Raw genomic sequence first — 46,660 nt, 5'->3', positions numbered from 1 at the left:
CAATCAGTTCATCGCCGCCGCCAATGCCGCCGGCATACCGCTCGAGGTGCTGCATCGCGTCGCGTCGATGGCGAGCGGCGGCATGGACACGCTGCCTCACAACGGGGCCGTCATCACGCTGCTGGCCGTGACGGGGCTCACGCACAAGGAATCCTATCGCGACATCTTCGCCGTCACGCTCATCAAGACGCTGGCGGTATTCTTCGTGATCGGCGTGTATTACACGACCGGCATCGTGTGAGGTCGAAGGGGCTTACGATCCGCCGACAGGCAACGCTTGCCGTAGCATAGGCGGCGACTTCATTCCAACCGGAGGGATCGATGTCCACGACGCAAAGCAAGCTCATTTTCATCACAGGCGTCAGCAGCGGCTTCGGCCGTGCGCTGGCGCAGCAAGCCCTGGCCGACGGTCATCGCGTGGTCGGCACGTTGCGCGATCAAGCCGCGCTCGGCGAATTCGAACTGCTTGGCCCGGGCCGGGCCATCGGCAAACTGCTCGACGTCACGCACACCGACGCGATTGCCGATACGATCGCCGACATCGAAGGCAAAGTCGGCGCAATCGACGTCCTCGTCAATAACGCCGGCTACGGTTACGAAAGCACGCTCGAAGAATCGACTCTCGCCGATTGGCACAAGCAATTCGACGTCAACGTGTTCGGGGCGGTCGCCATGATGCAAGGCGTGCTGCCGTATATGCGACGCCGCAAGCGCGGCCACATCGTCAATATCACGTCCGTGGGCGGCTACATCACGCTGCCGGGTTTGAGCGCCTACCACGGCACGAAATTCGCGCTCGAAGGCATTTCCGAAAGTCTCGCCCAGGAGGTGGCCGGGCTCGGGATCAAAGTGACGGCCGTGGCGCCAGGCGCGTTCCGCACCGATTGGGCCGGGCGCTCGATGGTGCGGGCGGAACGTTCGATTGCGGATTACGATGCCGTATTCGATCCCGTCCGGGCGCGACGTCAGTCGATCAGCGGCAAACAACCGGGCGATCCGGCCAAGGCCGCGCGCGCGATCCTGCAGATCGTCGCATCGGAAAACCCACCCGTGCATTTGCTCCTCGGCCCCGATGCCGTCAAGCGAGCCCGCGACAAACTCGATGCATTGCGCGCCGAGATCGACGCCTGGGAATCGCTCTCGACCTCGACCGATTTTTCCTCGTAACGAAACCGCCGCGGCAGGCCGAGGCCCAGGCCCAAGCCCAGCCGCTACGGCGAACGAGACAGCGGGCGGGCGATCGTTACGGCGCCCGCCGTCTTGCGCATCGCACTTATGAGCGTAGGCCGAACATCCCGTGCCAGAGCGTGGTAAAGAGCCCCGCGTGCGCAGCCGCATCGGGCTCGGCAGGCTCGTCGCCGGGCGCTTCGCGTGACGGCGGCGTATCGGAGTGCGTTTTCCGCGAACCGTCCGTGCGGCTCGCGCCGGGCGCGGCTTCACCGGTTTCGTCCGATGCATCGATACGGCTCGCGCGAGCACCTTGCGCCCGCGCCGCGGCGAGCGCCGCAATGCCGTCGGCGATCCGGGCAGCCAGCGTCTCGTCGCATCCGCGGCCGAGTAATACGCCGAATACGACGTCGCGGTTGTGGCCCCGTTCGGCATAGCGCATCGCCTGTGCGACGAACTTCTCGTAGCGTTCGCGCGCCGCCTGCGCCTCGCGTTCGGCCCGCTCGCGGGCCGCCTGGGCCTGCTGCGCCTCGTGCTCTCGCAGCTTCTCCATCTCCTGCGCGAAAACAGCGTCGTAGACGCGCCGCTGCTGCGGATCGGACAAGATCGAGTAAGCCTGCTTGATTTCCTGAAAGGCATCGTGAGCCGCGGCTTCGCGGCCTTGATTGCGATCGGGATGCGCGCGCATCGCGGCCTTCCGATACGCGCGTTTGATTTCGTCGTCGGTGGCGTCTTCATGAACGCCGAGCGTGTCGTACAGCGTCACCATGTCTCGTCGAAGGAAGGGTTACCGGCTTAAGGAGAGATCGTATCACCGCGCTCGCCGGCACGGCGCGTTGCCCCGGAGCGGTCATGCCGAACGAATGACTGAAAGCAAACTGTCAGAAAGACATGATCGCCACGCCAACTGTGCGAATAAATCATGCGAACGCCAAAATAAAACGCTCGTGCAATCGGATTAGTAACGTAAGGGGCTTGATTTCAGCGCGCGCTTAGATTTGAATGACGAGGCTTCGAGATCATTGCCGCACATTGAGAGACTGCGCGGCATAGCCGAACCGAGTCATACGCTGCGAAACGTTTCTTCTAAAAGCCGTTTTTTTGGAGGAAGAAGCATCGTTCCCGACGAGGTTTCGACGATAAAACCGATAACTTTCACTATAGAAGCGGGCCTCTAAATGAGCGAAAAAAAGAAAGCGCTGATCGAAACCGCGACTCGGCTATTTTCGCAGTTCGGTTTTCATGCCGTCGGCATCGATAGAATCATCGCCGAATCGCGCGTCGCCAAGATGACGATGTACAAGCACTTCCCATCCAAAAGCCGCCTCGTCGTAGAAGTTTTGAACGAGCAGGGTGCAGCCTTGGCCGCCGGCATCGCCGCCGCGATCGCGGCGCACACGGACGCGCTGGACAAGCTCCACGCGATTTTTCAGTGGCACGATGCGTGGTTCCGTACCGATACGTTCACCGGCAACATGTTGATTCATGCGGCTGCGGAATTCCATGCGGAAGAAAACGAAATTCTCGCCGCGTCGCAAGCGCAGCGCCGTCACTTCGTACAAACGCTCGAACGCATCCTCGCCGAACGCTTCGACGCCGAAACGGCCGCGCGGCACGCGCGCCGCTGCGCATTGCTGCTCGACGGCGCGACCTTGGCGCGGCAGTTGAGCGGCCGGGTCGATGCCGCGCGCGACGCATGGGACATCGCGCAGACCTTCCTCGAGAACGAACGCATGCATGTTGCCTGACGATCGGCGCCGGCACGCGCGCCGGCGGTGAATTTCGAGAGCGTCAAGTCCTGGCGCGGGCGGTGTGGCGCATTGTGTTCGCGCACTTTTAAAATGCGCTGACGCGACCGGACTTCGCGATACACTCATCGACACGAAATGGGCGCGAGGCACGCGTGGCGTGTCTTTCGCAGGCAGCGCTATGCGCGCGCGGCGACAGACATGAGCCCCTCGTAAGCCCGTACAATCGCTTCACCCACGACTCGAGGAAACGTTCGATGCGCACCACCGGCTCTTCCGGGGCAATGACCCTGCTCACCGAAATCCACGACACGGGCGGACATGTCGTCCGCACATTGCGGCTTGAAGCGACGGACGACGGGAAAAGCATTCATCTGATCGAAATCGACGAGCGCAAGCCCGGCATCCATCGGGAGGTCCGCTACGAAATCACGCCAGCCGAATTGATCGCGGCCATCCGGGCGCATGGGGCAGAGTTACCGGGCGAGCAGCACGTCCGATAAATTTACCGAACCGCCTTCCAGTCGGGCGCGATCGCCATCGCGCTCCCCGAACGCGCTTTCTCTCTTTCTCCCCTTTCCCATGCTCGCGGCCGCAGGATCGCCGCCGCGAGCCGCTTAGCCGCTTGGGCGCTTAAGCGCTCGCGGTCAAAACACGCGCATCGGCACGGATACCACGAGCCGATAGACCTGGTTCGTACCGTCGGCATAGTCGGCCGAGCCGACATGCCATTCGGCAATCGCCGCCACCTTGGTATGGCGCAGCGGCCCGCTTTGCACGACATAGGTGGGCATGAATCCGAACTCGTGATGCCGCCCGCGAATGGGTTGTCCGTTCCGAAAGTAAAGCGCGCCGAACGGCGGTCCGCCCGGTGTATACGCCCGCGCAGCGGCCGACGCGTCGGCACCCCAGCCCTGCTGCGCCCAGACCATAGCGGACAGACCCGGCACGCCTGCCTGTTTGCCATCGAACCAATAGCGCAACTGCAATGATTGTTCGTGCGGCGCGTTGTAATCGACGTCCATCGAATTGACCAAGTAGACGCCGGCGGTTTCGTCGATGTAATCGAAGAACTGATCGCCGAGTATTTTCTGATAGCCGACGAGCAATCCGTGCGGACCGTGCTGAGCCGAAAGCGACACGCTGTAGGCATTGTTATGAATGGGCCCTTGCATCGCCGCGCCCGTATCGTGCGTGGAATAGACGTTGGCAAACCCAGTCAGCCGGATGGATTGCACATGGCCGATGCTGTGTTGCACCGATCCGTAATATTGGCGCCAGACGTCGTCCGCCTGATCGGCATAAAGCGACACCGACCCGTTCGGCGAATAATCCCACGTGGCACCGGCATAGCTCACGCGCTTGAACGGGACACGCCCATAGGCCGTGCGCAGCGAGACCAGATTGGTCTGGCCTCGCGGGTCTACCTTCGTGAAACTGCCGGCTTGCATCGATAAACCGGCGATTTCGCGGCTGAGCAGCGAAGCGCCGAAAAACGTCGGGGGCAAAGCACGGTTGTCGTGCGGATCCAAGAACGGGTTCGATACGTTTTGCAGGCCATAGCGCAGTACCGAGTCGGAAACGCGTGCTTTGACGCTGTACATGCCCGGATAGGCCCAGGCGGAACGACGCTCGCCGTCGCCGTGCCGGCCGAGGTACACCATGTTGCGGGCGCCTTGTCCGCCGTCGAGCTTGAGCGCGCCGAAGAGCGCCGCATCGATCCCCAAGCCGATCGGCCCGCGAGTGAAACCCGACTCGATTCTCGCCTGAAGACCCTCGACCCATGCATGCCGCCTAATGCCGCTCGCATGAAAGTAATCGGTGTAGTTGCGCCATTCGAGATCGAATCGGCTATCGGCGACGAATCCGGCACTGGCTGCCTGACCCTTGCGCGGGGCGGGCATCGGGGCGGACGCAAGCGCCGGGCGTTCGTCGGCGTATGCCGCGGCGACGCCGACGAGCGCCTGCATGCCGCACGTCAATGCGACGACGCGCGATTTCATCGAAGCCGGCCTATCAACCGAGACTGGCTTCGAACATGTTCGTACAACTACGGGTACGATAGCGCCCGTCGCATCGATAAGCGACGAGGCCCTCGCAAAGATTTGCGTGGCTTTCATGATGACGAATGATGGGTTGGGGGGAGCGACGAGCGGTGGCAATCGGCCTATTGCAGCGCGCATCAAAACACGCGAGCGCTTGCGTGCGCAGCTAGCAACGCTGTTGGGGCAGCCCCTGGGGCATACCCGAAGTGACGCTCGGCGGCGAGGCTAGGAGAATCGCGCGCGGCGCTGCATGGCCGCGGCGTACCGGCGTTAAGCTCGCACAGCGAACGCCTCGATTCGCGCGCTATCGCGCGGCGTATCGACGGCGTTCGCGCTCCGCACGCACAACGTGCGAAAGTCATTCGACCTATCAGGGAGAACTTTTAATGAATTCGTCGGCTTCGCAAACACGATCGTTTACGACGATCTTTCTAGTCGAAATGTGGGAGCGCTTCGGCTATTACGGCATGGGCGCGCTGCTCGTGCTGTATATGGTCGAACGGCTCGGTTTCGGCGACGCCCGCGCAAACCTCACTTGGGGCGCCTTCACCGCGCTCGTGTATGCGGCTCCATCGATCGGCGGATGGATCGGCGACAAAATCCTGGGCGCACGCCGCACGATGCTGTTCGGCGCGCTCGTGCTCTCGATCGGGTACGGCATGCTCGCGCTGCCGAACGATCATCTCTCGTTCCTCTACGCGTCGCTCGGCGTTATCGTCGTCGGCAACGGGCTATTCAAGGCGAATTCGGCCAACCTCGTCCGCCGTATCTATGAAGGCGACGATGCCCGCATCGATAGTGCGTTCACGATCTACTACATGGCCGTCAACATCGGCTCGACGATTTCGATCCTCGCCACGCCTTGGATCAAGGATCGTTGGGGATGGCGCACGGCATTCGCCGTCTGCTGCGGCGGCATGCTGCTCGGCGTCTTGAACTTTCTGCTGCGCTATCGCTCGCTTTCGCACGTCGGCTCGGCCCCCGATTCGAAGCCGATCGTATGGCGCCGCCTCGGCGCTGTGGCGTTGGGCGCCGTGGCGGTCGGCACGGCTGCGACGCTCGTCCTTGGCAACAAGTCGCTCGCCATTGCTTGTGTCGACATTGGGGGGATCGTCATCCTCGCTTTGTTCGCTTACATGATTGCCAAATGCGACCGCTCCGAGCGCGCCGGCCTGATTGCCGCACTCGTGCTCGTGCTGCAATCGATCTTGTTTTTCATCTTCTACCAGCAGCAGATGACGTCGTTGACGCTGTTCGCACTGCGCAACGTCGATCCTTCCTTCTCGCTGTTCGGCGTGCATCTGTTCTCGTGGAGCGCGGCGCAATTCCAGGCACTGAACCCGATCTGGATCATGCTGCTGAGCCCCGTGCTTGCAGCCACTTACACGAGGCTGGCGAAGGGCCGCGGCGATATCAGCATCGCCGCGAAGTTCGCGCTTGGGTATGTGGCCGTCGCGGTCGGGTTCGTGATCTATGCGTTCAGCGGCCGCTATGCGGTCGACGGCCGCGTCTCGTCGTGGTTCATGGTGTGGGGCTACGGTTTGAATTCGCTCGGCGAATTGCTCGTCAGCGGTCTCGGCCTGGCGATGATCGCGCGTTATATCCCGGCGCGGATGAGCGGCTTCATGATGGGCGCGTACTTTCTGGCGACAGGCATTTCCCAATACTTGGGCAGCATCGTCGCGAACTTCGCGCAAGTGCCGTCGGGCGATTTGCCGGCCACGCAGTCGCTCACGCTCTATACGAATCTGTTCGCGGAACTCGGCTGGCTAGCCGCAGCCGGGGTCGTCATGTCGCTCCTGCTGCTGCCGCTGATGCGCAAGCTGTCGGATCAGCATCGGCGCGCATCGAACGAAGCGCTCGCGGACGCGAACTCGCATAGTATGGCTACGGAGTGACGGGCCGACGGCACACCTAACATGGCCGTCGTCTTGGACAGCTCGGCGTTTTCGCCCGCCCCGGTGGGCCTGCCATGGTCGCCAGGGCGAAGTTTGGATGGTCGTTTCCGGAGGCTACGGGACAGCAACTCGTTCTTCCGTCGGCGACGATGCTATACAGTCCGTCGAAACAGCGAAGCCTAACTGAAAATGGAGCCCCCATGGCCGCCACGCGTCGCAACCGAAAAGAGGCAGACTCGACAGGACGCATCCGCATCGGTATCGGCGGTTGGACCTATGAACCGTGGCGCGGGCGCTTCTATCCCACCGATTTGACGCAAAAGCGCGAACTCGAGTATGCGAGCCGCAAACTGACTTCGATCGAAATCAACGGCACGTTTTACGGCACGCAACGCGCGACGAGCTTCGAGAAGTGGCACGACGAGACGCCCGAGCATTTCGTCTTCTCGTTGAAGGCGCCGCGATTTGCGACGCATCGGCGGGTGTTGGGGGAAGCGGGCGATTCGATCGAGCGTTTCTTTGCGAGCGGCGTGCTCGCACTGAAAGACAAGCTCGGCCCGATCAACTGGCAATTCGCCCCGACGAAGCCATTCGATGCCGAGGATTTCGACGCATTCCTGAAGTTGCTGCCGAAACGCGTAGACGGCCGCGCGATCCGGCATGCTGTCGAAGTCCGGCACGAAAGCTTCCACCATCCCGAGTTCGTTGCCCTCGCGCGCGAGCATGGTGTTGCAGTAGTCGTGGCGGGCGATAGCGACTATCCGCAGATTGCGGACCTGACCGCCTCGTTCGTCTATGCACGCATCATGGGCACCGTTGAAACCGAAACGTTGGGATATTCGGAGCAAGCTTTGAATGCATGGGCAGTGCGCGCAAAACAGTGGGTCGTCGGCGCTCAGCCGGACGATCTGCGCACCGTCCTGCCGAACGCCCCCGAGCCAATGCCGCACGACGTCTATCTTTATGTCATCAGCGGCTACAAGGCCAGCAATCCGATCGCCGCCATGGCGCTGGAAGAGCGCTTGACCGACCGTTAGCGCTCGCCGGGCGTGCTGCCTATCGCAACAGGCTCCCTTTTCGACAACTCTTCGCCGACGGTGAACTGGCCCACGACACGGGCGAGGTGTTCCGCTTGCTGCGTCAGCGCCTGCGACGCCGCGGCAATTTGCTCGACAAGCGCCGCGTTCTGCTGCGTGGAATCGTCCATTTGCGTGACGGCTTGGCTGATCGCCCCGAGACTTCGGCTCTGTTCCTCGGAAGCCGAGGCGATCTGGCGAATCAAGCCGAACATACGCTGGATGGCGCTGCGCACTTCATCCATTGCCGCCTTCACATGCCGTGCCTCGCTCAGACCATGTTGGACAGAGATGCCCGATGCAGCGATGAGCTGTTTGATTTCATGCGCCGCGCTGGCTGCACGCTGCGCGAGAACGCGAACTTCGCCGGCGACAACGGCGAACCCACGCCCCGCCTCGCCGGCACGGGCAGCCTCGACCGCTGCATTCAACGCTAGGATATTAGTCTGAAATGCAATGCCGTCGACCAACGCGTTAACGTCCGCAATCCTATTCGCATTGCCGCCAACTTCTTCCATTGCTGTCAGCATGCCGGCGACGGCCGCATTGCCCCGCTCGGCCAGTCCGACGGCCGCCGTTGCGAGTGTACTTGCCTCCCGAGCATGGTCCGCGTTCTGCTGTACGGCGTCGGTCACTTCCAACATGCTGGAAGCCGTTTGCTCGAGCGACGCCGCCTGCTGCTCCGTCCGTGCGGCAAGGTCTTGGTTGCCCGATGCGATTTCGGCCGTGGCACGCGCCACGCTGTCCGTACACCAGGAGACCATCGCCACCGTCGACTCGATACGGCCAAGCATCCGATCGAACTCCGCGGCCGCCTGCCCGAATTCGTCCGCGCTAAGCCGTGCTGCACGCTTCGACAAATCCAGCGTGTCGGCCAGCTCAGCGAATTTGCCGCGCATTCTGAGTAAGCCGCCATACGCAACTTTCATCAAACTGGCCATGCCCAGGCCGGCACTGAAAACAAGCGCCAGCGACAGCGCGAACTCGGCACGAATGGCGGCCGGCGCGGACAGCCCAATGGCCGGTATAAGCGCTGCCGCCGCGGTGAGCCCTGCCGCCAGCGAGGCCGCCAGACAGATCCCAAGCGGGATCAAGATGCGTTGCCGCACGGTCAGTGCCGGGAATTGCATGCCTTGCGTCTCCTCTTGTTATATCGAGCGCATCGCACCGACGCCTGGCGCAAACATAGGTAAGCGTCTACGCGATTCTTTCGATGCGTGACATAGTGCGCTCATCAAGGGCCCTGGCATACCAAATGCCGTGAATATCCGACATTCATTTCGGTGATACAGGCTCTGAACACGACACTGCTAGGGATCGAGTTCCCTATCGGGTTCGAGCCCGAGATGCACGCACGCTCTATGGGGCGGGCCATCGAACACGGGCGCGTGAGCTTTGCGCACGATCCGCCGAGCAGTGCATGTCACGCGCCCGTGAACGCCAGAATTTGACTCGCGACCACGCGTGGCGCCTCTTCGGGCATGTAGTGTCCGCAATCGTCGAAGACCCCGCCACTTACGTCATGAGCCACCACGCGCATGGTGTCGAACAAGATCGCTCCGGCTCCGCGCTGTGCCCCGAATGCGAGCACCGGTATATCGAGCCGGGTTTCGGCGCGCCGGCGATTGCACTCCAGCCCTTCGGCGCTGAAGATGTGCCGGTAGTACGCCAGTGCCGAGCGCGTCGCGCCGGGTAAGGCATTCACTCTCGCATACTCTTCAAGGTCCGTGGGCGTGATGGTCCACCCTCTGAGCGATTTCGCGCGGAACAACCATGCCAGGAATTCCCGCTCGCGACCCTGCAACAGGATCTCGGGCAGATCGTCCAACCGGTTGAAACCGAAATGCCAGGTCCGGACGTTAGCTTCTTCGCTCGGAATGCCTGCCGGCTGAAACGCCGAAATACCCGGCAGCGCCGAATCGAAGACGGCAAGACGGCGCACGTCTTGAGGCCACTCGGCAGCCAGCGCATAACCGATCCAAGCGCCGATATCGTGCCCAACGATGTCGATCGAACCATCGGCCGTCAGTTCGAGCGCCTCGATGAAACCGTGTATCTCGGCGGCCACCGTTCGCATGTCATACCCGGCGGCCGGTCGATCGGAATCGCCGATTCCTCTCGGATCGACGGCGATCACGCGCCGGCCTGCCTCGGCGAGCAGCGGCATGACGTATCGCCACGCATACCAGCTTTGCGGCCATCCGGGCAACAGCAGCACCGGTGCCCCGCGGCCGCCCGCGACGAAGTGCAGACGAACGCCGCCGACGGTGACGGTATCTCGATGGAACGCACGCCAGAATCCTGCAGCATCGAACGGTAGGCATGTATCGGCTGCGGAGGTGCGAATTGCGCTATGCGCCATGACGATTTTCTCCTGTTTGAATGAGATGCAACGCGTCGCCGATTGCCCGTACGAGGCATAAACGACCCTTGATTTACATTTGGAAGCGATCACTTCCAAATTAGACAAAAAAACTCAATCGAGCAATTTGAGCGCGTTTTCGACCACGCCCATCATTTCGCCGTGCGACCGGCCCGTCTTGCCCAGCACGCGCATGCCCTGAACGATGCACAGCAGCACACGCCCCGTCGATTCCGCGTCGAGCCGCGAGGAAATCGAGCCGTCTTCCTGTCCCCGCCGGATTGCGTCGACAACGCGCTTTTCGTGTAGCTTGAGCACGCTGCTCACGCGTTTGGCCATGTCCGCGTCCGAGCTTGCCAAATCGACCGCGCTTCCAACCACGAGACAGCCGCGCCGGCCAGCCGCGCCGTGGCTGTACTCCGCATACAGACTAAGGATTGCTTCGACGCATTCTCTGCCGGTTCGTGCCCCCGCCAACTCGCGCGCCATCCGTTCGCTGCGCTGGTTGACGTAGCGTTCGAAGGCCGCTAGGAAAATGCCCCGCTTATCCTTGAAGGCCTTGTAGATGCTGCCTTCTGTGATGTTCAACGCCTGCGTCAACCGGGCCATCGATGTCGCGTGATAGCCCAGCTCACTGAAGACAACGATTGCTTTATCCAATACGTGCTCGACCGCGAATTCTCGTGGTCGGCCCGGCCCGCGCGATTCGGCTTCGCTGTCGATGGAAGTGTTCATGCCGCGTATATTAGAAAGCAATCGCTTCCAAATCAAGCGTTTTTTCGTTCGTCCCCGCAAAAGGACCGCGCCGTGGCAGCCCCTCGTGCGATGCGAATTCGACGATATCGAAGGCAGCGTATGCCACGCCTTAGCGCCGTCCTGTCGATCAGATGGGACCTTCCTGCTCGATGGCCGCCCCATGCGCCGCGGCGCCGGAGACAGGGCTCGGAAACGCCGGCAACCCGGACATGCGACGAGCGCGCCGCGCCCACATCGCCGTAAAAATCGGCACGAGAATGGCCGTGACGAGACAAGAGGTGGCCACCATTGCCGTAGCGGCGGGCACAAGCGGCTTGAGGCTCGGCACCATTTCGCCGATGATCGCGGGGTTCGCCACCGCGGCGCCTGCCGTCGAAGATGCCGCGAGCCCAGCCGCCCCGTTGCCCCCGCCGACCCATTTGTCCGTCAGCATGAGCGGAACGCCGGTGATCGCGATCACGGTCAGCCCCAGCAAAAGGCCGGGCAAACCGCTCTTGGCGATAACGTTCAGATCGATGCCATTGCCGAGCGCGAAACCGAAAAACGGAATGAGCGGATGCACGCAGCGTCCGAATAAATCGCGCAATTGGCTATCGAGGTTGCCGAGCGCAAATCCGATCAGGAAGGGCAGCACGGCACCCACGAACAGCCGCCCCTCAAACACCGCCACGCCGGTCGCTCCCAGGATGAACATACTCACGAGCGGACCCGATTCGATCGACATCAGGACGAATGCACCTGCTTCCTCGGTCGTGCCGTATTGCTGCATGACCGCCGCATACAGCCCGCCGTTGGTCATATCCATCGACGCCGTGATCGCGAGTAGCGAGAGCCCCGCGAGTACGCCCGTCTTGATCCCGTCGTGCGGAATGAACTGCGCGGCGCACAACGTGGCGAGCCATGCCACGGCAATCTTCGTCAGCACGAGCGTGCCAGACTTGCGCAACACCACGCCCGTCGCACGAAAATCGATCGTGGCGCCCATGCAAAAGAACCAGACGGACAGGATCGGAACGGTGCCGCTGATCAGCCCGTTCGTAAACGAACCGAAATACTTGCCAGCACCCGGCGCGAATGTATGCACGCATGCACCCAGCAACATCGGGACGAGCATCAGCCCGCCAGGAATACGGTCTATCGCTTGTTTGATATTCACGTCTCCTCCGTGGACGGGATCGTCCGGTTGCCGGATGTGTCCGCTTTTTACGAATCGGAACGATATTCCGAATCGGAAACAGGCGCACTTCGGCGTATACCCTCGAGCTGCGACAGCACTTGCGCCGCTACAAGAAGTCCACGCCGAAGACCCTGTCGTCGGCACAAGCCGTGCTCGCCATTGTGCCCAGCGGACGCGAGCGGGGCTACGCCGAAGACAACGAGGAACAAGAGGACGGCTTACTGTGTCTCGCGGTACCGGTGTTCGATCGGTTCGGCCATATTCTCGCAGGATTATCGATCTCGTTTCCGACGATGCGCTGCGGCGCCGACACCAAGGCGCATTACGTTGCGCTACCGAAAGAGGCCGGGCGCACCGTCTCGCAGATAATGGGCTATCACTGACCGATCGAGCCCGCCGCCCTTCGAGCGTTCCTAAAACAGCCGCGGCGTACCGACCCAAACGAGCGTCGTTTCGATGTCGCCCGTATTCGCCCAACTGTGCGGCACCGTCGATTCGTAATGCGCGCTATCGCCCGCGTAGAGTACGAACGTTTTGCCTTCGAGCGTCAACGACATCTCCCCGGAAATCACATAGACGAACTCCTCGCCCGCGTGCGTCGTCACTTCCGCCGTCGAGGGCTGGCCGGCCGGCAAGCGCACCAAGATGCTCTCGAGCTGACTCCCCACCGACGAATTCGTGAGGCGGGCAAAGAGGTCTGTCGAATCGGCGAAGCTGAAAAACCGCAGCTGCCCCGAGCGACGCACCGAACGCTCTTCGCTCGGCGTATCCACGAAGTATTGGAGCGTGACGCCGAGTGCGGTGGCGATACCGGCTAGGGAAGTGAGGGACGGGGTGGCGAGGCCGCGCTCGACTTGCGACAGAAACGGCTTGGAGATACCGGCCACCGTTGCTGTTTCATCGAGCGTCTTATGCAGCCGGTGCCGCAGCGCTCGGATTTTGCTGCCTAAATCCGCAGCTTGGCGGGCACTTTCGACGTTCGAAACCATAGGAAATGCGCTGCTCGCAGTGGTTGGTGAAAACCGCTAGTTATCGGCGCCGATGCGCCCGTTGCGTCTTCGCGCAACGTTCTCCGGGTGGACGAAGCACTCTATGTTGCCAGAACAGAACTGCAATGCGCAAAAGGCATCGATATTCCGAGGGTTTACCGCAGAGGGCGAACGCCCGCTTTTAGTCGAGAAATTCGCCGGCTCGCCGCTTCAAAACCGCGCTGAATTCGTCGAGCCAGCCGATCGAAAGCCGCCAGCTCTGCCAATACAGATCGATGTCGAGGTGGCGGCCCGGTGCGAGTTCCACCAGTTCGCCCCGCTCGAGCAACGCACCGATCATCTGCGTCGGGCACATCCCCCACCCAAGCCCGGTGACGCAGGCGCGCAAATACCCGCCGACGTGCGGCAGCCAGTGCTGGGGCGGCTCGATTTCCGCGCGCGTCAAGCGGCGCATGAACCGCGCTTGCAACGCATCCTTCGGATTGAAAACGACGCACGGTGCGCGCCTGAGTGCCTCGCGACTCAGCCCGTCGCCGAAATAGCGCGCGAAGAACGACGGCGAGCACACGGCCAAGTAGCGCATTCGGCCGAGCCGGACCGAGCGGCACCCCTGCACCGGTTCGGCCTGCGTCGTCACCGCGCCTTGTACGCTACCGTCGCGGATCCGCTGCGCCGTGTGGTCTTGATCGTCGATCACGAGATCGAGCAGCATGCGCCGCTGCGCGCAAAACTCGGCAATGGCATCGACGAACCAAGTGCCGACGCTGTCGTCGTTCACGGCGACGCGCAACGTGGGCCAAGACTGGCCGATGAGACTGCTCGCCATCGACGGCATGTCGTCCGCCAGTTGCGCCTCGAGCAGCCGCACACGTTCGGTGTGACGGCACAGCAGCGCCCCCGATGCCGTCGCTACACAGGGCTGCCCACGCTTCACGAGCACACTGCCGACACGCTCCTCGAGCAGCTTGATGCGCTGAGAGACAGCCGATGCCGTCACGTTCAGCTCGCTCGCGGCGCGGTCGAACGAACCGTGACGCACGACCGCCGCGAGCGCATCGAGCAAGGCATAGTCGATCATTAGCATTCCTTAATCGGCTTTAGCCGATTTAGCTGTCCTTAGATGCATTCGGCATGCAGACTAACGTCATTCCTCGGCATCGTCTACCCGCTCCATCATGAATTGGACCGCCTATTCGCATGGCGCCGCGCTGTGCGCCTCGCTAATCGTCACCATCGGCGCTCAAAACGCGTTCGTGCTTCGTCAAGGCATCATGCGTTCGCACGTCGGCAAGATCGTGACGTTGTGTACGCTCTCGGATTTCCTGTTGATCGCGGCCGGCGTCGGCGGCGCTGCCGCACTCGCCACGCGCTACCCGCGTCTGGTCGAAGTCATCTTGTACGGCGGGCTCGCCTACCTCGCGTGGTTCGGGCTATCCACGCTCCGGCGCGCTTGGCGCCCGAGCCATGCCGTGATGGAAGTCGCCGGCGAGCGCGGCCAGGCGGCGCCCACCGCCGCACAGAGCGGCTGGTCGGTCGTCCTCATGACTTTGGCCTTCACTTGGCTCAATCCGCATGTCTATGTCGACGTGCTTTTGCTCATCGGCACCGCCGGCGCGCGCGAACCGGAAGGCGCCCGCGTGTCGTTCGCACTCGGCGCAATGACAATCAGCCCGCTCTGGTTCGCCTCGCTCGGCTACGGCGCCCGAGCGCTAGCCCCGCTCTTTCGCAAGGCGCTCGCCTGGCGCGTGCTCGATGGCGCGATCGGAAGCATGGTGCTTTTCGTTGCGGCCGCGCAACTGCGTTGATGCGATCGGCCGGCACCTTGCCGGCTCGCTCCCAATAGATCGGATACCTAACGATCCACGTAGACGAACTGTCATACGTCCATGCTATAAACGGACACCGCAATCGTTTGCACACGCGAACGCGGCTCAACGGCTGGGGGTCCGTCCATGAAAATCGTCGGGTACTGTTCACTTTGGGCCATCGTGCTCGCGCTGCTCGTTTCGATGTGCGCCATCCTCAAGGAAGGCTATATCGGCGGCCGTAGCGCCCCGGATAGCGAAGTCGTCGCCGGCAAAGTCGCCGGCCATGTCGCGGCGCGGCCGCGACCGCCGAAACCCACCTTAAGCGCGTCCCTACACGCGGCGTAGGTCAATACGGCTTGGCCATCGCGGCCACTGCCGCAATCGATCGCCCGCGAGTCGCGCCGGATATCGCGCTTAGATCCGATTGACGCCGCATATTGCAGCGCAGAATAAACGTTTCAATCGGCAGCCGACCATGCGATATCCTCCGTCGCCAGCTAAACGCATTCCATTTTTTCTAAACCTATTAATCACCAGGCGTGCTCGATGCATTTTGCATCGGTTTCGATCGATCTCAATCGCCTATTGCGGCAATCCCACATACCGCATACGCATGTCAAAGCACACGGCGCATCGATTCGATGCACCATGAGACGAACGGGTTTGTTCGGCGTATTTCAAGCATTTTTCTGCCACCCCGACCCGCGAGGCGCGTAGGCGTCGAGCATCCACCACAGCAGAATCGAAGAGCGTTTCACGCGATCATCTCGAAAAGATTCACTCGCTACGCATTGAAGGCGGGTGAAATCTCACATCAGCGGCTGTTTTAAACGGTCGATCAAACCCTCGTAAATACTACGAAATTTATAAAAGTTCGTTTGGATCCGCGTCTCTATTTACACAAAACGCGAGACGCTCGTAAGGTAACGCCCGCCGCCCTCGATATGCCAATTGAGGGCGATGACCACCCATCCCTATTTCGAACTCCGCCGCGACCGGAGTGCTGCTTTTTTAAACCCGAATTGGCGATAACGACGGCCATTCCGGGCGAGCGTCGAAGCACGCACTTTGGGCGACTGCGAAGCATGGGCCCGGCATCGCGAAGCATGGACCACAGGAGACAAATCATGGCGCCTACCGCGCGCATTCAATCCCTTTTCGCGGCGGCGGCCGCGGCCTTGGCCGTCGCGCTGCTCGTAGCCGGTTGCGGCGGCGGCGGATCCGACGATCCGGCGCCGATCGCCACCGCGCCCTGCTCGGGCAACGTCTGCTCGGGCTCGGGGGCCACCACGCAGCCTTCGGACCCGACAGCGCTTTGTCCCGCTTCGCTCGATTACAGCACGACATTCACGGGCGGCTCGGGCAGCGGCGAATACATCAAGGTCAAGTTCGACACGTCGAAAAAGCAGTACCAAATGACGTTCATCGAATCGGAAGTGCCGACTTCTGCAGGGCAGGTGAACACGACGCGCGCGGGCCTGACGATCACGGGCGACTACCAGAACGCCAACCTGTATCAGATCAGAAACGGACAGGGCGTCGCGACTACGCCTTTGAAGCTGCCCACGGCCGAGCAGAACCGCTGTGCGTTCGTGCTGGAAAACGGGCAAACGGCCGACGGCAGCTACAAGGTGGCGATCAATCCGAACGATCCGCCGATGCTGTTCGTGGGCAACGGGATCGTCGGGGGTGGGATACCGGGTTCGACAGTACAGTTCGACGGCGTGACGATTGCACCCGGCATCGTCGTCGCCACCGTGCCGAGCAAGACGTTCGATTATTACCCGTTCGTTGCGTTCAGCCAGACCGTCACCGATTTCTCCAAGGTAGCCGGTCGCTATAACGAACTCGGCATCCACTTCACGCCCTCGGGCGGTCTGATGCAAACGACCGCGGCGGTCCCGACCGGCACACCGCTCGGGTGGCAAGTCGATGGCGTTCAGGTGATCGAGACGATGAACGCCGACGGTTCATGCACGCCCGATAGCGGCCAGGCCTACACGTCTTGCCCGACAACGGGAACCAATTGGACCTTGCGAACGAACACGGACGGCTCGCCGGACGCCGTGTTCACGAGTGCGGCGAATATCAACAACGGGCTCGGCAATATCTATCCCGACTTGGGCGTGGGCGCGATGCAGTCCGCTTTTGCCGGCAACCAAGCGCACGGCATCATGATCGCGGGCCTGCTCAACGGTCAGGTGATCCCCGTCATCATTCGCGTCGGGTACGCGCACTCCGGCACAGGGCTCGCCGATTCGACCGTCGACGATCAGCTCGGCATTTCGCTGCTCGCGCCGGTGCAAGCCGTCGATCCGACGACATTGAAAGGGGCGTTCATCGGCGCCAATAGCGTGACGGCTTGTGGGATCGTCAGCGCGTATGGCCCCACTCCGGCAGAGCCGCTTTTCAACGAAGGCGCTTGCCTCGACGATACGACGACGACGAATCCGGGCGTCAACTATACGTCCACGATTTTTCAAGGAACGAGCGCCGCGTTCTTGAACCCGTTCACGTCCACAGCCGCGACGAACTTCTCGCTCGACTTCACCCAGACTCAGCCTGGGCTCGTCAAAGTCACCGCACAAAACAATTTCGCGTCGGGGGCCGCCACCGTTTTCAAGACGGGGGATACCGGCTACTTGATCAAGGCCGGCTCGGTGTTCGCGTTGCTCATGAACCCCTCCGGCATGCCGAACCCGTTTTTCACGATTGGCGCGTTCGTACAGTAAGAGTGGTCACGTATCGAGGGGCGGACGGCAGCGCCAACCGGCCGCCATGACATCCTGCCTTAAACCTAATGAGAGGTACACGACATGAAGCGTATCAAGCTCATCCCCGTAGGTGCGGCACTGGCTTTGTGTATTGCGGCTTCACCGGCGTTCGCGGTCACCGTTTCGCCGGCAGGCCCGATCAGTTTGACCGGATCCACCACCTTGACGAAAGGGATTGCGCTCGGCTGCACAGCCACGATGTCCGGCACGGTCGACGCGAGCGGCGCAATCTCGATCACGTCGGCGAAATTCACCGGAAACTTCCTGTGCGCGGGCGTCACGGCAACGTCTCTGCCGTGGAAGGGGCAGGTGCTTTCCACCACTAGCCTTTCGTTGAGCGGCGTCGCCGTCAGCACGCCGTTGGGCGCCTGCGGTCCGAGCACTATCGATGCCGGCATCTCGGAAAACACGACACTCAAGGAAACCGTCATCGGCCTTTCGAACCAAGTCCTCGCTGGCGGTTGCACGGTATCGGGCTCGCTCACGACGACGCCGTACCTGACGGTTCACTAACCCGCTAGTCGCGGCCGATCGGCCGCAGCATCGAGCGCCCGCCTCACGAGGAGCGGGCGCATGCACCCTGACCGGCGCGACGCATCGCGCTCGAGCATCAAGACCGGCGCCGCTGCCAGGCGCCGGTTTCCATTCAAAATTATTTATTCGGGACTCCTCATGATTTGGCGTCGTCTGCTTTCGATAGCGCTGGCCGCTCTTGCTCTGTCCGCCTGCGGCGGCAGCGGCGGCGGCGATCCGCCCGCCCCGGTCGTAACCCGGCTTTGCCCGCAAGCGGTCGACTACAGCACCGTGTTCACCGGCGGCGCCGGCTCGGGCGAACTTGTGCGGATCCAGCTCGATACCACGGCCATGACGTACAAGATCACGTATCTCGCGTCGCCCGTGCCCGTGACGAAAGGCACCGTCTTGCCCACGCGCGCGACGGCGCCGAACAATGTCGTGTCCGGTACGCTGACGCAAGAAACGCTGCTGCCCACGACGAAGCTCAACCAATGCGCGTTCCGCTTGAACAATGCCAGCCTGAACCCGGCCAGCCCCGCGCGCGTATTCCTTGGCGAAGGCGTGCTCGGCGGCACGATTCCAGGCGCCGAAATCCAGTTCGCCGGCGTGGCCGGCGTTGGGGTGGTGCCCGATACGACGTTTCCGTACTACCCGTTCATCGCGTTCGCGCAAACGTCGACCAGCCTTGCCGAAATCGCCGGCAAGTATTCGATGCTCGGCTATCACAAAGTGCCATCGCAGAATTTCGCACCGGTCGCGGTCGACTCGGCGATGACGATCAACGCCGACGGCAGCTTCACCGAATGCGACAACAGCGGGATCTACGCCGGTCAATGCAGGCAGTCGGGCACGAACTTCGTCGCGCGCACCGATTCGCCGACGTTCGAGACCGACCATTTCACGGGCCAGGTCGCGCCTACGCAAGCCGTGAACGGCCCGCAAGCGCAAGGCATTCTGATCGTCGGCAAACTGCGCGGCCAACTCGTGCCGATTTTGATTCGTGTCGGCGCAGCCAATCCATCGATCGTTTCGCCGCCCGGTGCTCCGCCGGCAACGCCGCTGGCCGACGACGAATCCGGCATCGCCATGCTGGCGCCGCAAACGCCCGTGACGAACGGCACGCAAAACGGCGAATACATCGGCGTGGATAGCAATTTCGCCTACCGAACGACGGCGCTCACGAACGCACAGGCAACGATGCTCGATCCGTTCAATGCCTCGCAAGCCTCGCTCGCAACCGCGCTCGATCTCGATTACACGCAGGCGCTCCCCGGGTTGGTCACGACGACGAAGGGTGCGGCCGGATCGGCGCCCACGGGAAAGATGATCTTCACGGGCGGCACGATCGGATACCTCGATACGTCGGATCCCAGTGCGCCGTATTTCGCCGTCAGCGCGTTCGTGCAGTGACCCAATAACGACTCAGGCCTAGGAAACGAAGATATGGGGATCAGGAAGCTATTCGCGCCGCTCGTCGCGGCGTGCGTCTCGACGGGCGCGTATGCTCAGCAGGCCGGCGACAACGTCGTGTCGCTGGGCTGGTTTCATATCGCGCCCCAAGACTCGAGCGATCCGTTGACGACTCACGTGGCACCCATGCCGATCAACGGGCCGCTCGACTTGCCGTCGGCATTCACCTCTGCGGGAACGGGGCTCAGCGTCAGCAGCGCGGACACGCTCGGGATCACCTTCAGCCACTTCTTTACCGATCACATCGCGCTCACCACGATGGGCGGCGTACCGCCCGAATTTCACATCAACGGCTTCGGTGTCATCCAGCCGCCGGGCCCCGCGGGTGCGCTCGGGCACGAAGACCTGAACGAGCCGTCGAACAACCCGATCGTCGGCAAGGTTCGTCAGTGGACGGCCGGCGCGATGCTGCAATACTTCTTCGGCAAGGCCGAGGCGAAATTTCGGCCGTTCCTTGGCGTGGGCGTCACCTATACGTGGTTCAACTCGTTTCGGCTCAACCCCTACTTCTCGCAATCGCTGAACGAGAACCTCGGCAGCGTCCTCGCCGCCGGGGCCGGCAAGCCGGGACCGACCAGCATCACGGCGAAGTCGTCTTCGTCATGGACGCCGATCTTCAATATCGGCGCGAGCTACGCGCTCACCAAGCATTGGCAACTCAATGCCTCGGTGTCCTACATGCCGCTCAAAACGTACGCCGAAACCGACATCAAAGCCGCAGACGGTACCTTGCTCGCCGTCAGCAAGGCCAAACTCAAGGCCGATCCGATCATCACGTTTCTTGCCGTTTCGTATCGGTTTTGACGAGCGAACGCCCGGCGCGAATCGTTCAACGCGCCGGCGTCGCCTGTTCGATCAGCATGTCGTAGAGCGCCCGCGCCGCCGGCGACAACTGCGCCGTCTTGCGCGTCACGAGCACGAGTGTGCGCGAGATCGACGGCTCGACGAGTTCGATCGTTCGCACCATGGGATAGGCATTCTTCTGCATCGCAAGCTTGGGGACGACGGCGGCACCTAAGCCCTCGGCGACGAGGCCGAGTGCCGTCGAGCTGCGCTGCACTTCGTAGAACGAATGCAATGCAATCCCGCTCGACTTCAACGCCCCATCGAGCAAGCCGCGGTTGCCGCTCATTTCGCCGGCAAAAATCAGCGGATAGGACCGCAACGCCTCCCAGCGCACGCGCCGCCGCTTGGCGAGCGGATGATCGTCGCGGCAAACCAGCACATAAGGATCGATGGCGAGCGGCACATTCGCGAGTTCGGGATGGCGCTCGCCCGCGATGCCGATGCCGAACTCGGCCTCTCGGCGCAGCACCGCTTGCAGCACCGACTCGGACGCGTGATCGAGAATCTTGACGCGATCGTGCGGCCTCCGAGCGGAAAACGCGCGCAGGATACGGGGCAGATACTGCACGCCCACCGTCGGCACGCAGGCGATGGATACATCGCCACGCTGGCTCAAGCCCGTTTCGCGGATTTCCGTCAGCGCATCCGACAGTTCGTTCAGCAGCCGGCGCGCTTGCGGCAGAAAGCGCCGGCCGATCTCGGTCAGCGTCGTGCGGCGCGTCGTACGTTCGAGGAGCGCGACGCCCAGATACGTCTCGAGTTTTCGCAGCCGCTGCGTGATCGCGGTTTGGGTGACGTGCAGGGTATCCGCGGCCTGCCTGAAACTGCCCCCTTCGGCGATCGCAACGAACGCCTGCACGCCCAGAGTGTCGATCTTCATCGTGAAATAAGTAAAATGAATCAATCGTGACATTAAATTCATTTTACTGATAAACGAGACAGCCGCAGAATTCGCTGCATCGACGGCTTCCCCCCCGATACACGGGCACGGCGCGCCGTCGAATCGATAAGGAGCCGCATCGTGACGACATCCCCCGATCAACGTTCGAAGCAATACGGGCAGTTCGAAGCCAAGCAATATGTGAAATTCGAGGAGGAACGCACACGGCCGGTCAAGGATTTGCTGGCCGCCGTCCCGCCCACGCCGATTCGCACGGCGATCGATCTCGGCTGCGGGCCGGGCAATTCGACCGAAGTCTTGGCCGCGCTTGCCCCGGCTGCGTCAATTCGCGGTCTCGACGTGTCGGCGGACATGGTCGAGGCGGCGCGCAAACGTCTGCCCCAGATCGATTTCGACGTGGCGGACATTACCGAGTGGGACGAGCCGGGCCCCTACGATTTGATTCTCGCGAACGCGGTATTCCAATGGATACCCGCGCACGAACCGCTGCTTCTTCAGATCGCGAGCAAGCTCGCGCCTGGCGGGCACCTAGCGATACAGATGCCGGACAATCTCGATGAGCCCTCGCACCGGCTCATGCGCGAAGTGGCGTCGGCCGGGCCTTGGGCGGAGAAACTGAAAGGCGTGGGAAGAACCCAGCGATTCGATGCAGCTCACTACTACGCATTGCTCTCACCGCTGTGCTCGCGTGTCGACGTGTGGCGCACCACCTACTACCATCCCTTGCGCGAAGGCGCGGCTGCCATCGTCGAGTGGACGAAGGGAACCGGCTTGCGGCCGTTTCTGGCGCCGCTGGACGATAGCGAGCGCGAGGAGTACCTCGCCCGCTATCGCGAGGCCTTGGCCGCGAACTACCCGGCGCTCGACGACGGCACGGTCCTGTTTCCCTTTCCGCGACTATTCATCGTGGCGACGCGCAAGTGAGCCCCCCTCAAACGCCAGCCGGTTTCCGTCGTGCCATGGTGTAGGCGTTGACGTATCGCCCATTTCGATACGCGTAGTCGACGAGTTCGCCTTCGATCGCGAACCCGTGCTTCTTATAGAGCGCGACGGCCCGGTCGTTGTCGACGAACACGGTCAGCTCGAGCCGCGTGAGATTGATCCAATTGTCGGCGAGATCGATCGCGCTACGCATCAACTGACCGCCGATGCCTTGTCCTTGGCGAGCACCCTTGACAGCCAGCGCGATGAAGCCTGCGTGTCTGCGGCGCAGGTTCGCCATCGGCTCGAGCACGATGCTTCCCACGACTTGGCCGTCGATTTCGGCCACCAGATGATAGAGCGTCGGCGCAGCGTCGCTCAATCGCTTCTTCCACGCTTCGTACGACGGAAACGGCAGTTGCAGCGTACCGGCATAGACATCGAAGTCTTCGTAGATTTGCCGCAACGGTTCCACATCGGCATCCTTGCTGCGTCTTATCGTGACATGCTCCACTATCGGCCCTCTCATTCGTGATTCATGTTTGGCGATTGGCCTCGAAACTGCCTCGAGTTCTCGCTCGAGGTATCGAGCTTAACCGTTGTTCGGCAGCCATGCACCATGGAAACCCGCCGGTATTCGCGTCGGCAAATGTACGGTCGCGATCGGCCCTGCCGCGACGTTACCCGCGTCGAGCACGACGACATCGCTCGTTGCCGTCGCTTGGCGATAGACGCAACACAACAGCCAGCCGTCGTCCTCCGAGGTGGCCCCGCGCCGAGGCACGAACACTGGCTCGCTGTTCTGGTCGCCCGGCGGCAGCGCACAGCGTTCGAACGAGCCGCCATCCCAATCGAACCGCACGATGCCTCGCATTTCGACGGTACTGGGTTGCTCTACAGCATAGAAATACCGATATGAGCGTCCCGTGCACCGCTCGTTGATTCGGGGCAGCTCGATCCCCTCGTCGGCGGCCCGATACTCCCGCACAGTTCCCGCGGCTAGATCGATCCGGTATCGCCGCAAGGTTCCGAGCGGGTTGTCCTCGAACGCTCGCCCGTCGGAGGTGAGCCGCAGAAACGAGGGATACCAAATGGCGTCGAGCACGATCGTCGTATCGTCTTCGTCATAAGCATTCACGACGTGCTGGATGAAGCATGGGGCAATCTCGAACCAGCGTATCTCGCCGCCGTGGCGCGGGATTACGCCTAGCCGCGCGCTTCGTTCGTCGTGCCAGCGCAGCGGCATCCGATGTCCTCGCTGCAGCATCGAGAAGTCGTAGCCGACATTCAAATCGAGCAAGATGCTATGCGTTTCCGTGATCGCCATATCGTGCATCATCGACGCCTCGGCCAACGGAATCTCCATATCGACGGTCGGCTCGCCCGCCTTATCGGCCACGCCGTAGCGAAGGAACGGCGGCCGCCAGCCAGCGTGGAACATCATCAATTCGCCAGTTTGCGGGTCGACCTTCGGATGCGCGGTCATGCCTTGCGCCGCGCCCCGATGCCGGCGGGCAAGCCCGACCGTGTCGAGCGTCGACGTAATCGCGAGCGGCATGCCGCCTTCAGCGAGCGCTAGCGTTTCGCCTGCGTGACGAAGCACGTTGACGTTTGGATTGGTGTCCGGCCACGCCGCCGTATTGTCCGGCGCATAAGCTTGCGCCCATCGTTGCGTTCGCAACCATCTGTTGCGATAGCTCGTTGCCTGGCCACCTGAAAACGCGATGCCGTGCAACATCGCCGCTTCGGGCCACCACGCGAGCATGCCTTCGCCCTCGAAACGCCCCGAGAGCGGGTTCGGCCCGTTGCGAACGAGTACACCCTCGAGATCATCGGGCACCGTCCCGGTCACGCGCAGCTCGCCAAGTTCGACTTCACGGGCAACCGGAGCGACGGCCCCGGCATTCAGATCGATGGTTGTCATTGGAGGTTCGATTTTCAAATGTGGAATCAGGTGGGACGGCCCCTCACCGTCGGCAAGGGTGATCGCAATTTATACCCGGGTGAAATTATTGTCAATATTACCCGGATGAAAGTATGCGGCGGCGTAGCACTGCGTTAGCCGGTGCCGTGGTCGCGACATCGGTCAAAAGACATGGCGGCTACATGGGGTTTTGTGACTTCGCGCGCGGCAACGCGGATACGGATCACAGATGTGCGTCTAATCAGGCGCAGCACCTGATCGAGCGCAAAAGACTGATGCAGTTGCGGAATGGCTACTTGGCCGGGTTGGCGGCTTCCCCGACACCCGGTCATGATGTGGTCGATCCCAAGGCAAACGGTCTGCCTTGAAACGTCGTAAACTGCAATTATATACTGCGTGATATAGTGTCGACCCCGGAACTAGTCGATGGCGAACACCTGAAAGCTGACCTCGATGCAATCACTGCTCGAGAGGGATCGACGCGGACGGCGGACATGCTGGAAGCGTTCCTGGACCAGATGGACGAAAGTGAGGAAGCGATTTGGAAGCTCACGCGTGACTACGCCGAGCAAAACTACCCTGATCCCATCTTCAACTGTCGACTGGTGCGGTCCTTTCAGGATGCTGGGTATTTCGTCTATCGGCTCCGTCCGCTGAAGGCGTTAGGGCAATTCCGAGTCCTCTACGCGTACGATGGTCGGACCGAGGAAATTCACCTTCTCGCCGCGGTACGCAAGCGGCCCGAGGGCCCTGAATTCGAGGGAGACGATAGTTACTATGAATACGAGCGCGATCACCCGATCTCAGTGCGTGTCCGAGCAGAATATGACAAGCTCGGGCTTCCGCGCTTTCACTGATGTGCCGGCTACGGCCTCCTCGGGGAGCGCCGCCCTCAGCATATTGGTCATTGGTGACGGCAGTGGCCCATTGGACGTCGCAGCTTCGCGCCGCAGGAGCGCCATTTCAGCGAAAAGAGAAGCTGAGGATCCGGCATTTCGAGAGCGTAAGCGTGCCGCTCGAGCTGCACTGATGGCCGAGATGGGCCTGGGACGCGCCCCTTCGACTCTCGCCCAAGCCCGAATGGCGAGGGGGTTGTCTCAGCATGAGTTGGCGGCTCTTACTGGATTGACGCAACCACATATCGCGAAGATCGAGGCGCGCAAGCTGGCGATCCAGCTAGCTACTGCGCGTAAGATTGCCGCTGCGCTTTCAATATCCATCGACGAGCTAGCCCCGTTGGTGCTGCCTCCGGAAGCCACGGACCAGGCTCCGAAAGCGATCATGGAGCCGCGATGAGCCGACACGCTTACTGCAGCTTCTGCGACGATGTCCGGCTGGAGGTCGGCAACAAACTGTCGATTATGGGCATCTATGGCGGAGAGCTTGTCGTTCCCGTCGCACCATTTGTCCTTGCGAGGTTGTGCTGCGTCATTGGGTTCGTCACGCCAGCGGAGAACCCGGTTTCGTCACTTTCCCTCGTTTTGAGGGCGAACGGCGCTGACATCGCCCGCGGGGAGATTCCTTCGCAGCAGTTGGTTGAAATGAGGCAACGGTCCGAAGCACTCTCTTGCACAGACGATCCCATTTCGCGCTACTCGCTCTCGTTTCCCCTTGCCGTGAACCCGTACCTCGTTTCTGAGCCTCACGTGATCAAAGCGTTTGCGATCGCCGATGGCGACGAGTTGCCGGCCGGGCGTTTATACGTGTCCGTAGGTAAGCCTCGATCCTAGACTGTCGGTTTCTAGGACAATCGACCGCCCGGTGCGGGCTTGAGCAGCGTCACATGGCCCACTCGGGCACAAGAGGGGCATGAAACGCATGAATCTGCGATCTTCACCGAGGCGCTGACGTTGGCCATGCCGGTATTCGCGTCGGCAAATGTACGGTCGCGATCGGCCGTGTCGCGACGTTACCCGCGTCGCGCGAGGCTGATCGCTCGGCGTTGCGCCGTCGATCGGTTTCGCGGCCCGCGCGCTCATCGAGCGCATCGGGCCGTGACGGCAAAGCGCTTTTATTGCCCCAGCTTGCTGTCGACGCAGCCGGTGCTGTTGCATTCGCGTTCGCGCTCTTGCAGGAACGCCTGGCGTTGCTGTGTCATTTCCACGGCGCACTCGAGGTTCACGAAGTAGCCGCTGTCTTTTTCTTCGCTGCATTGCTGATCGCGCTGCTTCAGCCATGCGAGCTGCCCGGTCTTCAGTGCGGCCTGCTGGCCCGGATTCAAGTGCGTGCGCAAACGCGAATATTGTTGGTTCAGGTCGCGATCGGCCTGCGAGAAGATATTGCTGGCGCAATACACTTGATCGAAAGCATTGCGCGGCTTCGCGCACCCTGCGGCGTGCGCGGCGAAAGGAATCAGGGTTGCAGTGAGGATAACGGCCAGCTTCTTCATTGTTTTTCCTTTTTATGGATTGGCAAAGAACAACATGGGGAAAACTTAGGTTACGGCTTTAAGGATGACAATCCACCACGCCCTGGGAGATCGCATTCGCCAGCTTCGCGATCGTGGCCGGATCCGCCAATCTCCGCTCTTCGTCGGGATTCGCGATCACGCCGGCCTCGACCAGCACCGCCGGCATGCGCGCCGTTTTCAGCACGACCAAATCGTCGAACCGGTGAATGCCCAGGCGCTTGTCGATCAACGGCCGATTTTCGCCCTTGATGGGCGTCGCGTGGTACAGCGACGGCGTTTCTCCTGCCGCGAGCAAACGCTCGCCGATGGCCTTCGCGCAAGCGAGGCTTTGTCCGTAGTGCGGATTGAGTTCCGACACGAAAATCGCATAGCCTTTGAATTCTCTGCGGCGCCCGGCGTCGATCCACGCCTGTTGGATGGAATCGTGATGAATGGAGATGAAGAAATCGGCTTTCGGTTCCGCGTTGGGCCGCTCCGCCAACGCGATCTCGCGGTCGTCCGCTCCGGTGCGGGTCACGCGCTCGCCGGCCTTTTGAAGATCGTCCGTGACGGCTTTGCTGAGATCGAGATTGTAGAGATGCTCGACACGGCCGCTTGCGCCGGTCGCCCCCGGATGGGCGGGCGTGTGCCCCGCATCCACGATAACCCACGCGGCGTGACAACTCGCCGCGCATAGAAAACTAACGACCGAGCAAGCAAATCGAGAGAGAAAGGTTCGCGGCATTCGAAAAATGGAGCAAAAAATGGGAGCCGCCATGCTCGACGGCACGATGTGCGACAGGCTGCCTTTATATTGCACGTTGGTGACGGAAAGATGTTTTGCCTTGATTCACCCAGGTCCCGATCGGTAGCAGCACCGTCGCGGCGACGCGCATTTTAACGGATCGCGGATACGGGCGGGGGCGAGTGGCCGCATGTCGCGAGCCGTCGGGCGTGGCATTGCGCGACGGCGCGAAGGCTGCTGCCGGTCACCGAACAAGTTTGGGGACAACCCCAAACTTGGGGCGCATTGCAGTTTCTGCGATCACCATTATAATGACAGTTGTTATCCGTTTTTTGCCATAACTGTCATTTTAATGCTCTTTAACTTAGCCACCGCACAGGAAGTCGCGCGCGAACTTGGGCAGCGCCTGCGGATACGGCGCCTCGCCTTGAATCAGTCGCAAATGGAGACGGCGGCGCGCGCGGGTATCTCGCTCGGGGCCCTGCGCAATTTGGAGCGAACGGGCCTCGTTACCGTCGAGGTACTGCTGCGCGTGGCGGGTACACTCGGCGTTCTCCACCAACTCGAGTCGGTTTTCGTCACTCGGCCGATGAGCATCGAACAGATGGAAGTAGCCAACCGCTCGCGCCGTCGCGCCGGCCGTCGGAAGGATGCGACATGAAGACGCTTACGATCGTGTACGCAGGCTGGGGCGAACGATTTCCCCTAGCGCGGCTGGCAGACGACGGCCGCGATCTGTTGTTTCAATACACGCCGGACGCGCTGGCCCGCGGGCTTCAACTATCGCCCTACCACCTTCAACTCTCGCGTGAGGCTTACCGCGACTTCCCCCAGCATCAACACCGCCTGCCAGGGCTAGTGAGCGACGCGCTCCCGGATGGTTGGGGCCATATTTGCGAGAAAGTTGCGCAATCTCGTCGGCTTGTCCGCACAGGTCAGTAAAACGACGGCGAGGTCGCGTCAGCAGGGCGGCGGGGCGTGCTGCGGTGGGCAATCGCACTTAAAAGTAAAACGCCGCAATAGCCTGCACGACGTTGCTCTGCGAACCCGCACCAAAGGTACTGCGCGAGCCGCCGTGGTCCGCCTCCCACTGTACGGCCAGATCGGCACGCGGCCAATGATAGCGGGCTTCGACCCAAGCGAAAAAACTATCGTCGACCAGATCGAAACGGCCCATCACGGTGGCGTCGAGGTGACGGACGATCGCATCCTGCCAACTGATATAGCTGAAAACCGATTGCTGCGTGGTCAGTTCCTGCCCGCGCGCCACTGCGTCTCGGTACGCGCCGTAGCGAGACGGATCCGTTCGCAGTGCCGCCCAAGCGGACCGGTTCGCGCTGACACCGTCGTAGTCGTATTCGAGCGTCACCGACACCTTGCCGGGAAACGTCCGCGTCAGGCCCGTCGCCAGTCGCGAATGGAAGCGATGCGCCGCGCGCGGACCGTCCGTCAGCGACCGGCTCCGTCCGCCCGCGTATTCGACGAATAGCACGGTTGCGTCGTCGAGCAGCGCGGTGGCATCCGTGCCGAACTGCGGCGGGATATCGGCGCCGCCGTAGACCAGCCATTGCGGAGCGACGCCACCGAACCAGCGTTGCGTACCCGTCAACAAGTAACGCCATTGCCGATTGGTGGCACCGAAGTCGGGGCTGAATGTCGCGTCGCTCGCATGATCGGCGAGGCGCGGAGAGATCGATGCGCTCACCGATCCATCCGCCCACAAGGCTTGGCTACGAATCATGACGCTACCCAACCGGTTCTCGCGCAGACTCGCCGGGTCGATGGACGCGACCGAACGAATGGCATCCGCCTTGAAAAAATCGGTTGGGTTAAAGCCGGATGCCACGCCACCGCGAACATTGATGCGCCCCATATCGAGCAACGCCGATGGCGTCGGTTGCCAACTGACATAAGCCTGCTTGAGCGTATCGACCGCGTTATACGTACCGTGCGCTTCTCGCCAGCCGGTATCGAGCCGATTCGAGAAAACGGCTCGCCACCCGTCGAACAAGCGACGATCGTAGGATATCGACGACGCGACCCGAGCCGTGTCGTTCAATTGGCGGGCGGCTACTTGCTGGGCTGCGCCGTAGTTTGCCGCCGCCGCTTCGAACGAGCCGCGCCAGCGGCTCGGCGCCGCAATCGGGGCTGTCGCGCCCGCCTGGTCCGCCAAACTCAATGCATCGCTATCGATGTCCGTTGCCGCATGGGCCAGCGACATCGACAACACCCCCATCGCGAGCCACGCGCCCTTCATTACTGCTCGCATCGCTCAATTCGGCTCGAAGTGCGAGAGATAGTCGTGCTGCATCCACGCATCGGGAATGGCTCTCCACGCGTAGTTCGAATAGCGCATCACCGTCACCCATCCGGGATCGAGCCCATCGATGATGACGATTTCCGTGGGGCGCTCGGCCCCCAACTCCTCTTGAAATCGGCGGAAATACGACACTTTCAATAACGTCCCGCTTTCCGCATAAAACCGGGCTTTGACCGGGCGCTTCGTCAGGCTATCGAGCCATAGATCGATCGAGTGATAGGTCGCCTCGTTCGAACGCGCGACTAAGTTCAGCTTGTAGCAATGCCTGCGTTGCCGATCGCCGTCGTCGATATCTTCTTCTGCGGCCAGCGAAGGCGCGTAATCGTGCGCCCAATTGACCGTCACGACATCGCCGTTAGCGGCTTGCCCAAGCAATCGCTGCTGCGGCGAAATCCGAACGCTGGCCTGGCTGGAAGGATCGTAGAACCATAGGTCCGAACCGTTCTTCAATAAGAGTTTGTCCAGGTCTCGCGCCGGCGCGTCGAAGTGGACGAGGCTCCGATACTGGCCACCTACGGGGTCGCTTTGGGAGTAGACGGTCAGTAGGTTTCGGTCCGTCTCCCGGCCTTGGTGGAACTCGATAAGCGTGGTCGTCAAGCTAAAGGGCTTGACCGGATTGCGAATGGCATCGCTCGCTTCCAGTAATTGCTGCGCATTCGGTGCGGCGTAAGCCGCCATCGATAAACAACACAACATCATGCCGACGAGGCGGCGCGACGCGACGAGTCTCATGGATGCTCCGAATCGAAATGAATCACGAGAAGCGCAGCGCTTCGACGATCGGCATGCGAGCCGCCCGCCGCGCCGGGAACCAAGCGGAGACGGTGGCCACGAACCAGATGCCGAGCGCATTGCGCACGATCATCGCGTTCTCGCCCCACACGCGCACCGTCAGCGCCACGCTATCGGTCTGCCCGGGCGGCATCCAATGCAATCCCGCATGATTGATGAGCGCCGCTCCACCGAGTGCGAGCAGCGTGCCGAACAGCGCGCCGCAAAGCCCGAGCAGAAAGCCCTCGCAGACGAAAATTCGACTCACCGCCGCGTCGCGCACACCGATGGCGCGAAGCGTGCCGATTTCGCGCGTGCGCTCCATCACCGCCATGTTCATCGTATTACCCACGGTAAACATCACCACCGTCGCGATCAGCAGCGCGATGAATCCGAACACCGCACCGAACATCCCTGTGATCTGCCCGTATTGAGGGTTTAGCGTGCCGAAATCGAGCACGTCGAGCGCATCGCCGCCGGGCGTGCGGCGCAGTACGGCAAGAAGCCTCTCTCGCGCGCGGCGCATATCGGCGGTATGGCGCAACTGCACGACGATCGAGGTCACCCTCGGCTGTCCTCCGCCATAAACCAGGCGCTGTGCTTGCGCGAGATGCAATTGGACAAACATGTCGTCGACCGCCTTCACGCCCTGCTTGCGAGCTGCCACAACGTGAAGGTCGGCAACGTTCGGCGCGCCGTACGCGTTCGACGTCAGCAATTGAATCTGCGCGGCCGGTGCCGCCGCCCTATCGGCATGCAGCGATAGCGCCTCGGCAGCCGCTAGTCGAACGACGTCATCGGACGCGGCAGATGGGGTAGACGCGCCAGGTATCGGCTGCGGATCGGTGCAACCGCGTACCTTCAGCGAGGCGCACAGATGCAATATGCGGGCGACGCCCGTGCCGATCACGACCGCGTTCGGGGGCGTTGACGCCAACGCCAACGGCTCGGGCTGCGTCGGAAAACCGTAGTCGTTCCACTGGCGCATCCGGCTTTGCTCGTCCACGACGATTCCGCTGCCGAACACGGTACGCGACACACCGGCCGCGAAATTGCCGGCAATACCGTTGACCGCCAGCACGGGGGTCACGACCGTGATCATCGAGCGAAGCTGCGGGTCGTCGTGCACGGCATCGACGATGCGCATGTAATCGGCGATCGCATACGACACCGGGTCGCCGCTGCCGTATAGGAAGTAGCCGCGTCGTTGAATCTGCAAATGTCCGCTGTCCCGCACGAAGCTCGTTTGCAGGCCGTAGTTGATATTGCGCGTATAGCCGCCGAAGAGCAGCACCGCTGTCAGCCCGATCACCATCGCGAGCAGTGTGGTCGAGGACCGGCGGCGATTGCGCCGTAGATTGCGAAAGGCCAGGATCCAGGTCTTCATTGCAGGACCTCCGACGGCGCCACCCGTTTCACCGAGACAATCCGTCCGTCTCGGATATCGACCACGTCGTCCGCCGACGCGACCAATTGCGGATCGTGCGACGAAAAGACGAACGACGTGGCGCGTTCGCGCTGCATCCGCCGCATCAAGCCAATGATCTGAGCCCCGGTCTCGCTATCGAGATTCGCCGTGGGTTCGTCGGCCAACACCAGTACGGGACGCGTAATCAACGCGCGCGCGATTGCCACGCGTTGTTGCTGCCCGCCGGAGAGTTCCCCGGGTAGACGGCGCGCATGCCGCGCCACGCCAACGGCATCGAGCAACGCCAGGATCTCGTCACGGCGCTTAGCTTTGGATCCGGCCAGTAACGTGAGCGGATATTCGACGTTCTCGTAAGCGCTCAGAACGGGAATCAAGTTGAACGACTGAAACACGAACCCGATATGGCGCGCACGGAAATCGGACAGCGCGCGACCTCGCAGCGTCTCGAGTTCTTGGCCGGCGACGGCCACTTTCCCGCTCGTGGCTCGGTCGATCCCCCCGAATAAGTTGAGCATGGTCGTCTTGCCGCTGCCCGACGGCCCGCGCAGAACCGTGAAGCGGTTGGCCACGATATCGACGGACGCCTCGTGCAAAGCCGATACAGCCGTCGCGCCGGCACCGTACGTCCGGGTTGCGTTTTTTAGACTGGCGGCGATCACAAGCACCCTCGTATGAATTGTCGACGGCCACACTTTGAGGGGTTCGATGGCGCCTGCCGAGTCGATGCGACGAACGGCATGCAATGCCGATGAAATGTCGACTAGCGCGATGAATGCGTGCGCAAGCGTGTCGCAGCGCGTCGCACCGGGTGGCTCGCACGCCGGTCGACTTTCGTCATGGTGGAACAGCAGGCGCGTTTGCGGCTACCATACGGGCGCACATCCACGACCTCCATGACCGCCATCGACGTCGCAAGCGAATCCAGCCCGATCCGCCAACGCCTCTTATGGCCGTGGGCCGCGTTTTGGCTGCTCATGTTCGCCGTTGCCGTGCAGCAATCGCTTTGGAGCGGTCGGCTGCAGTTCTGGCGTCCACTCGTCGAAATCGGCTCGGCCGCGCTCGTGGCGACGGGCATCGCCGCCATACAACGCCGACGCGCAAGGCAGCTCGACCGATTACTCGGCCGGCCGCTGCACTGGTTTTTCCGGCTTTGGACCTGGGTGCCCGTGCAGTTTCCCACCTACGTCGTGGCCATGTACGGCCTGCGAATCGGTGTGTACGCGCTTGCCGGAAAGCGGTACCAGCATGGACCGTGGGCTGAAGTCATTGCCTATGAAGCGACGAATTTCTTTCTTTTCTATGCGCTGTTCAGCGGCATTCATTTTGGGCTTTGTTCGTATCGAGCGTGGGCCGACGAGCGCTTGGCAGCCGAGCGCAGCGTCAGCCTCGCACGGCAGATGCAACTGTCGCAGCTCACCCACCAGTTGCAACCGCACTTCCTGTTCAACGCGCTCAATACGATCTCGTCGCTGATCCGCAGCGATCCCGATACCGCGGATAGCCTACTGACTCGCCTTGCCACGTTGTTGCGGGCCACGACCGACGCTAGCCTGCGCGTCGAGCAGTCGCTAGAAGAAGAGCTTGCCTTGCTGCGCGCCTATGCGGCGATCATGACCCAGCGCTTTGCCGACCGCGCATCGATTTCATGGGACATCGAGCCGCAAGCGCAGTCTTGTCGCGTGCCGACGCTCGGGCTTCAGCCGTTACTGGAAAACTGTTTCCGTCACTCGGTGGAACGGCGCAGCGCCGCGACGCATATCGTCGTGCGCGCCGCGTGCCGAATGGGCCGGTTACAGATCGAGATCGAAGACGACGGAGACTTGCACACCCTTCCCGACAGACGCGGCGTCGGTCTTGGCAATCTCGGGCTCCGCCTGCAATCGTTGTATGGCTCGCAAGCGCGCCTCGAGCTGAAGCTGCGTGCCGGCGGCGGCCTCTTGGTTGAAGTGAGTTTGCCGTGCGCGCACTGATCGTCGACGACGAGGCGCCCGCTCGGGCCAAGCTACGCCACATGCTCGGAGCATTTTCCGATGTGGACGTCGTCGGCGAAGCGGCCGATGGCGCAAGCGCGCTATCGTTAGCGGCCGAGCTTCGACCCGACGTGATTTTCTTGGATGTGCAGATGCCCGAAGTCGACGGCTTCGACGTGGCGGCCTCGCTGCCGGACGATGCGCCCGCGCTCGTCTTCGTCACGGCCTACGATCGGTATGCATTGAAAGCGTTCGATGCGCAAGCGGCCGACTACCTGTTGAAGCCGGTCGATCCCGAGCGCCTCGAGCGCACGGTGCAACGCCTGCGCAAGTCGGCTCTGGCTGCGATTCGCCCGAGCGTCGGGATGCCGGCGAACCTGGCGATCGTCGATCGAGGGACGACCCATATTGTGCGCTGCGCCGATATCGAGTGGCTCGAAGCCGCCGACAACTATGTCGACATTCATCTTGCAGAGCGGAGCCTGCTGTTGCGACGCACGCTCACCGCCTTGCTGCGCGACCTCGGGGCCGGCTTCGTGCGTACGCATCGCAGCTTCGCGGTGGCGGTCGATGCGGTGCAAGCGGTGAACACGAAGTCGAAAGGCGATGCTACGGTCGTGCTGCGCAGCGGCGCGCAGGTGCCGTGCAGCAGGCCATACCGTGAAGCGCTGCTGCAGGGCCTGCGTCGATAGCTAGAGAGCATCCGGCTCCCCCCGCGGCAAACCCTGTTCGTCCCATAACGATTGCTGCGCTATAGGCGTCGGCCTAGGCTGACCGGCATCGCTCACTCTCGACGACTCGGCTATGGCCACGCTACTCGCCCTGCTCAGGTACGCCAATGCGCTCGTTCTCGTTGCCTCGCTGGTCGAGGCGCTGATGCTGATCGCCCGGGATGGGCTACGCCGCTACGATTGGAAAGCTTCGGTGGTGTCCGTCGTCGATTTTCTCGTGCGCGAATATCCGCTGCGCTGGCTGTTGCCGCTCGCTTTTTGGGGCGATGTTGCCCACTGGTTCTGGCGGCATCGGCTATGGACACTGCCGATGAATCATTGGAGCGGATGGCTGGCTTGCTTTATCGGCCAAGAGTTTTGTTATTACTGGTTCCACCGCACGGCCCATCGCATGCGTTGGTTTTGGTGTACACACGCCGTGCATCACTCTCCGAATGAATTGAATCTTTCGGCGGCCTATCGGCTCGGCTGGACCGGACGACTGACGGGATCGACAGCGTTCTTCGCCGTGGCGCCGCTGTTCGGTCTACCGCCCGCGGTCGTATTCATGTTGCTTTCGCTCAATTTGCTCTATCAATTCTGGTTGCATGTGACGTGGATTCCGCGGCTGGGTCCGCTCGAATGGGTTTTCAACACGCCATCCGCGCATCGCGTCCACCATGCGTCGAACATCGAGTATCTGGACGGGAACTATGGCGGCGTGCTGATTGTGTTCGATAGGTTGTTCGGGACATATATCGCGGAAAGGAGGAGCGTTCCGTGCCGCTTCGGTCTGGTCGAGCCGATGACGAGTCATCGCTTGTTCACGGTCGAGTTCGAACACTGGGGGGCGTTATGGCGCGACCTTCGTTTGGCGAGTTCTTGGCGGGAGATCGGCGCCTACCTGATCGCGCCGCCCGGCTGGCGGCCGGATGGCGAGGGGCAGACGACGGAGGACTTGCGGCGGCGCGCCACTATTCGAAGGGAGGGCGTGGGGGATTGCGCTAACGGCATGGAATTGGACGTGACGCCTAGTACCCGAACTGCTTCAAGAACCGATCGACCGGCACGGACCACATCTTGTGCCCATAGGTGAGCAGCATGTGGCCATCGTGCCCCGGTAGAACGCCCGCGTCGACGAACTGCGCCGGTGCCCCGCTAGATTCGAATGCGTCGAACCACTCGCGAGGTACTTCTGGACCCCAGTAGAGATCGTTTTGCGCGTATAGCCAAATGCCGGGAATCGTCGTGGTTTTGCCGAATTCGGCCATCACCGCCTTCATTTGCTCAGGATCGCAGCTATGCCCGGGCGCGATCTCCGGGGCGCCCCCCGTTCCCCCCGAAAAATTGATGTAGCCGATGACGCCCGGCGGATGCGTCGCGGCGGTAGCGATCGTCGCAAAACCGCCTGCCGAGCGGCCTTCGAGCACGATGCGTTCTCTATCGGCCCAGGACTGTTCACGCACCCAGCGAATCGTAGCCAATAGGTCTTGCGATGCCGCCTTCGCCACACGTCGAAAATCGGGCACCCCGTCGCACAGGCCAGTGCGCGTAAAGTGCGCCCCCGAATTTTCGCGATCCGGACCACCCGTCTGTCCATACCCGACCCGAATCGGTGCGACGACGGCGAAGCCTTTGCCTAGCCAATACTTGACGTGCCCGTTTAGCACCGGATGCTCGAGCAAGGCACGCTCAGCACGCTGCGCGGAACGCCCATGAGAGAAGATGAGCACGGGAAACGGCCCGGCACCCGCGGGCTTGTAGACTTCGGTGTGCATGGACACATCGCCGCCGAACGTCCCCATGTCCGGCACGACGATCGACACGATCTCGGGTTGGGTGCCGACCGGCGTCGTTAGCTCCGCCGATGTCGGCGACGCTTGCGCAAGCGCATGATCAATGAACGGGTAGCACAGTGCGGCAGTCAACAACGCGGCGCCAACCGTGAGGCGAGATCGTCTTCTTATCATGTTCCCGTCGACGTGGATATGCCACGGTCCGATCATGCTAGGGCAATGCCCCTATCGAATTGCATACGATCGCCGATGGCAGTTTGCGTATCGTTGCCCCTGCGATTATAAAGCGACTATTGAATTAGCCATCAACACGCAAGGATCGACATGACGACGTTGCATATCGTCGTAGATTTGCAAACGCAAACGCTGACGCTATCGGACGAGGAAACACTTCGCCGCCGATACCCGATATCGAGCGCGAGGAACGGCGCTGGCGAACGTATGGGTAGCGGCTGCACTCCGCGCGGACGGCACGTCATACGCGCGATGATTGGGCGAGCGCTTCCGCTCGGCTCGGTTTTGGTCGGCCGCAGGCCGACAGGCGAAATCTATTCGCCGGCGTTAGCCCGCGAGCGGCCGGACAGAGACTGGATACTGTCTCGTATCATTTGGCTGAGCGGGTGCGAGCCGGGACGCAACCGATTCGGTCAAGTCGATACGATGCGCCGGTACATCTACATTCACGGTTGCCCCGATTCCGAACCGATGGGCATACCCGCCTCACTCGGCTGCATCCGAATGCGCAACGCAGACATCATCGAGCTATTCGACTTAGTCGCACCGGGCGTGCCGGTCGACATCTGGGAATAGGCGGCGCGAACAGAAGGAGTCGTCTTGGTGTGTACCGCGCCGCTGGAGTGCACGACCGCTTCGCGTGGCGGCTCGGGGTGCCGATCCAAAAATGCAGCCCGGCATGGTCCAGGTCGCTTTGAGGCGTTAGCACGCAGTGGTGTCTTTTGGCCTAGACTCGATGACTTTCCGTTCCGATACGGCGCCCCTCGATGCGATACCCAAAAGCGTTTTTCGATTTGCAAATCCGCTTCGCCGAGGCCGCGAGCCGCTTGGGCGATATCCCCCTCGAGCGGGCGTTACTGGACTATACGAATCTGTACATCCGCTTCGGCCTCGGCCGCGCGTTCGATCCGTACGACTCGATATGGCGGGACTACACGGACGGGCTGCGCCAGGCAACGGATATTTCCGACTGGACGTATCGCTTCTATTTGACCAGATGCGAACAGGCGGCATCGCCGCCCACGACGCCAAGCTTCGGCTGCTTTTCATATGTCATGCAAGACGCGCAATGCGTGCGGATCCACTTTCAGAACTGGGACCCGGTCACCGTGTCTCCGTTGAGCACTGAACGCTATCCCATCCGGCTCGCCGAACTTCGCTCGCTGTTTTGCGACGTCTTTGCGAACAACCCCGACGCGCGCCGCGTTGTTGGAACTTCGTGGCTGTACAACCTCCGCGCGTATCGTCGGTGCTTTCCTGAGGAGTACGTTGCGGGCGCCAAAGCGGAATGCCGGTTTCGCAACATGTCGCTATGGGGCCAATTTCTCGATCGTCACGGGTCGATCAAAGCGAGCAGCGCCGAAGATTTTATGCAGCGGCTAACCGCCGTGGCCGATCTACGAACGCTAGCGAGTATCTTTCCGTTGCAAGCGCTTGCCGCAGAAGCGCCGATCGCAGCGTTCTATCGGTTCTATGGAATAGCGCCTCCCAAGCCGGTCACCACGTTGCAATCGATCTAATCGACGAACCGACCCTCCCGCGCTTGGCCACCGACTAACCGGCTAACCGAACAACGAAGAACGGCCCGCACATCACCGCGGAGAACGGACATACGGCGCACCCCGCCGTATTAAAATCCTCTCCGTTCACGCCGACCGCCGAGTATCGCTTTGACCGAGTTCCAGGAGGGTTACATTCTGACGCGCCATTGGCGCGATCTCGGCACGCATACCGAGGTGGAATTTTGGCTGTCGACGCAGGCCGGGCCACGGCTCTTGCGCTTGCGGAACGCGCCGTCCGTTGCGTTCATCCCCGCGAATCAAGCAACTCACGCCGAGCAAATCCTAAAGGGCGACGCACGCGCCGAGCTTCGCCCACTCTCGCTCAAAGATTTTCGCGGGCGCCCGGTCTTCGGCCTATACACGCAGCAATATCGCTCGCTAGTCGGTCTGGCCAAGCGCATGACACAAGCGGGCGTCGATGTCTACGAAGCAGACGTCCAGCCGCCCGATCGCTACATGATGGAGCGATTCATCACGGCGCCGGTGCTCTTTCGCGGCCAAGCCGACGAGCAAGGCCGGTTACTCGACGGCGAGATGAGGCCCGGAACGCAATATCGCCCGCACCTTAACCTGGTTTCGCTCGACATCGAAACCAGCGCACGTGGCGAACTTTATTCGATCGCGCTCGAAGGTTGCGGACAGCGCCAGGTCTTCATGCTCGCCCCGGAAAACGGCAACCCAACGGGCCTCGATTTCCAGCTCGAATATTGCAACGATCGTGCGCAGATGGTCGAGCGTCTCAACGCCTGGATCGCAAAGTACGACCCGGACGCCATCATCGGCTGGAACCTCGTTCAATTCGACTTGCGCATACTGCGCGAGCACGCCGAACAATACGGCGTCCCGTTGCGCTTAGGGCGAGGCGGTGCGCCGATGGAATGGCGCGAACACGGTGCACGGGCGCAGCACTACTTTGCCGCGGCGGCCGGCCGCCTCATCATCGACGGGATCGAAGCGCTGCGCTCGGCCACTTGGAGTTTCCCCTCCTTCAGCCTCGAATACGTCGCTCAGGCGTTGCTGGGCGAGGGCAAATCGATCGACAACCCCTACCAGCGCATGGACGAGATCCAACGCCGGTTCGACGAAGATAAACCCGCCCTCGCGCGCTACAACTTAAAGGATTGCGAACTCGTCACGCGTATCTTCGAGAAGACGGACCTCATAGCCTTTTTGCTCGAACGCGCCGCGGTAACAGGATTGCCCGTAGATCGCAGCGGCGGATCGGTGGCGGCCTTCACACATCTATATCTCCCGCGAATGCATCGCCTCGGTTACGTCGCACCGAATCTCGGCGACGTCTCGGGCGAGAACAGCCCGGGCGGCTTCGTCATGGATTCGCGGCCCGGCCTTTACGACTCGGTCCTCGTACTGGACTACAAAAGCCTCTATCCATCGATCATCCGTACCTTTCTGATCGATCCGGTCGGATTGATCGAGGGTTTGTCCGATCCGGCCGACGAGAAATCCATACCGGGCTTTCTAGGAGCGAGGTTTTCCCGAGACAAGCACTGCCTTCCGGAGATCGTGCGCCAGGTCTGGGAGAACCGCGATCGCGCCAAGCGTCAACAGAACGCCCCGCTCTCGCAAGCCCTAAAAATCATCATGAACGCATTTTACGGCGTGCTTGGCTCGACCGGCTGCCGCTTTTTCGATCCGCGGCTAGCCTCGTCGATTACGATGCGCGGCCACGAAATCATGCGTAAAACGCGCGAACTCATCGAAGCGCAAGGCTACGATGTGATTTACGGCGACACCGATTCGACGTTCGTCTGGCTGCGACAGCCCTACACCGAGCAGGATGCGGCACGGACCGGGCAGGCACTCGTCGAACATGTCAATGCATGGTGGAAGACAGAGCTGAGCGTTCGCTATGGGCTCGAGAGTGCGCTCGAGCTGCAATACGAACGTCACTACTCGCGCTTTCTCATGCCGACCGTGCGCGGCGCGGAAGAAGGGAGCAAGAAGCGTTATGCGGGACTGACGCTCGCCAAGAACGGCAACGAGGAAGTCGTATTCAAGGGACTCGAAACCGTCCGCACGGATTGGACACCGCTTGCGCAGCAGTTCCAGCGCGAACTCTATCGCCGCGTATTCAAACGCGAACCGTATGCCGACTACGTACGCGATTACGTTCGGCAGACGTTGAACGGCGAATTCGACGAGCAACTGATCTACCGCAAACGTCTGCGACGCCCGCTACACGAGTATCAGGCCAACGTGCCGCCGCACGTGCGCGCCGCGCGAGTAGCCGACGAATTCAATCGCGCGAAGGGACGCCCGCTCCAATACCAGAACGGCGGATGGATCAGCTACGTCATGACCGTCGCCGGCCCCCAGCCGCTGGAAACGCTGGCGGCACCGATCGATTACGGGTTCTACGTCGAACGTCAGCTGCAACCCGTTGCCGATGCGATCCTCGTGTTCATGGGCATCGACTTCGAAACCGTCATGTCCGGTCAGGCGCGGCTTTTCTGACCGCCACGCGGCCTCGGGCATCTCCGGGGCTTCCCCGGGCAGTCTCAAGCCGCCTCGCGCGCTTGCGCGATCCTTTGCGGTGCCTCCGGCCGCGAGTACATGCGTTCTAGGTACGCCTGCATGCGCGGGAATGCGTCGATCAATCGAACTTCGTTGGCCCAATCGATCAGGAAAGCCGTGACGCAATCGGCCGCCGTGAGGGCGTCGCCGACAATGAAGCGACGGCCATCGAGATGCGATTCGAGCACCTTGGCCATCGTCTCGAAATCTTCTTTGGCCAGCTCGATATCGGCGGCAATGCGCTTCTCCGGGGGATAAAGGAAAGAGTGTCGCGTGATTCTCCAAAGCGGCTGCTCGAGTTCGGTCACAGCGAACATCACCCAGCGAAACACCTGCGCGCGCTGGTCTAGATCGGCGGGCATCAAAGCCTTCTGCGGATATTTTTCCGCGAGATACAGCACGATCGCCGCCGATTCGGGAATGACACGATCGCCGTCGATCAGAACGGGGATTTTTCCCGCGGGGTTCAAGCGCATAAATTCGGGCCGTTTCTGCTCCCCTTGAAGTAGGTTGACCGATATGTATTCAAAGTCGGCATCGACCTCTTTGAGCCCCCAAAGGGCGCGCTGCGAACGGGTTCCGGCAAATCCATACAGTTTCATGACGTTCTCCCAATCCTCGAAGAATTCGCTCGCCCGTGCAACGAGCCGATATCGCTCGCCATCGAGCCTTGACAGGATAGGTTGATATCAACATAATTTCAACATGCCTCGCTCGAAAAATCTTCCTTTCGAAACCACGTTGCTGGTGCGCGATTGCTGTCTGTGTCTGCACATGCAACGGGCGGCGCGCAACCTCGCGCGGCTATTCGACGATGTCTTGCGTCCGCTGAATCTCACGAACGGGCAGTTTTCGTTGCTGATGTCCCTCAATCGGCCGCATCCGCCGGCCATGAAGGACGTCGCGTCGTTGCTGGCAATGGACCGCACCACCCTTACGGCTGCCCTCAAGCCGCTCGAGAAGCGAGGCTTGGTCGTCATCGAGCAGGATCCGGCGGATAAGCGCAGTCGTCTACTGAGCCTCACGCCCGCCGGCCACCGGTTGCTCGCCGAAGCGTTCCCTTTATGGCAACAAATGCATGCGGAAATCGAGAAGCCATTCGCGCCGGAGGAGATGGACCAGTTGCGCCGTCAGCTACGCGCACTTTCGTAGTTTTCGGCCCTATCGAGCAAATCTCCGGTTTCGCGTAGACTCCCCCAGATCCCCGTCCGCCGGCACGAAAACGCCCGGCCACGGCCATCGCTCCCGATACAGAAGGAGGCGTCACGCATGCATGCAATGTCGTTGCAGCGCAGCAGTGCCATCGACCCGCCCGCAACCGCGCCCGTGCGCGATCTGCGCCGCGTGCCGATCCATCCCGATCACTGGTATCCGCTCGCCTGGTCGCACGAACTGAAGCGCGGCAAGACGCTCGGGGTGCGCTTCGCGGGCGATCCGATCGTTCTCGCGCGAACCCAATCCGGTAAGATCTTCGCACTCGAAGATCGATGCGCGCACCGGCAAGTGCCGCTGCATGCGGGCGTGGTGGACGGCGAATCGATCCGCTGCGGCTATCACGGCTGGACTTACGACTGTACCGGCAAATGCGTCGATGTCCCGTATCTGGGGAAAGAGCGGCTACCGAACGGGGTGCGCGCCTACCCTTGCCGCGAGATGTACGGCCTGATCTTCGTCTTCCCCGGCGACGCAGCGCTGGCCGAGGAGCGTGCGCTCCCTGCTCTGCCGTCGGCGGAGGACAAAGCCTACAAAACCCGCCGCTTCGGCCGCGAGGTCAAGTGCCACTATTCCTTCATGCATGAAAACTTGATGGATATGAACCATCAGTTTCTGCATCGGCGTCAGATGGGACAAATGCGGGCGCGCTCGCTGGGCCGTCGACGCGGCGACGATTGGGTGGAAGTGGATTACACGTTCGCGCGGATGGAGGGCAAGCAGCCCGTCGGCGAGGCGCTGGTGTTCGGCGCGGCCAAGAAGGAGGGCGACCAAAACGATCAGGACGTGATGACGGTACGCACGGGCTATCCGTACCAAACGCTCACGATTCGCTCCGGCAGCGGGACCCTCGTGATGGACCTCTGGATCGTTTATGTGCCGCTCGATGCGGAGCAACGCACGAACCGCACGTTCGGCCTGCTCTCCATCCGCCGGCCCGGTATCCCGTTTGCGCTGGACTTGGCTTGGCCGCTGCTAGTCTGGTTCACGGAGCGCATTTTCAAGGAAGATCGCTGGATCGTCGAACGCGAGCAAGAAGCGCACGATCGGCAAGGCGCCGACTGGAATCACGAGGTGTTTCCGGTCATCAACGAGCTGCGGGACCTTTTACGAAACTGCGGCGGCCGCGCCGTCATACCGATCCGTCAAGTGCCGGACGCGATTGCGGCGCGCGGCGAGGGGGAATAGCGCGAGGCGCCCGCGAATTCGACAGTCGCATCATGTGCCGCAACGCCATCATCGCGCCGATCGTCTCCAATAGGGCGGCGGGAACCCACATGATCAATCCGCCTAGACTTTGATCGAGCGCGGGCGGAATCGAAGTGAAGGCGCGTCCGCACAGCGTGAACACCGGGTAAAGATCCCGCGAGGTGAAGGTAATGACGGCGCCGGCGAGAATCTGCGGCGTCATCGTGATGATCGGCGAGAGCACGCGCAACCCGGGGCGCGTGCGGCTTGGCGGGCTGGGCCGATGGTCGAGCACCATCCACCAATACAAAAGCCCGCTGACGGCGACGGACGCATTCATGAACAGATAGATCCGCCAATCGAGCATCGAAACGAATTGGACGGAAGGGATCAGCCAAACGAGCACCGAGACGACGAACGTGGCCGAGATGAATGCGGGGTTGAGCAACACGAACGCCGCGATCCGTGCGGTACGGCCCCGTTGCCACTGCCTGAACGGACGGCGCCATGCGAACGGCAAGCCGGCCCGCAGTGCGCTTCCCGGATACGACGCCATCAATATCAGCGGCGCCAAGTGATGTAAGACGAGGTGTTGAAGCCGGTGGACGAAGAACTGGTGTTCCGCGTAGTAGTCCACCTTCGTATGAAGCGCCACGTAAAACAGCGCAAGACCGATCCAGAACGCCGCGCGCCGCCACGCGTTCATGCGGACACGCCCCGCCCCGCGCGCAAACAGCACCGCTGCGACAACGAAGAGTGCAACGAGCCCGTATGACGGCTCCCAAGGGTCTAGAAAACGGATAAACGACATGGCGAATGAATACGGGAAAACAGGTGGCGATCAAGCGGCGTAAGGACGACGCCGTGCATGGTATCAGCTACGCGGGCGCCCAACGTCGGCGGCGCCCACGGTGCATCGCAAGCGTGACTCAAGATTTCCTGCGAATTGCTCCCGCACGCCGTCGCGTGCCCATGACATCGCTCAAGTTCGAACCGCCGACGCCGTTAAACGTGCATCTGGTCTCCTCTTCGAATCGATGCAACCCCAACGAATCGTAGGCGCACTTTTAGCATGCTTGGTATTCTCAAGCATGGCCGCCCAAGCGGATGAATGGAGGCCCGTCGCCCCTAAAACCGACCTCGACTACCTGGTCGATTCCGTCCATAGAATTGGCACCCACGTCTATTTGATCGACCGTGGCACGATGTTCGCGCCTCGAGGCCTGCTCAGGTACGAAGCCTCTGTCGAATTCGACTGTTCAAGCCACGCACTTCGTATGGCGTGGGCCGATATCACGGGCCCGGGTCAACCCACCGTGCGGGCATACGGCAATACCAACGGACACTATGCCGCGAGCCAATTCGTTTCCGCGGCCGCTTCGGCGTTCGGCGAGCCGATACTCGAATGGGCATGTCATCTGCCGAATCAGCCCGAGCGCCTTGTCAACGTGGCACGCACCAGCGATGGCAAATTGATTCAAATCGATTCGCGCAGCATCGCACGGTCCGGGCCGATCGCGTCGTTTTGGACCCGTTACGACTATCCTCAATTGCGGTTCGACCCACCTTACGATGCCCCGTACGATTCGAAGCGGGAAAAGGTCGTCGTAAATTGCGAGACGAACCGCTTTCGAATATCCGTCGGCTACGATTTCACCCCGGCCGGCGCGGTCACTGACGATACGATCGCCCGCGACGACGTGGAAACGCCCATCGATTCGACCGACGATTATGAAGCCGCGATCAAAGCCGTTGCGTGTGGACCGTCGATCGATCCTGAAACTTTTACGGGGATCGGCGGTGACACGCAGCGCGCAAAAGCGCCCCTTGTTGCCGATCTCGATATCGATAGCGTGCCGGCTTCGAACGCCGTCATCGCGGCGGCGGAACGATTCAACGCCGGTCTTCCCGCGCCGTCTTCGTTCAAATCGGCCCGGCTTGTCGAAACGATGAAAGGGAGCAAGACCGGCACGAGCACAACGGTGATCGTCATTCGGCCGTCCGCGTCCCGTATAACACGTATACGCGAAATCTACAGTCCGGACTTCTTCGTGGACCGCGACATGGTCGGATTCGTCCAACTCAAATCGAAGATGAATATGAGTCGGTCGGAAAATAGACGCGTATACGTGACGCAAGCGCTAACCGTCAAAGCGAACGATTGGCGACAGGGTGGCGAAATTTCTTTTGCGACCGAGGGCGTCAATGTTCCGGGCGAGGACAGGCCCCAGACGTCCGGATTGGACTGCCAGGTGAAAGACGCCGTGAAAGCGAGCGTCCTGGCCGACGGGCTCGACGGGCAGGCGTGGCCGCTCGATTGCACCCGACTCAACGGCGACACGGTAAAGGGATACTACATCGAAGCGCTGGGCTATTTCCTCGGCGCTCACGAGGAATCCAAAAGCTTTGGCGTCGGCGACACGACCATCGATAGCGTAACGATCGAACGATAGCGTTGCGCACAACAGTCGCCGGCGGTCTTCGACGTATTACCGCGGCGTCAAGTGAAAAAAACCGTCAGCCACTCAATGCGACGACACATACGCTGAATCGGCAAATGCCGGGGGTATAGAGAAGCTCTCTCGCATCCGTTTCGTCTCCGCCGCCGGCGTCAACCCAAACAACCGCTTGAACTCTCTGCTGAACTGTGACGGGCTCGTATAACCCACGGCATGGCTCGCCGCTTCTGCGGTCAAGTCTTGCCGAACCATCAACAGCCGAGCCTGATGCAACCGCGTCGACTTCACGTACTGCATCGGCGAAACGCGTGTGATCGCCTTGAAATGGCTATGAAAGCTCGGAACGCTCATACCCGCTTCGTGCGCGAGCTGCGCCACATCGAGCGCCTGCGCATATCGGGCATGGATAAGGCTTAGCGATCGGCCGATCCGCCCGAACTGGCCTCTCATCGCCAAGGCTTGACGCATCGCGCTTCCTTGCGCCCCGGTGAGGACACGAAAATAGATTTCGCGCAGCAAGCTCGGCCCCAGCACCGCCGCATCGAGCGGCCGGTGCAACGCCTCGAGCAATCGCAAGACGGACCCCTGCATGGCGTCGTCCATCGGCGTCGACATCATGCTCCGGGGCGGCTCAACGTGCGGCGCCGCACCTGTCCGTTCGATTTGCGCCATCAATTCGGCGGCAACCGGAAACTCGAGATGCAAATACAGCGCGAGCAGCGGGTGCTCCTGCGTGGCATCGGTCTCCATGCTGAACGGCACAGGCACGGATACGGCCAGATAATGATGCTCGTCGTACAGATAGAGTTCATCGCCAAAATACCCGCGCTTGCGGCCCTGGCACACGATCACGATGCCGGGATCGTAGAGAACCGGCGTCCGCGACAACGCCCGGTTCGATCGAAGGATGCGAAGGCTCGGCAGGACGGTCAGGTTGTAGCCCTCTTCGGGGGCCAACGCGC

47 protein-coding genes and 2 pseudogenes (1 of these 49 running past the window's edge) are annotated in these 46,660 nt (G+C 61.6%); 28 read left to right on the top strand and 21 right to left on the bottom strand.

Annotated features, from left to right (window positions below):
- A pseudogene (locus ACTHN9_RS01910) lies at window positions 1-241 on the top strand (GntP family permease); the annotation flags it as partial.
- Between the two features lie 80 nt (window positions 242-321).
- Entirely contained in the window at window positions 322-1,167 is an 846-nt protein-coding gene (locus ACTHN9_RS01905) for an oxidoreductase (RefSeq protein WP_440258497.1), read from the top strand.
- 106 nt (window positions 1,168-1,273) lie between these two features.
- On the opposite strand, the gene ACTHN9_RS01900 is transcribed toward ACTHN9_RS01905, so the two are convergent.
- A complete protein-coding gene (locus ACTHN9_RS01900) occupies window positions 1,274-1,936 on the bottom strand; it encodes a J domain-containing protein (RefSeq protein ID WP_440258498.1) in 663 nt (220 codons plus the stop codon).
- Between the two features lie 409 nt (window positions 1,937-2,345).
- Here ACTHN9_RS01900 and ACTHN9_RS01895 point away from each other — a divergent pair, with 409 nt between their 5' ends.
- Window positions 2,346-2,915, top strand: a complete 570-nt coding sequence (locus ACTHN9_RS01895) for a TetR/AcrR family transcriptional regulator (RefSeq protein ID WP_440535054.1) — start codon at window positions 2,346-2,348, stop codon at window positions 2,913-2,915.
- 257 nt (window positions 2,916-3,172) lie between these two features.
- Window positions 3,173-3,418, top strand: coding sequence for a hypothetical protein (locus ACTHN9_RS01890; RefSeq protein WP_206957965.1), 246 nt, complete (start codon window positions 3,173-3,175; stop codon window positions 3,416-3,418).
- A gap of 144 nt (window positions 3,419-3,562) precedes the next feature.
- On the opposite strand, the gene ACTHN9_RS01885 is transcribed toward ACTHN9_RS01890, so the two are convergent.
- The gene (locus ACTHN9_RS01885; RefSeq protein ID WP_440535053.1) at window positions 3,563-4,918 is read right to left on the bottom strand and encodes an OprD family outer membrane porin; all 1,356 of its coding nucleotides are present in this window, start codon (window positions 4,916-4,918) and stop codon (window positions 3,563-3,565) included.
- Between the two features lie 428 nt (window positions 4,919-5,346).
- Here ACTHN9_RS01885 and ACTHN9_RS01880 point away from each other — a divergent pair, with 428 nt between their 5' ends.
- Both ACTHN9_RS01880 and ACTHN9_RS01875 read left to right on the top strand, forming a co-directional pair.
- Window positions 5,347-6,858: a peptide MFS transporter gene (locus ACTHN9_RS01880; RefSeq protein WP_440535052.1), complete on the top strand. Its 1,512-nt coding sequence runs from the start codon at window positions 5,347-5,349 to the stop codon at window positions 6,856-6,858.
- 200 nt (window positions 6,859-7,058) lie between these two features.
- Window positions 7,059-7,895 carry a DUF72 domain-containing protein gene (locus tag ACTHN9_RS01875; protein ID WP_440535051.1) on the top strand — a complete coding sequence of 279 codons (837 nt, stop codon included), beginning with the start codon at window positions 7,059-7,061 and terminating at the stop codon, window positions 7,893-7,895.
- Here the strand turns inward: ACTHN9_RS01875 and ACTHN9_RS01870 are convergent.
- The 4 genes from ACTHN9_RS01870 to kdgT form a co-directional block, all read right to left on the bottom strand.
- The gene (locus ACTHN9_RS01870; protein ID WP_440535050.1) at window positions 7,892-9,064 is read right to left on the bottom strand and encodes a methyl-accepting chemotaxis protein; all 1,173 of its coding nucleotides are present in this window, start codon (window positions 9,062-9,064) and stop codon (window positions 7,892-7,894) included. The two genes, ACTHN9_RS01875 and ACTHN9_RS01870, sit on opposite strands and share 4 nt — an antisense overlap.
- Before the next feature lie 293 nt (window positions 9,065-9,357).
- Window positions 9,358-10,296: an alpha/beta fold hydrolase gene (locus ACTHN9_RS01865; protein WP_440535049.1), complete on the bottom strand. Its 939-nt coding sequence runs from the start codon at window positions 10,294-10,296 to the stop codon at window positions 9,358-9,360.
- 114 nt (window positions 10,297-10,410) lie between these two features.
- Window positions 10,411-11,031: a TetR/AcrR family transcriptional regulator gene (locus tag ACTHN9_RS01860; RefSeq protein ID WP_440535048.1), complete on the bottom strand. Its 621-nt coding sequence runs from the start codon at window positions 11,029-11,031 to the stop codon at window positions 10,411-10,413.
- Window positions 11,032-11,179: 148 nt separating this feature from the next.
- On the bottom strand, window positions 11,180-12,208 hold the full coding sequence (gene kdgT / locus ACTHN9_RS01855; RefSeq protein WP_440535047.1) for a 2-keto-3-deoxygluconate transporter: 1,029 nt from the start codon (window positions 12,206-12,208) through the stop codon (window positions 11,180-11,182).
- Between the two features lie 104 nt (window positions 12,209-12,312).
- On the opposite strand from kdgT, the pseudogene ACTHN9_RS01850 reads away from it, so the two are divergent.
- Window positions 12,313-12,612 (top strand): annotated as a pseudogene (locus ACTHN9_RS01850) (IclR family transcriptional regulator domain-containing protein); the annotation flags it as partial.
- Between the two features lie 30 nt (window positions 12,613-12,642).
- On the opposite strand, the gene ACTHN9_RS01845 reads toward ACTHN9_RS01850, so the two are convergent.
- Together ACTHN9_RS01845 and ACTHN9_RS01840 are read right to left on the bottom strand one after the other, a co-directional pair.
- The gene (locus ACTHN9_RS01845; protein WP_440535046.1) at window positions 12,643-13,218 is read right to left on the bottom strand and encodes a helix-turn-helix domain-containing protein; all 576 of its coding nucleotides are present in this window, start codon (window positions 13,216-13,218) and stop codon (window positions 12,643-12,645) included.
- A 181-nt stretch (window positions 13,219-13,399) separates the two neighbouring features.
- Window positions 13,400-14,296 carry a LysR family transcriptional regulator ArgP gene (locus ACTHN9_RS01840; RefSeq protein WP_440535045.1) on the bottom strand — a complete coding sequence of 299 codons (897 nt, stop codon included), beginning with the start codon at window positions 14,294-14,296 and terminating at the stop codon, window positions 13,400-13,402.
- A gap of 97 nt (window positions 14,297-14,393) precedes the next feature.
- Between ACTHN9_RS01840 and ACTHN9_RS01835 the strand changes: the two genes are divergently transcribed.
- The 6 genes from ACTHN9_RS01835 (at window position 14,394) to ACTHN9_RS01810 (ending at window position 20,590) form a co-directional block, all read left to right on the top strand.
- Window positions 14,394-15,023, top strand: a complete 630-nt coding sequence (locus ACTHN9_RS01835) for a LysE/ArgO family amino acid transporter (RefSeq protein ID WP_440535044.1) — start codon at window positions 14,394-14,396, stop codon at window positions 15,021-15,023.
- Window positions 15,024-15,170: 147 nt separating this feature from the next.
- Window positions 15,171-15,371, top strand: coding sequence for a hypothetical protein (locus ACTHN9_RS01830; protein WP_440535043.1), 201 nt, complete (start codon window positions 15,171-15,173; stop codon window positions 15,369-15,371).
- A gap of 782 nt (window positions 15,372-16,153) precedes the next feature.
- A complete protein-coding gene (locus ACTHN9_RS01825; RefSeq protein ID WP_440535042.1) occupies window positions 16,154-17,758 on the top strand; it encodes a DUF2957 domain-containing protein in 1,605 nt (534 codons plus the stop codon).
- An 84-nt stretch (window positions 17,759-17,842) separates the two neighbouring features.
- Complete coding sequence (locus ACTHN9_RS01820; protein WP_440535041.1) at window positions 17,843-18,313, top strand: hypothetical protein; 471 nt, start codon at window positions 17,843-17,845, stop codon at window positions 18,311-18,313.
- Window positions 18,314-18,472: 159 nt separating this feature from the next.
- On the top strand, window positions 18,473-19,726 hold the full coding sequence (locus tag ACTHN9_RS01815) for a DUF2957 domain-containing protein (protein ID WP_440535040.1): 1,254 nt from the start codon (window positions 18,473-18,475) through the stop codon (window positions 19,724-19,726).
- 39 nt (window positions 19,727-19,765) lie between these two features.
- Window positions 19,766-20,590 carry an OmpW/AlkL family protein gene (locus tag ACTHN9_RS01810; RefSeq protein WP_440535061.1) on the top strand — a complete coding sequence of 275 codons (825 nt, stop codon included), beginning with the start codon at window positions 19,766-19,768 and terminating at the stop codon, window positions 20,588-20,590.
- A 25-nt stretch (window positions 20,591-20,615) separates the two neighbouring features.
- On the opposite strand, the gene ACTHN9_RS01805 is transcribed toward ACTHN9_RS01810, so the two are convergent.
- Complete coding sequence (locus ACTHN9_RS01805) at window positions 20,616-21,512, bottom strand: LysR substrate-binding domain-containing protein (RefSeq protein WP_440535039.1); 897 nt, start codon at window positions 21,510-21,512, stop codon at window positions 20,616-20,618.
- Window positions 21,513-21,653: 141 nt separating this feature from the next.
- On the opposite strand from ACTHN9_RS01805, the gene tam reads away from it, so the two are divergent.
- Entirely contained in the window at window positions 21,654-22,457 is an 804-nt protein-coding gene (tam, locus tag ACTHN9_RS01800) for a trans-aconitate 2-methyltransferase (RefSeq protein ID WP_440535038.1), read from the top strand.
- A gap of 7 nt (window positions 22,458-22,464) precedes the next feature.
- On the opposite strand, the gene ACTHN9_RS01795 is transcribed toward tam, so the two are convergent.
- Together ACTHN9_RS01795 and ACTHN9_RS01790 are read right to left on the bottom strand one after the other, a co-directional pair.
- On the bottom strand, window positions 22,465-22,983 hold the full coding sequence (locus ACTHN9_RS01795; protein ID WP_440535037.1) for a GNAT family N-acetyltransferase: 519 nt from the start codon (window positions 22,981-22,983) through the stop codon (window positions 22,465-22,467).
- A 63-nt stretch (window positions 22,984-23,046) separates the two neighbouring features.
- Complete coding sequence (locus tag ACTHN9_RS01790) at window positions 23,047-24,378, bottom strand: carotenoid oxygenase family protein (RefSeq protein ID WP_440535036.1); 1,332 nt, start codon at window positions 24,376-24,378, stop codon at window positions 23,047-23,049.
- 494 nt (window positions 24,379-24,872) lie between these two features.
- Here ACTHN9_RS01790 and ACTHN9_RS01785 point away from each other — a divergent pair, with 494 nt between their 5' ends.
- Genes ACTHN9_RS01785 through ACTHN9_RS01775 form a run of 3 tightly spaced genes read left to right on the top strand, consistent with a single transcriptional unit; the run spans window position 24,873 to window position 26,108 of the window.
- Window positions 24,873-25,235 carry a hypothetical protein gene (locus ACTHN9_RS01785; protein ID WP_440535035.1) on the top strand — a complete coding sequence of 121 codons (363 nt, stop codon included), beginning with the start codon at window positions 24,873-24,875 and terminating at the stop codon, window positions 25,233-25,235.
- On the top strand, window positions 25,156-25,674 hold the full coding sequence (locus ACTHN9_RS01780; protein ID WP_440535034.1) for a helix-turn-helix domain-containing protein: 519 nt from the start codon (window positions 25,156-25,158) through the stop codon (window positions 25,672-25,674). The genes ACTHN9_RS01785 and ACTHN9_RS01780 overlap by 80 nt, the downstream gene beginning before the upstream one ends.
- On the top strand, window positions 25,671-26,108 hold the full coding sequence (locus ACTHN9_RS01775; RefSeq protein WP_440535033.1) for a hypothetical protein: 438 nt from the start codon (window positions 25,671-25,673) through the stop codon (window positions 26,106-26,108). The genes ACTHN9_RS01780 and ACTHN9_RS01775 overlap by 4 nt, the downstream gene beginning before the upstream one ends.
- Before the next feature lie 281 nt (window positions 26,109-26,389).
- Here ACTHN9_RS01775 and ACTHN9_RS01770 read toward each other — a convergent pair whose 3' ends face one another.
- Entirely contained in the window at window positions 26,390-26,767 is a 378-nt protein-coding gene (locus tag ACTHN9_RS01770; RefSeq protein WP_440535032.1) for a lysozyme inhibitor LprI family protein, read from the bottom strand.
- Between the two features lie 58 nt (window positions 26,768-26,825).
- Window positions 26,826-27,512: an N-acetylmuramoyl-L-alanine amidase family protein gene (locus ACTHN9_RS01765; RefSeq protein WP_440535031.1), complete on the bottom strand. Its 687-nt coding sequence runs from the start codon at window positions 27,510-27,512 to the stop codon at window positions 26,826-26,828.
- Between the two features lie 190 nt (window positions 27,513-27,702).
- On the opposite strand from ACTHN9_RS01765, the gene ACTHN9_RS01760 reads away from it, so the two are divergent.
- Entirely contained in the window at window positions 27,703-28,173 is a 471-nt protein-coding gene (locus ACTHN9_RS01760) for a helix-turn-helix domain-containing protein (RefSeq protein ID WP_440535030.1), read from the top strand.
- On the top strand, window positions 28,170-28,454 hold the full coding sequence (locus ACTHN9_RS01755) for a HipA N-terminal domain-containing protein (protein WP_440535029.1): 285 nt from the start codon (window positions 28,170-28,172) through the stop codon (window positions 28,452-28,454). The genes ACTHN9_RS01760 and ACTHN9_RS01755 overlap by 4 nt, the downstream gene beginning before the upstream one ends.
- A 58-nt stretch (window positions 28,455-28,512) precedes the next feature.
- Here ACTHN9_RS01755 and ACTHN9_RS01750 read toward each other — a convergent pair whose 3' ends face one another.
- The 4 genes from ACTHN9_RS01750 to ACTHN9_RS01735 are packed head-to-tail and all read right to left on the bottom strand — an operon-like array spanning window position 28,513 to window position 32,691.
- Window positions 28,513-29,781, bottom strand: coding sequence for a hypothetical protein (locus tag ACTHN9_RS01750; RefSeq protein ID WP_440535028.1), 1,269 nt, complete (start codon window positions 29,779-29,781; stop codon window positions 28,513-28,515).
- Between the two features lie 3 nt (window positions 29,782-29,784).
- Window positions 29,785-30,564, bottom strand: coding sequence for an outer membrane lipoprotein-sorting protein (locus ACTHN9_RS01745; RefSeq protein WP_440535027.1), 780 nt, complete (start codon window positions 30,562-30,564; stop codon window positions 29,785-29,787).
- A gap of 22 nt (window positions 30,565-30,586) precedes the next feature.
- Entirely contained in the window at window positions 30,587-31,990 is a 1,404-nt protein-coding gene (locus ACTHN9_RS01740) for an ABC transporter permease (protein ID WP_440535026.1), read from the bottom strand.
- A complete protein-coding gene (locus ACTHN9_RS01735) occupies window positions 31,987-32,691 on the bottom strand; it encodes an ABC transporter ATP-binding protein (RefSeq protein WP_440535025.1) in 705 nt (234 codons plus the stop codon). The genes ACTHN9_RS01740 and ACTHN9_RS01735 overlap by 4 nt, the downstream gene beginning before the upstream one ends.
- A 234-nt stretch (window positions 32,692-32,925) precedes the next feature.
- On the opposite strand from ACTHN9_RS01735, the gene ACTHN9_RS01730 reads away from it, so the two are divergent.
- From ACTHN9_RS01730 to ACTHN9_RS01720, 3 genes are all read left to right on the top strand, one after another.
- Window positions 32,926-34,002: a sensor histidine kinase gene (locus tag ACTHN9_RS01730; protein ID WP_440535024.1), complete on the top strand. Its 1,077-nt coding sequence runs from the start codon at window positions 32,926-32,928 to the stop codon at window positions 34,000-34,002.
- The gene (locus tag ACTHN9_RS01725; protein ID WP_440535023.1) at window positions 33,990-34,694 is read left to right on the top strand and encodes a LytR/AlgR family response regulator transcription factor; all 705 of its coding nucleotides are present in this window, start codon (window positions 33,990-33,992) and stop codon (window positions 34,692-34,694) included. The genes ACTHN9_RS01730 and ACTHN9_RS01725 overlap by 13 nt, the downstream gene beginning before the upstream one ends.
- 112 nt (window positions 34,695-34,806) lie before the next feature.
- The gene (locus ACTHN9_RS01720) at window positions 34,807-35,808 is read left to right on the top strand and encodes a sterol desaturase family protein (RefSeq protein WP_440535022.1); all 1,002 of its coding nucleotides are present in this window, start codon (window positions 34,807-34,809) and stop codon (window positions 35,806-35,808) included.
- Here ACTHN9_RS01720 and ACTHN9_RS01715 read toward each other — a convergent pair.
- Window positions 35,744-36,682, bottom strand: coding sequence for an alpha/beta hydrolase family protein (locus ACTHN9_RS01715; RefSeq protein ID WP_440535021.1), 939 nt, complete (start codon window positions 36,680-36,682; stop codon window positions 35,744-35,746). The two genes, ACTHN9_RS01720 and ACTHN9_RS01715, sit on opposite strands and share 65 nt — an antisense overlap.
- A 150-nt stretch (window positions 36,683-36,832) precedes the next feature.
- On the opposite strand from ACTHN9_RS01715, the gene ACTHN9_RS01710 reads away from it, so the two are divergent.
- The 3 genes from ACTHN9_RS01710 to ACTHN9_RS01700 all read left to right on the top strand — a co-directional run bounded on the left by ACTHN9_RS01710 (window position 36,833) and on the right by ACTHN9_RS01700 (window position 40,779).
- On the top strand, window positions 36,833-37,318 hold the full coding sequence (locus ACTHN9_RS01710; RefSeq protein ID WP_440535020.1) for a L,D-transpeptidase family protein: 486 nt from the start codon (window positions 36,833-36,835) through the stop codon (window positions 37,316-37,318).
- 191 nt (window positions 37,319-37,509) lie between these two features.
- Window positions 37,510-38,262, top strand: a complete 753-nt coding sequence (locus ACTHN9_RS01705; protein WP_440535019.1) for a hypothetical protein — start codon at window positions 37,510-37,512, stop codon at window positions 38,260-38,262.
- Window positions 38,263-38,412: 150 nt separating this feature from the next.
- The gene (locus ACTHN9_RS01700) at window positions 38,413-40,779 is read left to right on the top strand and encodes a DNA polymerase II (RefSeq protein WP_440535018.1); all 2,367 of its coding nucleotides are present in this window, start codon (window positions 38,413-38,415) and stop codon (window positions 40,777-40,779) included.
- A gap of 44 nt (window positions 40,780-40,823) precedes the next feature.
- On the opposite strand, the gene ACTHN9_RS01695 is transcribed toward ACTHN9_RS01700, so the two are convergent.
- The gene (locus tag ACTHN9_RS01695; RefSeq protein ID WP_440535017.1) at window positions 40,824-41,441 is read right to left on the bottom strand and encodes a glutathione S-transferase family protein; all 618 of its coding nucleotides are present in this window, start codon (window positions 41,439-41,441) and stop codon (window positions 40,824-40,826) included.
- Between the two features lie 103 nt (window positions 41,442-41,544).
- On the opposite strand from ACTHN9_RS01695, the gene ACTHN9_RS01690 reads away from it, so the two are divergent.
- Together ACTHN9_RS01690 and ACTHN9_RS01685 are read left to right on the top strand one after the other, a co-directional pair.
- Window positions 41,545-41,991, top strand: a complete 447-nt coding sequence (locus tag ACTHN9_RS01690) for a MarR family winged helix-turn-helix transcriptional regulator (protein WP_440535016.1) — start codon at window positions 41,545-41,547, stop codon at window positions 41,989-41,991.
- A gap of 117 nt (window positions 41,992-42,108) precedes the next feature.
- Entirely contained in the window at window positions 42,109-43,239 is a 1,131-nt protein-coding gene (locus ACTHN9_RS01685; RefSeq protein ID WP_440535015.1) for a Rieske 2Fe-2S domain-containing protein, read from the top strand.
- On the opposite strand, the gene ACTHN9_RS01680 is transcribed toward ACTHN9_RS01685, so the two are convergent.
- Window positions 43,184-44,050: a cytochrome c oxidase assembly protein gene (locus ACTHN9_RS01680; protein WP_440535014.1), complete on the bottom strand. Its 867-nt coding sequence runs from the start codon at window positions 44,048-44,050 to the stop codon at window positions 43,184-43,186. The two genes, ACTHN9_RS01685 and ACTHN9_RS01680, sit on opposite strands and share 56 nt — an antisense overlap.
- 466 nt (window positions 44,051-44,516) lie before the next feature.
- Here ACTHN9_RS01680 and ACTHN9_RS01675 point away from each other — a divergent pair, with 466 nt between their 5' ends.
- Window positions 44,517-45,692 carry a surface-adhesin E family protein gene (locus ACTHN9_RS01675; RefSeq protein ID WP_440535013.1) on the top strand — a complete coding sequence of 392 codons (1,176 nt, stop codon included), beginning with the start codon at window positions 44,517-44,519 and terminating at the stop codon, window positions 45,690-45,692.
- 72 nt (window positions 45,693-45,764) lie between these two features.
- On the opposite strand, the gene ACTHN9_RS01670 is transcribed toward ACTHN9_RS01675, so the two are convergent.
- Window positions 45,765-46,660, bottom strand: the 3' portion of a protein-coding gene (locus ACTHN9_RS01670; protein WP_440535012.1) for an AraC family transcriptional regulator N-terminal domain-containing protein. Its footprint extends 16 nt past the window's final position; the window shows 896 of its 912 coding nt (coding positions 17-912); its start codon lies beyond the right edge, outside the window — the gene reads right to left on this strand; the stop codon is at window positions 45,765-45,767.

The sequence above is a fragment of the Trinickia sp. genome, assembly GCF_051953405.1.
In the GTDB taxonomy this organism is placed as follows: domain Bacteria; phylum Pseudomonadota; class Gammaproteobacteria; order Burkholderiales; family Burkholderiaceae; genus Trinickia.
The sequence above is the reverse complement of the archived record's forward strand: the minus strand, read 5'-3'. Positions and strand labels throughout refer to the sequence as shown.

Coding starts and splice junctions, on each gene's coding strand:
- ACTHN9_RS01905 (WP_440258497.1), top strand. CDS start 322: ATGTCCACGACGCAAAGCAAGCTCATTTTCATCACAGGCGTCAGCAGC.
- ACTHN9_RS01900 (WP_440258498.1), bottom strand. CDS start 1,936: ATGGTGACGCTGTACGACACGCTCGGCGTTCATGAAGACGCCACCGAC.
- ACTHN9_RS01895 (WP_440535054.1), top strand. CDS start 2,346: ATGAGCGAAAAAAAGAAAGCGCTGATCGAAACCGCGACTCGGCTATTT.
- ACTHN9_RS01890 (WP_206957965.1), top strand. CDS start 3,173: ATGCGCACCACCGGCTCTTCCGGGGCAATGACCCTGCTCACCGAAATC.
- ACTHN9_RS01885 (WP_440535053.1), bottom strand. CDS start 4,918: ATGAAATCGCGCGTCGTCGCATTGACGTGCGGCATGCAGGCGCTCGTC.
- ACTHN9_RS01880 (WP_440535052.1), top strand. CDS start 5,347: ATGAATTCGTCGGCTTCGCAAACACGATCGTTTACGACGATCTTTCTA.
- ACTHN9_RS01875 (WP_440535051.1), top strand. CDS start 7,059: ATGGCCGCCACGCGTCGCAACCGAAAAGAGGCAGACTCGACAGGACGC.
- ACTHN9_RS01870 (WP_440535050.1), bottom strand. CDS start 9,064: ATGCAATTCCCGGCACTGACCGTGCGGCAACGCATCTTGATCCCGCTT.
- ACTHN9_RS01865 (WP_440535049.1), bottom strand. CDS start 10,296: ATGGCGCATAGCGCAATTCGCACCTCCGCAGCCGATACATGCCTACCG.
- ACTHN9_RS01860 (WP_440535048.1), bottom strand. CDS start 11,031: ATGAACACTTCCATCGACAGCGAAGCCGAATCGCGCGGGCCGGGCCGA.
- ACTHN9_RS01845 (WP_440535046.1), bottom strand. CDS start 13,218: ATGGTTTCGAACGTCGAAAGTGCCCGCCAAGCTGCGGATTTAGGCAGC.
- ACTHN9_RS01840 (WP_440535045.1), bottom strand. CDS start 14,296: ATGATCGACTATGCCTTGCTCGATGCGCTCGCGGCGGTCGTGCGTCAC.
- ACTHN9_RS01835 (WP_440535044.1), top strand. CDS start 14,394: ATGAATTGGACCGCCTATTCGCATGGCGCCGCGCTGTGCGCCTCGCTA.
- ACTHN9_RS01830 (WP_440535043.1), top strand. CDS start 15,171: ATGAAAATCGTCGGGTACTGTTCACTTTGGGCCATCGTGCTCGCGCTG.
- ACTHN9_RS01825 (WP_440535042.1), top strand. CDS start 16,154: ATGGCGCCTACCGCGCGCATTCAATCCCTTTTCGCGGCGGCGGCCGCG.
- ACTHN9_RS01820 (WP_440535041.1), top strand. CDS start 17,843: ATGAAGCGTATCAAGCTCATCCCCGTAGGTGCGGCACTGGCTTTGTGT.
- ACTHN9_RS01815 (WP_440535040.1), top strand. CDS start 18,473: ATGATTTGGCGTCGTCTGCTTTCGATAGCGCTGGCCGCTCTTGCTCTG.
- ACTHN9_RS01805 (WP_440535039.1), bottom strand. CDS start 21,512: ATGAAGATCGACACTCTGGGCGTGCAGGCGTTCGTTGCGATCGCCGAA.
- ACTHN9_RS01795 (WP_440535037.1), bottom strand. CDS start 22,983: ATGAGAGGGCCGATAGTGGAGCATGTCACGATAAGACGCAGCAAGGAT.
- ACTHN9_RS01790 (WP_440535036.1), bottom strand. CDS start 24,378: ATGACAACCATCGATCTGAATGCCGGGGCCGTCGCTCCGGTTGCCCGT.
- ACTHN9_RS01785 (WP_440535035.1), top strand. CDS start 24,873: ATGCTGGAAGCGTTCCTGGACCAGATGGACGAAAGTGAGGAAGCGATT.
- ACTHN9_RS01780 (WP_440535034.1), top strand. CDS start 25,156: ATGAATACGAGCGCGATCACCCGATCTCAGTGCGTGTCCGAGCAGAAT.
- ACTHN9_RS01775 (WP_440535033.1), top strand. CDS start 25,671: ATGAGCCGACACGCTTACTGCAGCTTCTGCGACGATGTCCGGCTGGAG.
- ACTHN9_RS01770 (WP_440535032.1), bottom strand. CDS start 26,767: ATGAAGAAGCTGGCCGTTATCCTCACTGCAACCCTGATTCCTTTCGCC.
- ACTHN9_RS01765 (WP_440535031.1), bottom strand. CDS start 27,512: ATGCCGCGAACCTTTCTCTCTCGATTTGCTTGCTCGGTCGTTAGTTTT.
- ACTHN9_RS01760 (WP_440535030.1), top strand. CDS start 27,703: ATGTCGCGAGCCGTCGGGCGTGGCATTGCGCGACGGCGCGAAGGCTGC.
- ACTHN9_RS01755 (WP_440535029.1), top strand. CDS start 28,170: ATGAAGACGCTTACGATCGTGTACGCAGGCTGGGGCGAACGATTTCCC.
- ACTHN9_RS01750 (WP_440535028.1), bottom strand. CDS start 29,781: ATGCGAGCAGTAATGAAGGGCGCGTGGCTCGCGATGGGGGTGTTGTCG.
- ACTHN9_RS01745 (WP_440535027.1), bottom strand. CDS start 30,564: ATGAGACTCGTCGCGTCGCGCCGCCTCGTCGGCATGATGTTGTGTTGT.
- ACTHN9_RS01740 (WP_440535026.1), bottom strand. CDS start 31,990: ATGAAGACCTGGATCCTGGCCTTTCGCAATCTACGGCGCAATCGCCGC.
- ACTHN9_RS01730 (WP_440535024.1), top strand. CDS start 32,926: ATGACCGCCATCGACGTCGCAAGCGAATCCAGCCCGATCCGCCAACGC.
- ACTHN9_RS01720 (WP_440535022.1), top strand. CDS start 34,807: ATGGCCACGCTACTCGCCCTGCTCAGGTACGCCAATGCGCTCGTTCTC.
- ACTHN9_RS01715 (WP_440535021.1), bottom strand. CDS start 36,682: ATGATAAGAAGACGATCTCGCCTCACGGTTGGCGCCGCGTTGTTGACT.
- ACTHN9_RS01710 (WP_440535020.1), top strand. CDS start 36,833: ATGACGACGTTGCATATCGTCGTAGATTTGCAAACGCAAACGCTGACG.
- ACTHN9_RS01705 (WP_440535019.1), top strand. CDS start 37,510: ATGCGATACCCAAAAGCGTTTTTCGATTTGCAAATCCGCTTCGCCGAG.
- ACTHN9_RS01695 (WP_440535017.1), bottom strand. CDS start 41,441: ATGAAACTGTATGGATTTGCCGGAACCCGTTCGCAGCGCGCCCTTTGG.
- ACTHN9_RS01690 (WP_440535016.1), top strand. CDS start 41,545: ATGCCTCGCTCGAAAAATCTTCCTTTCGAAACCACGTTGCTGGTGCGC.
- ACTHN9_RS01685 (WP_440535015.1), top strand. CDS start 42,109: ATGCATGCAATGTCGTTGCAGCGCAGCAGTGCCATCGACCCGCCCGCA.
- ACTHN9_RS01680 (WP_440535014.1), bottom strand. CDS start 44,050: ATGTCGTTTATCCGTTTTCTAGACCCTTGGGAGCCGTCATACGGGCTC.
- ACTHN9_RS01675 (WP_440535013.1), top strand. CDS start 44,517: ATGGCGTGGGCCGATATCACGGGCCCGGGTCAACCCACCGTGCGGGCA.